52 protein-coding genes and 10 pseudogenes (2 of these 62 cut by a window edge) are annotated in these 56,933 nt (G+C 71.1%); 41 read left to right on the top strand and 21 right to left on the bottom strand.

The genetic code is table 11. The features are described from left to right. The 3 genes from BJF85_RS02180 to BJF85_RS02170 form a co-directional block, all read left to right on the top strand. A protein-coding gene (locus BJF85_RS02180) for a sensor histidine kinase (protein ID WP_158056740.1) crosses the window boundary here: on the top strand, window positions 1–981 show its 3' portion. Its footprint begins 363 nt before the window's first position; the window shows 981 of its 1,344 coding nt (coding positions 364–1,344); its start codon lies beyond the left edge, outside the window; its stop codon occupies window positions 979–981. Then, window positions 978–1,598: a response regulator transcription factor gene (locus tag BJF85_RS02175; protein WP_075845534.1), complete on the top strand. Its 621-nt coding sequence runs from the start codon at window positions 978–980 to the stop codon at window positions 1,596–1,598. The genes BJF85_RS02180 and BJF85_RS02175 overlap by 4 nt, the downstream gene beginning before the upstream one ends. Window positions 1,599–2,153: 555 nt before the next feature. Next, a complete protein-coding gene (locus BJF85_RS02170; protein WP_075845533.1) occupies window positions 2,154–2,903 on the top strand; it encodes a phosphoglyceromutase in 750 nt (249 codons plus the stop codon). A gap of 102 nt (window positions 2,904–3,005) precedes the next feature. Here the strand turns inward: BJF85_RS02170 and BJF85_RS02165 are convergent, their stop codons facing one another. Further along, complete coding sequence (locus BJF85_RS02165) at window positions 3,006–3,341, bottom strand: hypothetical protein (RefSeq protein WP_075845532.1); 336 nt, start codon at window positions 3,339–3,341, stop codon at window positions 3,006–3,008. Between the two features lie 218 nt (window positions 3,342–3,559). Here BJF85_RS02165 and BJF85_RS02160 point away from each other — a divergent pair, with 218 nt between their 5' ends. The 11 genes and pseudogenes from BJF85_RS02160 (at window position 3,560) to BJF85_RS02110 (ending at window position 14,385) form a co-directional block, all read left to right on the top strand. Beyond that, window positions 3,560–4,894 (top strand): cell wall metabolism sensor histidine kinase WalK, encoded by a 1,335-nt coding sequence (locus BJF85_RS02160; protein ID WP_083665846.1) that lies wholly within the window; start codon window positions 3,560–3,562, stop codon window positions 4,892–4,894. Next, the gene (locus BJF85_RS02155) at window positions 4,891–5,583 is read left to right on the top strand and encodes a response regulator transcription factor (RefSeq protein WP_075845531.1); all 693 of its coding nucleotides are present in this window, start codon (window positions 4,891–4,893) and stop codon (window positions 5,581–5,583) included. Before BJF85_RS02160 ends, BJF85_RS02155 begins: the two co-directional genes overlap by 4 nt. Window positions 5,584–5,610: 27 nt before the next feature. Further along, on the top strand, window positions 5,611–6,579 hold the full coding sequence (locus BJF85_RS02150; RefSeq protein WP_075845530.1) for a Ppx/GppA phosphatase family protein: 969 nt from the start codon (window positions 5,611–5,613) through the stop codon (window positions 6,577–6,579). 1,201 nt (window positions 6,580–7,780) lie between these two features. Next, window positions 7,781–8,473 carry a hypothetical protein gene (locus tag BJF85_RS29440; RefSeq protein WP_075845529.1) on the top strand — a complete coding sequence of 231 codons (693 nt, stop codon included), beginning with the start codon at window positions 7,781–7,783 and terminating at the stop codon, window positions 8,471–8,473. 3 nt (window positions 8,474–8,476) lie between these two features. Beyond that, a complete protein-coding gene (locus BJF85_RS02140; protein WP_075845528.1) occupies window positions 8,477–9,262 on the top strand; it encodes a sugar phosphate isomerase/epimerase in 786 nt (261 codons plus the stop codon). A 477-nt stretch (window positions 9,263–9,739) separates the two neighbouring features. Further along, window positions 9,740–10,563, top strand: a pseudogene (locus BJF85_RS02135) (thioesterase family protein). A gap of 36 nt (window positions 10,564–10,599) precedes the next feature. Beyond that, window positions 10,600–11,406: a pyrroline-5-carboxylate reductase gene (gene proC, locus BJF85_RS02130; RefSeq protein ID WP_075845527.1), complete on the top strand. Its 807-nt coding sequence runs from the start codon at window positions 10,600–10,602 to the stop codon at window positions 11,404–11,406. Between the two features lie 147 nt (window positions 11,407–11,553). Continuing rightward, on the top strand, window positions 11,554–11,769 hold the full coding sequence (locus BJF85_RS02125) for a helix-turn-helix domain-containing protein (RefSeq protein ID WP_075845526.1): 216 nt from the start codon (window positions 11,554–11,556) through the stop codon (window positions 11,767–11,769). Window positions 11,770–11,912: 143 nt separating this feature from the next. Then, window positions 11,913–12,014, top strand: a complete 102-nt coding sequence (locus BJF85_RS02120) for a 30S ribosomal protein bS22 (RefSeq protein ID WP_005453035.1) — start codon at window positions 11,913–11,915, stop codon at window positions 12,012–12,014. Window positions 12,015–12,283: 269 nt separating this feature from the next. Next, window positions 12,284–13,339 carry an NAD-dependent epimerase/dehydratase family protein gene (locus tag BJF85_RS02115; RefSeq protein WP_075845525.1) on the top strand — a complete coding sequence of 352 codons (1,056 nt, stop codon included), beginning with the start codon at window positions 12,284–12,286 and terminating at the stop codon, window positions 13,337–13,339. 11 nt (window positions 13,340–13,350) lie between these two features. Further along, entirely contained in the window at window positions 13,351–14,385 is a 1,035-nt protein-coding gene (locus BJF85_RS02110) for a lysophospholipid acyltransferase family protein (RefSeq protein WP_075845524.1), read from the top strand. Between the two features lie 73 nt (window positions 14,386–14,458). Here the strand turns inward: BJF85_RS02110 and BJF85_RS02105 are convergent. From BJF85_RS02105 to BJF85_RS02095, 3 genes and pseudogenes are all read right to left on the bottom strand, one after another. Beyond that, a pseudogene (locus BJF85_RS02105) lies at window positions 14,459–15,483 on the bottom strand (HAD family hydrolase). 65 nt (window positions 15,484–15,548) lie between these two features. Continuing rightward, window positions 15,549–16,769, bottom strand: coding sequence for a DUF5667 domain-containing protein (locus BJF85_RS02100; RefSeq protein WP_075845523.1), 1,221 nt, complete (start codon window positions 16,767–16,769; stop codon window positions 15,549–15,551). A 204-nt stretch (window positions 16,770–16,973) separates the two neighbouring features. Continuing rightward, entirely contained in the window at window positions 16,974–17,633 is a 660-nt protein-coding gene (locus tag BJF85_RS02095) for a sigma-70 family RNA polymerase sigma factor (protein ID WP_075845522.1), read from the bottom strand. Window positions 17,634–17,848: 215 nt separating this feature from the next. Here BJF85_RS02095 and BJF85_RS02090 point away from each other — a divergent pair, with 215 nt between their 5' ends. Further along, a complete protein-coding gene (locus BJF85_RS02090; protein ID WP_083665851.1) occupies window positions 17,849–19,408 on the top strand; it encodes an AMP-binding protein in 1,560 nt (519 codons plus the stop codon). Window positions 19,409–19,467: 59 nt separating this feature from the next. Here the strand turns inward: BJF85_RS02090 and BJF85_RS02085 are convergent, their stop codons facing one another. Beyond that, on the bottom strand, window positions 19,468–19,701 hold the full coding sequence (locus tag BJF85_RS02085) for a glutaredoxin family protein (RefSeq protein ID WP_075845521.1): 234 nt from the start codon (window positions 19,699–19,701) through the stop codon (window positions 19,468–19,470). A 137-nt stretch (window positions 19,702–19,838) separates the two neighbouring features. Further along, window positions 19,839–20,210 carry an arsenate reductase family protein gene (locus tag BJF85_RS02080; protein ID WP_075845520.1) on the bottom strand — a complete coding sequence of 124 codons (372 nt, stop codon included), beginning with the start codon at window positions 20,208–20,210 and terminating at the stop codon, window positions 19,839–19,841. Window positions 20,211–20,538: 328 nt separating this feature from the next. Here BJF85_RS02080 and BJF85_RS02075 point away from each other — a divergent pair, with 328 nt between their 5' ends. Next, window positions 20,539–21,582 (top strand): redox-sensing transcriptional repressor Rex, encoded by a 1,044-nt coding sequence (locus BJF85_RS02075; protein ID WP_304442305.1) that lies wholly within the window; start codon window positions 20,539–20,541, stop codon window positions 21,580–21,582. Here BJF85_RS02075 and BJF85_RS29435 read toward each other — a convergent pair. Next, on the bottom strand, window positions 21,561–21,698 hold the full coding sequence (locus BJF85_RS29435) for a hypothetical protein (RefSeq protein ID WP_255375332.1): 138 nt from the start codon (window positions 21,696–21,698) through the stop codon (window positions 21,561–21,563). The two genes, BJF85_RS02075 and BJF85_RS29435, sit on opposite strands and share 22 nt — an antisense overlap. Between BJF85_RS29435 and BJF85_RS02070 the strand changes: the two are divergent. The 14 genes and pseudogenes from BJF85_RS02070 to BJF85_RS02005 all read left to right on the top strand — a co-directional run bounded on the left by BJF85_RS02070 (window position 21,639) and on the right by BJF85_RS02005 (window position 36,365). Then, window positions 21,639–22,917 (top strand): annotated as a pseudogene (locus BJF85_RS02070) (glutamyl-tRNA reductase). The gene BJF85_RS29435 and the pseudogene BJF85_RS02070 overlap by 60 nt on opposite strands. Beyond that, window positions 22,914–23,864: a hydroxymethylbilane synthase gene (hemC, locus tag BJF85_RS02065; protein ID WP_075845519.1), complete on the top strand. Its 951-nt coding sequence runs from the start codon at window positions 22,914–22,916 to the stop codon at window positions 23,862–23,864. The pseudogene BJF85_RS02070 and the gene hemC overlap by 4 nt, the downstream one beginning before the upstream one ends. 126 nt (window positions 23,865–23,990) lie before the next feature. Continuing rightward, a pseudogene (locus BJF85_RS30985) lies at window positions 23,991–25,522 on the top strand (uroporphyrinogen-III synthase). A gap of 180 nt (window positions 25,523–25,702) precedes the next feature. Then, window positions 25,703–26,673: pseudogene (gene hemB, locus BJF85_RS02055) on the top strand (porphobilinogen synthase). 172 nt (window positions 26,674–26,845) lie between these two features. Beyond that, window positions 26,846–27,355, top strand: a complete 510-nt coding sequence (locus tag BJF85_RS02050) for a hypothetical protein (protein WP_075845518.1) — start codon at window positions 26,846–26,848, stop codon at window positions 27,353–27,355. After that, window positions 27,352–27,864: a DUF3093 family protein gene (locus BJF85_RS02045; protein ID WP_222844423.1), complete on the top strand. Its 513-nt coding sequence runs from the start codon at window positions 27,352–27,354 to the stop codon at window positions 27,862–27,864. The genes BJF85_RS02050 and BJF85_RS02045 overlap by 4 nt, the downstream gene beginning before the upstream one ends. After that, the gene (locus tag BJF85_RS02040; RefSeq protein WP_083665845.1) at window positions 27,857–28,318 is read left to right on the top strand and encodes a hypothetical protein; all 462 of its coding nucleotides are present in this window, start codon (window positions 27,857–27,859) and stop codon (window positions 28,316–28,318) included. Before BJF85_RS02045 ends, BJF85_RS02040 begins: the two co-directional genes overlap by 8 nt. Before the next feature lie 85 nt (window positions 28,319–28,403). Next, window positions 28,404–29,708 carry a glutamate-1-semialdehyde 2,1-aminomutase gene (hemL, locus tag BJF85_RS02035; RefSeq protein WP_083665844.1) on the top strand — a complete coding sequence of 435 codons (1,305 nt, stop codon included), beginning with the start codon at window positions 28,404–28,406 and terminating at the stop codon, window positions 29,706–29,708. Then, window positions 29,705–30,334 (top strand): histidine phosphatase family protein, encoded by a 630-nt coding sequence (locus tag BJF85_RS02030; RefSeq protein ID WP_075845516.1) that lies wholly within the window; start codon window positions 29,705–29,707, stop codon window positions 30,332–30,334. Before hemL ends, BJF85_RS02030 begins: the two co-directional genes overlap by 4 nt. Before the next feature lie 74 nt (window positions 30,335–30,408). Continuing rightward, window positions 30,409–30,990 (top strand): TlpA disulfide reductase family protein, encoded by a 582-nt coding sequence (locus tag BJF85_RS02025; protein WP_075845515.1) that lies wholly within the window; start codon window positions 30,409–30,411, stop codon window positions 30,988–30,990. A 243-nt stretch (window positions 30,991–31,233) separates the two neighbouring features. Beyond that, on the top strand, window positions 31,234–32,088 hold the full coding sequence (locus BJF85_RS02020) for a cytochrome c biogenesis CcdA family protein (protein ID WP_075845558.1): 855 nt from the start codon (window positions 31,234–31,236) through the stop codon (window positions 32,086–32,088). 101 nt (window positions 32,089–32,189) lie between these two features. After that, window positions 32,190–33,722, top strand: a complete 1,533-nt coding sequence (locus BJF85_RS02015) for a cytochrome c biogenesis protein ResB (protein ID WP_075845557.1) — start codon at window positions 32,190–32,192, stop codon at window positions 33,720–33,722. Between the two features lie 11 nt (window positions 33,723–33,733). Then, the gene (ccsB, locus tag BJF85_RS02010) at window positions 33,734–34,735 is read left to right on the top strand and encodes a c-type cytochrome biogenesis protein CcsB (protein ID WP_075845514.1); all 1,002 of its coding nucleotides are present in this window, start codon (window positions 33,734–33,736) and stop codon (window positions 34,733–34,735) included. A gap of 61 nt (window positions 34,736–34,796) precedes the next feature. After that, complete coding sequence (locus tag BJF85_RS02005) at window positions 34,797–36,365, top strand: MinD/ParA family protein (protein ID WP_255375324.1); 1,569 nt, start codon at window positions 34,797–34,799, stop codon at window positions 36,363–36,365. A 197-nt stretch (window positions 36,366–36,562) separates the two neighbouring features. Here BJF85_RS02005 and BJF85_RS02000 read toward each other — a convergent pair whose 3' ends face one another. Together BJF85_RS02000 and BJF85_RS01995 are read right to left on the bottom strand one after the other, a co-directional pair. Then, a complete protein-coding gene (locus BJF85_RS02000) occupies window positions 36,563–36,745 on the bottom strand; it encodes a hypothetical protein (protein WP_075845513.1) in 183 nt (60 codons plus the stop codon). Window positions 36,746–36,841: 96 nt separating this feature from the next. Beyond that, window positions 36,842–37,051 (bottom strand): BldC family transcriptional regulator, encoded by a 210-nt coding sequence (locus BJF85_RS01995; protein WP_075845512.1) that lies wholly within the window; start codon window positions 37,049–37,051, stop codon window positions 36,842–36,844. Between the two features lie 464 nt (window positions 37,052–37,515). Here BJF85_RS01995 and BJF85_RS01990 point away from each other — a divergent pair, with 464 nt between their 5' ends. The 3 genes and pseudogenes from BJF85_RS01990 (at window position 37,516) to BJF85_RS01980 (ending at window position 39,538) form a co-directional block, all read left to right on the top strand. Further along, window positions 37,516–37,983, top strand: a complete 468-nt coding sequence (locus BJF85_RS01990) for an Lrp/AsnC family transcriptional regulator (RefSeq protein WP_075845511.1) — start codon at window positions 37,516–37,518, stop codon at window positions 37,981–37,983. Between the two features lie 3 nt (window positions 37,984–37,986). Continuing rightward, the gene (locus tag BJF85_RS26350) at window positions 37,987–38,475 is read left to right on the top strand and encodes a DUF4229 domain-containing protein (protein ID WP_083665842.1); all 489 of its coding nucleotides are present in this window, start codon (window positions 37,987–37,989) and stop codon (window positions 38,473–38,475) included. Further along, window positions 38,472–39,538: pseudogene (locus BJF85_RS01980) on the top strand (PLP-dependent cysteine synthase family protein). Before BJF85_RS26350 ends, BJF85_RS01980 begins: the two are co-directional and overlap by 4 nt. 83 nt (window positions 39,539–39,621) lie before the next feature. Here the strand turns inward: BJF85_RS01980 and BJF85_RS01975 are convergent. Both BJF85_RS01975 and menE read right to left on the bottom strand, forming a co-directional pair. After that, a pseudogene (locus tag BJF85_RS01975) lies at window positions 39,622–40,493 on the bottom strand (1,4-dihydroxy-2-naphthoate polyprenyltransferase). Window positions 40,494–40,527: 34 nt separating this feature from the next. Next, window positions 40,528–41,686, bottom strand: a pseudogene (gene menE, locus BJF85_RS01970) (o-succinylbenzoate--CoA ligase). 263 nt (window positions 41,687–41,949) lie between these two features. Between menE and BJF85_RS01965 the strand changes: the two are divergent. The 3 genes from BJF85_RS01965 (at window position 41,950) to BJF85_RS01955 (ending at window position 43,029) form a co-directional block, all read left to right on the top strand. Further along, entirely contained in the window at window positions 41,950–42,384 is a 435-nt protein-coding gene (locus tag BJF85_RS01965; protein ID WP_075845510.1) for an NUDIX hydrolase, read from the top strand. 71 nt (window positions 42,385–42,455) lie between these two features. Then, the gene (locus BJF85_RS01960; RefSeq protein WP_075845509.1) at window positions 42,456–42,734 is read left to right on the top strand and encodes a type II toxin-antitoxin system RelE/ParE family toxin; all 279 of its coding nucleotides are present in this window, start codon (window positions 42,456–42,458) and stop codon (window positions 42,732–42,734) included. Continuing rightward, a complete protein-coding gene (locus tag BJF85_RS01955; protein WP_075845508.1) occupies window positions 42,721–43,029 on the top strand; it encodes a HigA family addiction module antitoxin in 309 nt (102 codons plus the stop codon). The genes BJF85_RS01960 and BJF85_RS01955 overlap by 14 nt, the downstream gene beginning before the upstream one ends. A 39-nt stretch (window positions 43,030–43,068) precedes the next feature. On the opposite strand, the gene BJF85_RS01950 is transcribed toward BJF85_RS01955, so the two are convergent. Then, a complete protein-coding gene (locus tag BJF85_RS01950; protein WP_075845507.1) occupies window positions 43,069–43,506 on the bottom strand; it encodes a toxin-antitoxin system YwqK family antitoxin in 438 nt (145 codons plus the stop codon). A 143-nt stretch (window positions 43,507–43,649) separates the two neighbouring features. Further along, complete coding sequence (locus BJF85_RS01945; protein ID WP_075845506.1) at window positions 43,650–44,573, bottom strand: 1,4-dihydroxy-2-naphthoyl-CoA synthase; 924 nt, start codon at window positions 44,571–44,573, stop codon at window positions 43,650–43,652. A gap of 48 nt (window positions 44,574–44,621) precedes the next feature. On the opposite strand from BJF85_RS01945, the gene menD reads away from it, so the two are divergent. From menD to BJF85_RS01930, 3 genes are all read left to right on the top strand, one after another. Continuing rightward, window positions 44,622–46,289, top strand: a complete 1,668-nt coding sequence (menD, locus tag BJF85_RS01940; protein WP_075845505.1) for a 2-succinyl-5-enolpyruvyl-6-hydroxy-3-cyclohexene-1-carboxylic-acid synthase — start codon at window positions 44,622–44,624, stop codon at window positions 46,287–46,289. A gap of 140 nt (window positions 46,290–46,429) precedes the next feature. Next, window positions 46,430–46,618: a hypothetical protein gene (locus BJF85_RS01935; protein ID WP_075845504.1), complete on the top strand. Its 189-nt coding sequence runs from the start codon at window positions 46,430–46,432 to the stop codon at window positions 46,616–46,618. Window positions 46,619–46,627: 9 nt separating this feature from the next. After that, window positions 46,628–47,206 (top strand): DUF3592 domain-containing protein, encoded by a 579-nt coding sequence (locus tag BJF85_RS01930; RefSeq protein WP_369822050.1) that lies wholly within the window; start codon window positions 46,628–46,630, stop codon window positions 47,204–47,206. 7 nt (window positions 47,207–47,213) lie between these two features. Here the strand turns inward: BJF85_RS01930 and BJF85_RS01925 are convergent, their stop codons facing one another. After that, the gene (locus BJF85_RS01925) at window positions 47,214–48,044 is read right to left on the bottom strand and encodes an inositol monophosphatase (protein WP_075845503.1); all 831 of its coding nucleotides are present in this window, start codon (window positions 48,042–48,044) and stop codon (window positions 47,214–47,216) included. A gap of 178 nt (window positions 48,045–48,222) precedes the next feature. Here BJF85_RS01925 and BJF85_RS01920 point away from each other — a divergent pair, with 178 nt between their 5' ends. Further along, window positions 48,223–49,350 (top strand): glycosyltransferase family 1 protein, encoded by a 1,128-nt coding sequence (locus tag BJF85_RS01920; protein WP_075845502.1) that lies wholly within the window; start codon window positions 48,223–48,225, stop codon window positions 49,348–49,350. Between the two features lie 27 nt (window positions 49,351–49,377). Next, window positions 49,378–50,495, top strand: a pseudogene (locus BJF85_RS01915) (glycosyltransferase). A 111-nt stretch (window positions 50,496–50,606) separates the two neighbouring features. Here BJF85_RS01915 and BJF85_RS01910 read toward each other — a convergent pair. The 7 genes and pseudogenes from BJF85_RS01910 to BJF85_RS01875 all read right to left on the bottom strand — a co-directional run. Further along, window positions 50,607–51,821 carry an MFS transporter gene (locus BJF85_RS01910; RefSeq protein WP_075845501.1) on the bottom strand — a complete coding sequence of 405 codons (1,215 nt, stop codon included), beginning with the start codon at window positions 51,819–51,821 and terminating at the stop codon, window positions 50,607–50,609. Further along, on the bottom strand, window positions 51,821–53,038 hold the full coding sequence (locus BJF85_RS01905) for an ATP-grasp domain-containing protein (RefSeq protein WP_075845500.1): 1,218 nt from the start codon (window positions 53,036–53,038) through the stop codon (window positions 51,821–51,823). Before BJF85_RS01905 ends, BJF85_RS01910 begins: the two co-directional genes overlap by 1 nt. 42 nt (window positions 53,039–53,080) lie before the next feature. Next, on the bottom strand, window positions 53,081–54,109 hold the full coding sequence (locus BJF85_RS30980) for a TIGR03618 family F420-dependent PPOX class oxidoreductase (protein WP_083665840.1): 1,029 nt from the start codon (window positions 54,107–54,109) through the stop codon (window positions 53,081–53,083). 36 nt (window positions 54,110–54,145) lie between these two features. Beyond that, entirely contained in the window at window positions 54,146–54,847 is a 702-nt protein-coding gene (locus BJF85_RS01890; protein WP_075845499.1) for a class I SAM-dependent methyltransferase, read from the bottom strand. Beyond that, window positions 54,844–55,634: pseudogene (locus BJF85_RS01885) on the bottom strand (cyclase family protein). Before BJF85_RS01885 ends, BJF85_RS01890 begins: the two are co-directional and overlap by 4 nt. Then, on the bottom strand, window positions 55,631–56,578 hold the full coding sequence (locus BJF85_RS01880; RefSeq protein ID WP_075845498.1) for an aminotransferase class IV: 948 nt from the start codon (window positions 56,576–56,578) through the stop codon (window positions 55,631–55,633). Before BJF85_RS01880 ends, BJF85_RS01885 begins: the two are co-directional and overlap by 4 nt. Continuing rightward, a protein-coding gene (locus BJF85_RS01875; RefSeq protein ID WP_075845497.1) for an FAD-dependent monooxygenase crosses the window boundary here: on the bottom strand, window positions 56,575–56,933 show its final stretch. 1,345 nt of this gene lie beyond the right edge of the window; 359 of the gene's 1,704 nt are visible here — the last part of the coding sequence; the start codon falls outside the window, past its right edge; its stop codon occupies window positions 56,575–56,577. Before BJF85_RS01875 ends, BJF85_RS01880 begins: the two co-directional genes overlap by 4 nt.

Raw genomic sequence — 56,933 nt, 5'->3', positions numbered from 1 at the left:
TTCATGACGTACTCCGAGATCTTCCTGGTCTTCACCATCGCGGGTTTCTTCCACGCGTACCTGCTCAAGCCGTGGCCGTTGGGGGTGCTCGGAGTCCTGGCCACCTCCGTGGCCCTCAACGGTTCGGCCATGCGTGTGTGGACGAACCCGGCCCCGGACATGCTCGCGGAGTTCATCCTGATCGTCGCCGTGCAGACCGCGGCGATCGGAGTGGGCATTCTGCTGACGGCGCGCAGCGAACCGGTGGAACGCAAACGGGAGGAACTCGTCGAGCGACTCGAGGCGGCGCTGCACGAGAACGCCGGGCTCCATGCGCAACTGGTCGCCCAGGCCCGGGAATCCGGGGCACAGGACGAGCGGCAACGATTGGCGGGCGAAATCCACGACACGCTGGCCCAGGGCCTCGCCGGCATCATCACACAACTCCAGGCAGCGGAGCGTTCCGCGAGTGTGCAGGGCGAGACCGAGGAGCACATGGCGCGTGCGCTGCGGCTCGCACGCAGCAGTCTGGCCGAGGCCAGACGGTCCGTGCAGGCGCTCGCACCCCAGGAACTGGGGCGTGCGCACCTCCCCGACGCGCTGCGCACGCTGACCGAGCGATGGTCGCGGGACCACGGAATCAGCGCGCAGCTGGACGTCACCGGCACCCGAGAGTCGCTGAGCCCGGCGATCGAGGTGGCTCTCTTCCGGGTCGCGCAGGAATCACTGACCAACGTGGCGAAACACGCCCAGGCAGCGCGCGTCGGTGTCACGCTGTCGTACACGGGCACCGAGGTGCTGCTGGACGTGCGCGACGACGGGCGTGGTTGTGCGAAAGGGGGCGGCACCGGCTTCGGCCTGACGAGCATGCGCCATCGCATCAGAGGGGTCGGCGGCCACGTGGAGGTGCAGAGCGAACCGGGTGAAGGGACCTCGGTCAGTGCGCGTGTCCCGGCCATCGCACCCGGGCACACGAGAGCTGAGGGGCAGGACGACCGATGATCCGCCTGGTGGTTGTCGACGACCATCCGATCGTGCGAGGCGGCCTTCGCGACACCTTCGCGGATACCGAGGACATCGTCGTGGTCGGTGAGGCCGGGGACGGCGCGGAGGGCATCGACCTCGCGCAGCGGTCGGCAGCGGATGTCGTGCTGATGGACCTCCAGATGCCCGGGATGGACGGCGTCGCCGCGACCGCGGCCCTGCGCGATCAGGCCCCGAGCGTGCGGGTGCTGATCCTGACGACCTTCGACAGCGAGAGCGACGTACTGCCGGCGATCGAAGCGGGCGCGATCGGATATCTCCTGAAGGATGCCGTGCCCGACGAGCTGATGCGGGCCGTCCGAGCAGCCGCACGCGGAGAGTCGGTGCTCGCGCCCTCGGTGACCCAGCACCTCATGGGGCAGGTGCGCAGGCCCGGCGCCGGCACACTGACCGACCGGGAGAAGGAGGTGCTGCAGCTGATCGCCAACGGCAGTTCGAATCGGGATGCGGCGACGGCCCTGTTCATCGGCGAGGCGAGTATCAAGACCCACCTGCAACACATCTACGACAAGCTCGGCGTTCGTGACCGGGCCTCGGCCGTGGCCGAAGGGTATCGCCGTCGCCTGCTGACGTGACGTCCGAAACGTGGGGGAGGTGGTCGACGGGGCGGCTCGAGGGAGGGGGGAGTCGCGAACTCGAGCCGCCCCGTGGACCTTTCCCGCCTGTGGGGACCCGGTGACGAGGGGGATGCCAACGGGGCCGGCGGGCCGCAGCTCGGCAGGGGGGAGACGAGCTGCGATCTGTTCCCACGTGGGTCGGCCCGGGGAGTGCGTGGTTCCGGACCGCGTGGGTTCTGTGTCAACTTGTCAGACTCGGCAGGGTAACCACAAGACTACTGGATACTCTATTCGAGTGAATTTGTCCGCCACGTTGAACACACTGCGGTCTTGTTAACACCGTCGATACGGGGGAGTTCGCCCTGTTAGAGAGTTGGGTCCGTCTTTACCGCGCGTTGGCAACACTCTCTGTAGAGCACGTGGTAATGCGCCAGGTCGCGGTAGCGCAGTGCTGCAGTTGGCGCAGTGCAAGCTGCGTTTCGGTGGTTGTCGACGGCGACCTGGCCGACGGGACTGCTCCACGTGGTGTAGGTCGCGCTGGCGGTCTCCGTCTCCTCTGGCAGGCTTGCGGCCATGGCCGAACTTGGGACTCTCGTGCTGCTGCGGCACGGGCAGAGCACATGGAACGCGGAAAACCTGTTCACCGGCTGGGTCGACGTCGCGCTGTCGGACCAGGGTGAGGGTGAGGCCCGGCGAGGCGGGGAGCTGCTCGCCGAGGCCGGCCTGCTGCCGGACGTGGTGCACACGTCGTTGATGCGCAGGGCCATCTCGACGGCCAACCTCGCGCTCGACGCCGCCGACCGGCACTGGATCGACGTGCGGCGCAACTGGCGGCTCAACGAACGGCACTACGGCGCGCTGCAGGGCAAGAACAAGAAGGAGATCGCCGACGAGTTCGGCGAGGAGCAGTTCATGCTGTGGCGCCGGTCGTACGACACGCCGCCGCCCGAGATCGAGGTCGGCAGCGAGTTCAGCCAGGACGCCGACCCGCGGTACCAGGACATCGACGGCACGCTGCCGCTGACCGAGTGCCTGAAGGACGTCGTGGAGCGGCTGCTGCCGTACTGGGAACAGGCGATCGTGCCGGACCTGCGTGCGGGCAAGAACGTGCTGGTCGCGGCGCACGGCAACTCGCTGCGCGCGCTCGTCAAGCACCTCGACGGCATCTCGGAGGACGACATCGCGGGCCTGAACATCCCCACGGGCATCCCGCTGCGCTACGACCTCGACGCCGATCTCAAGCCCACCAACCCGGGCGGCACCTACCTCGACCCGGAGACGGCGGCGAAGGCCGCGGCCGCGGTCGCCAACCAGGGCCGCTGATCCGGCGGGCTACCAGGACGTGCCGGCAGAACGGGTCCGCGCTCACCGAGCGCGGACCCGTTCCCGCGTCAGGGGGAGGCCCGGGTCCGCGAGGGTGCGGGCTCAGCCGGTCTGCTGGAAGACCTCGCGCTCCAGCCTGGCGAGTCGTTCGGCGACCGTCAGGTTCCGCCCGCTTCCCGGTGCGTCATCCGGGGTGGCGCTGTCGCCGGCCTGGACGCGGTCGAGCGCCCACAGTCGCATCAGGGTCGACAGCGGCAGTCGTGCGTCGTCGGCGGCCTGCTGAAGTTGCTGGTGTTCCTCGGCCGTCAGCCGGACCGAGACCACGGTCGAGCGGCCGAGGTTGGGGCGGCTCGGCGTCGCGTGGTGGCGGGTGCGCTGCCCGTCGAACTGTTCCGCGGCTGCACCTTCCTCGGCGAGCAGCTTGTCGATGTCACTCATGGTGGACGCCAGTGTTCTCCCCGGGCAGGGGTTTGTCGTGGGCATTCGCGGGTGAGGTGGGTGACTCGTACGGGTGATCCCGTTCGTGGGGTTCTGCGTACGTCAGGTGAACTGGATCTTGCCTGGTAGCGAACACATGGCCCAGGAGTGTCAGGCCGGTCACGGGACGGCCGCCAAGACTAGGACAACTGCCCTCCCGGGTGCTTACGATGCGATGCGTGACGGCGTCCGGATCGGTCCTGCTGGCCACTGCCACCCTGGTGGTCGGCATCGCTGTCGGTTTCTTCTTCTTCCGCACCCGAGGCAGGGACGCGCCTCCGCCGGTCGGCCCGACCACCGCGGATCTGCTCCTGCGTTCGGTGCGTTCGTCGGAGACCGGCGTGGTGCTCCTCAATCGCTTCGGTGACCTGGTGCTGAGCAATGCGCGTGCGGAGGAGCTCGCGCTCCTGCGCGGCAGCCAGGTCGACTCGCGGGTGCGTGCCGCGGCGCGGCGCAGCGTCGAGAGCGGCGAACCCGTCGAGGTCGACATCTCGCCCGAGGAGGTGCGCGGTCGGCAGCCGGAGGCCGTCGTCGCCCACCTTCGAGGCCTGGGGGACGGCTTCACGATCGTGGAGGCCGTCGACCACTCCGAGGCCGCGCGGCTCGAGGCCACCCGCCGCGACTTCGTCGCCAACGTCAGCCACGAGCTCAAGACGCCCGTCGGCGCGATCGCGCTGCTCGCCGAGGCCGTGCTCGACGCCGACGACACCGACGAGTCCCGCCGGTTCAGCGAGAAGATCCTCCGCGAGTCGACCCGGCTGGGCAAGCTCGTCACCGAGCTCATCGCCCTCTCGCGACTCCAGGGCGCCGAGCGGCTGCCCGAGCTGACCGTCGTCGAGGTCGACGACGTCGTCACCGAGGCCCTCTCGCGCACCAAGCTCGCCGCCGAGACCGGTGAGATCACCGTGACCACCGACGGCCCGAGCGGACTGCAGGTGGAGGGTGACCGGACGTTGCTGGTCACGGCGCTGTCGAACCTGCTGGAGAACGCGATCGTCTACTCGCCGCAGGGCAGCCCCGTGTCGATCAGCAGCCGGATCACCGACGACCACGTCGAACTCGCCGTCACCGACCGCGGCATCGGCATCGCGCTCGACGAGCAGCAGCGCGTGTTCGAACGCTTCTACCGCGCCGACAAGGCCCGTTCCCGGGCCACCGGCGGCACCGGCCTGGGGTTGGCGATCGTCAAGCACGTGGCGGCCAACCACGGCGGCGAGGTGCGCCTCTGGAGCAGGCCGGGCGTCGGCTCGACGTTCACGGTGCGCATCCCGTCCACCGGCGCCGGCAGTGACCGCGCCGACCGCGCCGACCACGCCGACCATGCCGACCGCGCCGACCATGCCGAGGACGGCGAGCCCGCCGCGAACGACGCGGCGGACGACGCGGCCGCCGGTGATGCGCAGGCCGGGTCCCAGGCCGTGGCCCAGACCCCAGACCAGAGGCGCGGCTCGCGTGAGCAGTCGCTGGTCTCCAGCGTGCGGGAACGCACCGAACCGGGAGGATCAACGCAGTGACCAGGGTTCTGATCGTCGAGGACGAGGAGTCGTTCGCCGACCCCATGGCCTTCCTGCTCCGCAAGGAGGGCTTCACGGCCGCGCTCGCGACGACCGGTCAGCAGGCGCTCGAGGAGTTCGACCGCAACGGCGCCGACATCGTGCTGCTCGACCTGATGCTGCCGGGCATGAGCGGCACCGACGTGTGCAAGCAGCTGCGGGCGCGCTCGTCGGTCCCGGTGATCATGGTGACGGCACGCGACAGCGAGATCGACAAGGTCGTGGGCCTGGAACTGGGCGCCGACGACTACATCACCAAGCCGTACGCCGCGCGCGAACTGATCGCGCGGATTCGCGCGGTGCTGCGCCGCGGCGGCGAGGCGACCGCCGCCGAACCGGAGGCCGCGCCGCTCGTGCTGGCCGCGGGCCCGGTGCGGATGGACGTCGAGCGGCACGTCGTGACCGTCGACGGCGAGGACATCTCGCTGCCGCTCAAGGAGTTCGACCTGCTCGAGTACCTGCTGCGCAACGTCGGCCGGGTGCTGACCCGCAGCCAGCTGATCGACCGGGTGTGGGGCGCCGACTACGTCGGCGACACCAAGACCCTCGACGTGCACGTCAAGCGGTTGCGGTCGAAGCTCGAGCCCGACCCCGGCCAGCCCCAGCACCTGGTTACCGTCCGTGGTCTCGGTTACAAGTTCGAGGCGTGATCCGCGCGCCCGGTACCGTGGACTCCCGTGCGCCTAGGGGTTCTCGACGTCGGGTCCAACACCGTCCACCTGCTCGTGGTGGACGCGCACCGTGGCGGCCATCCCACGCCCATGCACTCCGAGAAGACGGTGCTGCGGCTGGCGGAACAGCTGAACTCCCGCGGTGAACTGACCAAACGCGGCATCACGACGCTGGTCGACGCGGTCGAATCGGCGACGGAGTCGGCGGAGCGGCGCGGCTGCGCCGACGTCATGGCGTTCGCCACCTCCGCGGTGCGCGAGGCCACCAACACCGAGGAGGTGCTGGCGACCCTCGCCGAGCGCACCGGGGTCGAGCTGCACGTGCTGAGCGGCGCCGACGAGGCGAAGCTGACGTTCCTCGCCGCCCGCCGGTGGTACGGCTGGTCGGCGGGCCGGTTGCTGGTGCTCGACATCGGCGGCGGTTCGCTCGAGGTCGCGATGGGCATCGACGAACGTCCCGATCTGGCCGAATCGCTGCCGTTGGGCGCCGGCCGCATCACCCGCACCCGCTTCTCGGACGACCCGCCGAAGCGCTCGGAGATCGTCGCCACGACGGCGTGGCTCGACGAGGAGCTGTCCGGTCTGGCCAAGCGGATCCGCAAGCTGGGTGAACCGGATCGGGTGGTCGCGACGTCGAAGACGTTCCGCTCACTCGCCCGGCTGACGGGTGCGGCGCCGTCGTCGGAGGGGCCGCGGGCGCTCCGTACCCTGACTGCGACGGGACTGCGGCAGCTGCTCTCGTTCATCACGCGGATGTCCTCGGACGACGTCGCCGAGCTGGAAGGAGTCGGGTCCAGCAGGGCGCATCAGCTCGTCGGTGGCGCGCTCGTCGCGGAGGCGACGATGCGGGCGCTGTCGCTCGAGCGGTTGGAAATCTGCCCGTGGGCACTGCGTGAGGGTGTGATTCTGCGCAGGCTGGACCTTTCGAACGGCGAAGACCAGACTGCGTTGGAGACCGGTCGGGGCCGGAGATGAGAAGCGTCCAGGTCACACTGGACGTAGACAACTGGCGACGGGCACGGTGGAAGGGATGACTCGAGACAGCGACGGCGGGCGGCAGCAGAAGACGGTTGCCGAATTGCTCGCCCTACACGGCGGACAGGCCGACGGTGGGAACGCTCCCCGCCGCCGGCGGCGTCGTGCTGCCGACGAAACGGGTGAGCAGCCGAGCATCACCGACACGGCTCCGCAGGCCATCATCGACCGGGTCCGCGGCGAGGGTTCCGCAGATCGGTCCGGGCAGCAGCCCCCGGCGGCGCGCCCAACGGCACCGGACGTCCCAACGGGGCGGCCCCGGCGAACGGAACACCTCCGCAGGCGGCCGGTGCGGCACCGCCCGCGGCGCCGCAGGGACGACCGCAGCAGCCGTCGCAGCCGATGCCTGCCCCGCCCCAGCAACCCGCCCAGCAGCCCTCGCAGCCGCAGCCGTTGCCGAGGCGCGGCCAGCAGCAGAGTTCTGGTGGGTACCCGGCGCCCGGCCCGCAACAGGCCCCGCCCGGGCCGCAGCAGCAGTCCGGTCCGCACGCCGCGCCGCCGGGCGAGGCGCCCGCGCCGCAGCAGTCGTCGGGCGGGTTCTTCTTCTCGCCGCAGAACGAGGACGACCCGGCGCAGACCGCCGTCCAACCGGCCGACGGTCAGGGCGGGGACGCGGGCGCGGCGCCGCAGGCTCCGCAGTCGCCCGCGCAGCAGCCTCCGGGGCAGAAGCCTCCGCAGCCGCCGTTGCGGCGCCGTCGCCCCTGGCGGGGCAGACAGCGCCCCCGCCCGCGACGTCGGAGTCGCACACCGAGCAGTTCCCCGCCGTCGCCGACGACCCGGACGCCGGGACGACGACGGCCCAGCCCGTCTCGCAGGGGCCGCCGCCCGGCCCCGTCCGCTCGGACGAGCCGCCTGCCGGCCTGGCCAACTGGCGTCGCAAGCGCCGCCAGGCGCAGGCGCGCGAACAGGCGCAGTCCGACGAACCGACCGAGGTCGGCGTCACGCCCGTCGTGCCGCCGAACCCGGCCGACGGAGCCGCCGGAGCGGGAGCGGCCGGAGTCGCCGGCGCCGCCGGGTCGTCGGCAGCGTCGGCTGCATCGGCCGAGGAGACCCAGGTCGCCGGTGCGCCGGTCGACGAGGTCCCGCCACCGGCCACTTCGTCCCGAACTTCGACGACGAGGACGACTCCGGTTCGGCCGGCGTGGGCACCGCTGCCGCCGCCGGAGCGGCGGGGGTCGCCGCCGCGGGTGCCGGCGCGGCCTACGCCGACCGGGCCTACGACAGCGGTTACCGCAACGGTCAGGACACCGGCTACGACGCGGGCTACGCGGACAACGGGTACGACACCGCCTACGACGACCGCGGCTATGACACGGCCTACGACACGGGCTACGACGACGGCTACGGCAGTGCGTACGACGACGGCTACGGCACCGCCTACGACGACCGCGCCTACGACGACGGTTACCGCGACGAGGACTACCGGGCCGAGGACTACCGCGACGAGGACTACGGCGACGGTGCGGCTGATGACGAGTACGCCGACCGGTACGCCTACGACGACGGCGTCGACGCCGACGACGAGCGCGACGCCGACGCGCGCGACGAGGACGAGGACGACGAGGAACTGTCCCCGGCCAAGCAGTGGCTCGTGCTCGCGGGCCAGCTCGCGCTCGGGGTCGCCGGCGGTGCCGCGGTGTGGCTCGGCTTCAACTGGCTGTGGGGCCAACTGCCCGCGGCCGCGCTCGTCGCGGCGCTCGTCGTGACCGTGTGCCTGGTTTTCATCGTGCGCAAGGTGCGTCGCGCCGACGACCTCCAGACCACGGTGCTGGCCCTGCTTGTCGGACTTGTCGTGACGGTCTCGCCCGCCGCGCTGTTGTTGGTGACGAAGTAGCGCGTGATCCCCGTCGGACTCTCCACGGCGTCGGTATGGCCGCTCCGCGCGCGCTCCGGCTTCGAACTCGCCGAGTCGCTGGGCTTCGACGGCGTCGAGGTCATGGTGTGGGCCGATCCCGAGAGCCAGGATCCCGCCGCGCTGCGCAGGCTCAGCAGGGACACCGGGGTGCCCGTGCTCGCCGTGCACGCGCCCTGTCTGCTGATCACCCAACGCGTGTGGTCGCCCGACCCCGTCGTGCGGCTGCGGCGCGCCGTCGAGGCCGCCCAGGACCTCGAGGCGCCCACCGTCGTGGTGCACCCGCCGTTCCGCTGGCAGCGCCGCTACGCGGCCGCGTTCCCCGATCTGGTCGCCGAGCTGGAGGAGACCGGCGGGGTGCGCATCGCCGTCGAGAACATGTTCCCCGTGCGCACGCCACGCGGGCGCACGGTGTCGGCGTTCCGGCCGTCGGTCGACCCGACCGACGTCGGCCACGACCACTACACGCTCGACCTGTCCCACACGGCCACCGCCGGCATGGACGCCCTCGAACTCGCCGAGCGGATGGGTGAGCAGCTGTCCCACGTGCACATGGGCGACGGCACCGGGCTGGCCAAGGACGAGCACCTGCTGCCCGGTCGCGGCACCCAGCCGTGCGCCGAACTGCTGGAGAAGCTCTCCGGCTCGGGCTTCGGGCTGCGCGGGGGACAGGTCGTGCTCGAGGTCAACACCCGCAGCTCCCGTACCGAGGCCGACCGGGCGAAGATGCTCAGCGAGGCGTTGCTGTTCACCCGACTCCACCTCGGGTGAGGCGGGTCGGCGCCGGCCGGACGGCTCCGTACGCACCGCTGATCGCCGTGTGGTGCGAACCACTCACCGCTCGTGACGAGCGGTGCAGGCCAATTTCAAGATCAACTTCGCGTCGGGTGGTGTGAACCGGCGGGGTGGGGGCCGTATGGTTTCGGCCGTGGAGCCGCTGCGTTCACTCGATCAGATCGCCGACCCGAGTGGCGTGGACACATTGGTCGGATCGGGTGTCCGCCCCGCGAACGGTGGGCAACATGCACATTCGCTGCCTATCCTTCGCGAGCACGGCCGCAGACAACGGGGTGCGAGCTTCGGTCGCGACGCGTCCCGGAAGACGGGCACAGTGCAGGCCGGCGGGGAAGGGGTGACCGTGCGCGACGTTCCGTCCGGTGTCGAGTGGGTCCTGTCGTGGGAACGCTTACCCGCCGTTCCCCCTGCGCAAGGGGTCGACCGGCTGCCCCGGCGGCTGGCCAGTCGCTGGTGAGCGCGCAGGACAGTGCCGCCTTCGGCTCCTCGTGCGTCGTCCGCTCATTGGGGGACGGCACGTTCACGGCCGACCTGCGGCAGGAATGGTGCATCGACACGCACCCGCACGGCGGGTTCCTGCTCGCGTTGCTCGCGAAGGCCGCGCTCGACGTCGTGCGCGAGACCGGCGAACCCGCGATCGACCCGCTCGTGGTGAGCGCGGAGTTCCTGCGCCCGCCCGCGATCGGACCGGTGCTGCTGCGCACCGACATCCGCAAGGTCGGCAGGCGCGCCACCGTCGTCGCCGTGACGATGGAACAGCGCGGACGCAGCTGTGTGGAGGGGCGTGTGACGGCGGGCAGGCTGCCCGCTCGCGCGCCCGACTGGCACGACGCGCCGCCCGCCCCCGTCGAACCGCCTGCGGGCGCTGTTCCCCTGGGAGGCGACGACGACGGTGAGGGCGTGTTCCACCTGGCCCGCGGCTGCGAGGTGCGCATCGACCCCGCGACCGCCGGCTACCTGTCCGGGCGCACCGGCGACCCGCCGCGGCTGAGGCTGTGGGTGCGACCGCGACACGGCGTCGTCGACCCGTACTTCGCGCTGCTCGCCGGCGACATCAACCCGCCCGTGGTGCTGAACCTCGGACGGACCGGATGGGCACCGACGGCCCAGCTGACCGCGCTCGTGCGCGCCAGACCCGCACCCGGCTGGCTGCGGCTGCACGTCGAGAGCCGTTCGGTGCACGAGGCTGGTTCGACTCCGACGCCCTCGTCGTCGACTCCCAGAACCGCATCATCTGCCAAGCCCGCCAACTGGCCCTGGCCCCCGCCGCCCGGTAGCAGCCCTCACGAGCTCGGGTGCTTAACCTGAGGGGCATGACTGTCGCTGTGCTGGGTGCCGGGAAGATCGGCGAGGCGTTGTTGTCGGGGCTGCTCGATGCCGGGTACGACGCGGGGAAGCTGCTGTTCACCGAGCGTCACCCGGAGCGCGCCGCCGAGCTCACCGAGCGCTACGGCGTCGCGGGTGTCGAGGTCGCCGAGGCGGCCGAGCGCGCCGACGTGCTGGTCGTCGCCGTCAAGCCGCAGGACATCGACCCGCTGCTGGACGAACTGTCCGGCCTCATCGGCCCGAGCACGCTCGTCGTGTCGATGTGCGCGGGCCTGCCGACGGCGCTGTTCGAACGTCGCCTCCCGGAGGGCACGCCCGTCATCCGCGTCATGCCGAACACTCCGATGCTGGTGGGCGCCGCGATGAGCGCCGTCTCGCCCGGTCGGCACGCCACCGACGAGCACCTGCGCACCGTCGAGGAGCTGCTGTCGTCGGTCGGCAAGGTGATCGTGCTGCCCGAGTCCCAGCAGGACGCCGTCACCGCGCTGTCCGGCTCCGGTCCGGCGTACTTCTTCTACCTCGTCGAGGCGATGATCGACGCGGGCATCCTGCTCGGGGTGCCGCGGAACGTGGCGCAGCAGCTGATCGTCCAGGCGGCCGTGGGCGCGGGCAAGATGCTCGACGAGGGCGGTCAGCACCCCGTGACCCTCCGGGAGAATGTCACCTCGCCGGGGGGCACGACCATCAGCGGCATCCGCGAGCTCGAGAAGCACGGCGTGCGCGCCGCCCTGCTCGACGCCATCGAATCGGCCCGGGATCGCTCCATCGAGCTAGGCAAGGCCCACGAGGAGTAACCCACTCGGCCGGGGTGATCGCCTCGACGGCCGTCGCATCTGCCACACCAGTCCCGTTACCCTCGCATTAGCACGTACGTGTCGAAGCCACCCGGAGGGGAAGCCGCGTGGCGGGACACGTGCCCGAAAAGGGACACGGTGAGACCTATGCCGGCGAAGAACAGCGAGGATCTGCCCGGACCACGGCAGGTCCAGTTTTTGACGGTCGCCGAGGTGGCGCAGCTGATGCGCGTCTCCAAGATGACCGTCTACCGCCTCGTGCATTCGGGAGAGTTGCCGGCCGTGAGGGTCGGCAAGTCGTTCCGGGTGCCGGAGAAGGCGGTGCACGATTATCTCGACAACGCCTACTTCGACGTCGGTTGAGGCGACCGGCTCGAGGGGCTCGGCCGGGCCCCGGGTAACCTGGTAGGCCGTGCGCGTGGTCGCCATGCACGCCGCTGCCGAATGCGGTCGTGTCGGTGGCGCCCGCGCATCATCACGATCTATCGGTTTGAAGGAGTTCGCCCGTGGGCTCGGTCATCAAGAAGCGTCGCAAGCGCATGTCCAAGAAGAAGCACCGCAAGCTTCTGCGTCGCACGCGCGTTCAGCGTCGCAAGCAGGGCAAGTGAGCCCAGACTCCTGCGCCCGCGCGTCGGCCGGTTTCACCCGGTCGGACGCGCGGGCCGGTGCAGGGGTCCGCATCGGCCCTGTCATCGGAGTCTCCCTGTCCGGGGTCCCGTGCCGTCGGAATCCGGCGTTTCCTCTCGCCCAGGCGACCACGATCGGTCAAGGTCGTTAATTACCTGTAAGCGCATGCCGGAACGGATCACCCGCCGCGTACGATCGGTGGCCAGCGCCGACTTTCGTCGCGTGACCAGCCGCCTACCCGGGGGGTTCGATGCCGACCACTGCGCCCGACGCCGCAGCGCCCGACATCGTCCTGGTGACCGGTGTCGCCGGTGAGTTGGGCAGCAGGCTGCTCGCGCGCCTCGGCAACAATCCCGATCTCGAACGGGTCATCGGCGTCGACACCGCACCGCCGCGTCCCGAGATCCTGCGCCGCGCCGGCCACGCCGAGTTCGTCCGCGCGGACATTCGCAACCCGCTGATCGCCAAGATCATCTCCTCGGCGAAGGTCGACACGGTCGTCCACGCCTCCACGCACGCGCACCCCGCGGGGCCGAGCCGCCGCGGCGCGGTCAAAGAGGTCAACGTCATCGGCACGATGCGGCTGCTCGCCGCCTGCCAGAAGTCGCCGCTCGTGCGCAAGCTCGTCGTCAAGTCGTCGGCCGCCGTGTACGGGGCGGGCGCGCGTTCGCCCGCCGTGTTCGGCGAGGACTCCGACCTCGGCCCCACCTCGCCGTCCGGCTACGCCAAGGACGCCGTCGAGATGGAGGGCTACGTGCGCGGGCTGTCGCGCCGCCGCCCCGACATCACGGTGACGATGGGTCGGTTCGCCAACATCGTCGGTCCCGACGTCGACACCGTGCTCACGCGCTACTTCGCCCTGCCCGTCGTGCCCACGGTGCTCGGTTTCGACTCGCGACTGCAGATGCTGCACTCGTCCGACGCGCTCGCCGCGCTCGAGATCGCCACGCTCGAGAACAAACCCGGCGTCTACAACGTCGCCGCCGACGGCGTGCTCACGCTCAGCCAGGCCATCCGCCGCGCGGGCCGCATCGAACTGCCGTTGCCGCGCAGCGCGCTGCCGTCGGTGGGCACGGTGCTGCGCAGCGCGCGCATCGTCGACTTCTCCGCCGACCAGGTGAGCCTGCTCAACTTCGGTCGGGTCATCGACACCGCGCGCCTCAGGAACGACTTCGGCTACACCCCGCGGTGGAGCACCCGCGACGCGTTCGACGACTACCTCTGCGGCCGGGGCATCCGCCCGGTCGTCGACGGCGAACGACTCGCGGACGCACTGGCCGTCGCGGGCAGACGGGCACGGGAGTGACGGGAGCAGACATGAACGGTGGTGGGTCGTCGGCGCAGGTCATCAGACTGCATCGCAGCGGCAAGGCCGACACGTCCGAACCCGAACCCACGCCCGACGGCGAGGCGTCGGTGGTCGAGCTGCCGAGGTCCGGTGCGGCCGACGGCGCCGACACCGACGGTGCCCCCGACCCGGACGACATCGCCGCCGGGCTCGCCGAGGCCGCCGGTGACGAGCACATCGTCGACCGGCTCCTGATGTTCCTGCGCCACCGCCTCACCGGCGACTACCCCGTCGACGAGTTCGGCTTCGACCCCGAACTGACCGACACCCTGCTGCTCCCGCCGCTACGGCTGCTGTACGAACAGTGGTTCCGGGTGACGACGCTCGGCGTCGAGAACCTGCCCACCGACGGCGGCGCGCTGCTCGTCGCCAACCACTCGGGCGTGCTGCCCATCGACGCCCTCATGACCGCCTTCGCCGTGCACGAGGAACACCCCGACCAGCGGCACCTGCGCATGCTCGGCGCCGATCTCGTGTTCAAGACGCCGTTTTTGAGCACGTTGGCGCGCAAGACCGGGCAGACCCTCGCGTGCAACCCCGACGCGGAACGCCTGCTGCGGGCCGGCGAACTGGTGGGCGTGTGGCCGGAGGGGTTCAAAGGCGTCGGCAAGCCGTTCTCGGCGCGCTACAAGCTGCAGCGGTTCGGCCGCGGCGGGTTCGCGTCGGCGGCGATGAAGACCGGTGTGCCGATCATCCCCGTCGCCATCGTCGGCGCCGAGGAGATCTACCCCAAGATCGGCGACATCAAGCCGTTGGCGCGGCTGCTGGGCCTGCCGTACTTCCCGGTGACGCCGTTCTTCCCGCTGCTGGGTCCGCTCGGGGCGATCCCGCTGCCGACGAAGTGGACGATCGAGTTCGGCGAGCCGATCTGCACCGCGGACTACGAGTCCGAGGCGGTCGACGACCCCATGCGGATGTTCAACCTCAACGACCAGGTGCGCGAGGGCATCCAGCAGATGCTGTACCGCCACCTGGCCAAACGCCGCAACGTCTTCCAGGCCTGACAGCGCCGGCTCAATGCACCCAACGGCCCCATGGCTGCGTTGAACGCGACTATGGGGCCCTCGGGAGCACTGGTCAGACGCGGCGGCGGTAGGCGACCGCGCCTGCGACGGCGCCGGCGACCGCGCCCGCACCGAGCACCGAGGGAACGCCGATCTTCGCCGCCTTCCGGCCCGTGCGGAAGTCGCGGATCTCCCAGCCGCGCGCCCGCGCGGTGTCGCGCAGGTCGCGTCCGGGTTGACGGCCACCGCCGTGCCGACCACCGACAGCATCGGCACGTCGTTCTGCGAGTCGGAGTAGGCCGTGCACCGGCGCAGGTTCAGACCTTCGCGCGCGGCCAGTGCGCGCACCGCGTGCGCCTTCGCCCGCCCGTGCAGCAGATCGCCGACGAGCCGTCCCGTGTAGACACCGTCGACGCTCTCGGCGACGGTGCCCAACGCGCCCGTCAGCCCGAGCCTGCGCGCGATGATCGCCGCGAGCTCGACGGGCGTGGCCGTCACGAGCCACACGCGCTGACCGGCGTCCAGATGCATCTGTGCCAGCGCGCGGGTGCCGGCCCAGATCCTGTCGGCCATCAGCTCGTCGTAGATCTCCTCGCCGGTCTCGGTGAGTTGCTCCACGGTCGCGCCGGCGACGAACGACAGCCCCTGTTCGCGGATGCCGTCGACGTTGCCCTCCTTGCCGCCGACGCGGAACTTCAGCTGCTGCAACGCGAATCCGGCGAGGTCGGAGGCGGTGAAGTACTTGCGGGCCGCCAGTCCGCGGGCGAAGTGGAAGATCGACGCGCCGACCATCATCGTGTTGTCGACGTCGAAGAAGGCCGCGGCCGTCAGGTCCGGCGGGGCGGGCGGGGGAGGCGGTTCGTCCCCGTCGGGGATCTGCGGTTCGCCCTCCGCCGCGGGGCTGTCCGGGTCGTGCTCGGCAGGGTCGGCGGCGCGGGCCGCCGCGGCCTGCTCGGCCGCCGCCGCTTCCGCTTCGGCCGCTTCGGCTTCCATGGCCACGGCGGCGTCGGCCGAGGCCTCACCTGCCAGGGCAGCGAGCCGTTCGCGTTCCTGTCCCTTATTGCGGGCCCGCCACAGCGACACGCACACCGCCTCCACGGTCGAGTTCGGCCTTCACCTGGCTGTGTACTGAAGTGGTCAGGATACCGGGTGGCGGCCGCGGGTCATCCGGTGCTCACCGCCTGCGATCCGCCCAATCCGCTCAGCAGTGTGCCCAGGACCGTCGACGGGTCGTCGTCGGCGGAACCGTCCGGCAGGCGCGGCCCGGTGTCGGGTTCCGGGACGTCGAGCGCCGCACGCGGCGCGGCCGGCGGTTCGGGCGGCGTCCAGCGGGGTGTGGGCCGCTGTTCCGCCATCTCCGTGGCGGCCGTGGTCGCCTCGGACGCCGCGTCCGCCGGTGCCCCGCCCGCGAGGGTCGCGGCGGGCGGGTCGGCCGGTTCGGCCGCGACGCCGCCGTCCGGGTCGCCGGGGTCGGGGTCGCCGTCTCCGTCGGTGTCGGGCGCCGCGGGCGGGTTCGGAGCGCCGAGCGGCAGCTGACAGGCGCCGGTCGCGGGCAGCGCACCCAGCTCGTCGCGTTCGCCGGAGGTGATCTGCGTGCACGACAACCGCTCGCTGAGCGCCGTCGTCCGCGCCTCGACGCGCCACAGCAGTTCCTGGGCCTCGGGGGGCAGGGCCACCACGTACGCGCCTTGCGCGTGGGCCCATTCGCCGAGCCGGTCGAGTTGGCTGCCGTCGGTGGACGTGCCGATGTCGGTCAGCGCGCTCGCCGCCGACCGCGTGTGCTGTTCGAAATCGACGAACCCCTCGGCGTAGGCGTCCGCGTCGGCCCCGGCGTCGAGGGCGCCTGCGGAGGTCAGGTCGGTCAGCTCGCCGAGCCGGTCGGAGGCGTAGCCGAGGTGCTTGTAGGCGCGCTCCTCGTCGTCCCAGGTCAGGCCGATGGCGGTGTGTTCGCTGAGCTGCTTGAGCCCGTACAGCGCATCGCCGGGCAGCGCGTTGTCGGCCGTCCACAGAGCCGCGGCGCCCACCCCGAGCACCCCGACGACACCCGCGGCGACCGCTCCCGTGGCCAGCGCCGGCCGTTTCCGGCGCGGCTCCTCCTGCGAAGACTCCGGGTCCTGATCGGGGACGGGTTCCGGTTCGGCGGCCGGGTTCAGCACCCGGTCGGTGACGCGCGCCCGACCCGCCGGGGGCAGCGCACCGTCGCGTGCGGTGTCCCGGCCGAGCTCGCGCAGGGCGGCCACGACCGCCAGTTCGCCGGCGAAGTCCGGGTCGTCACCGGAGTCGACCGCACGGGCGAACCGTTCGTGTTCCCGGCGCTCGGCGCGGGTGAGCCGGCCGGTGCGCGGGTCGCGCGCGCCGCTCCGGTCGTTTCGTGGAGGCTCCACGATGGCAACGCCTCCTGGGCCTGCCGCGTGGTGACGGCATGTGACGTGTCCTGATGGGATCGCCAGGATCCTTCGCCTCGACAACGATGTCGTGGTCGCAGCGGTTACGGCACGTCCGCCGTATGAGTGGCGCGCGTTACAGCGGGTGTTCGGCCAGGTGGCCTGCCGGGCAGGTCGAGCGGGTTCAGCAGGGTTCAGCGGAGATCAGCGGAGCGCGGTGGGCAGCAGCTTCGCGAGCCTGCGGATCGCTCGGTGCTGCAGGGCCTTCACCGCCCCCTCGCCTCGCTGCATGATCTGCGCCGTCTCGGCCACGGAGTAGCCCTGGATGAACCGCAGGATGATGCATTCGCGCTGGTCGTCGCCCAGATCGGCGATGCAGCGCACGAGCTCGTCGTTGGTGTCCCTGCTGATGATCTGCTGCTCCGGCCCCGGAGCGGCGGCCGCGCCGGCGACCGCGGACCCGGACGCCACCGGATCGGCGACCTCGTCGGTGACGACCTCCAACCGCGCCCGGCTCGACTTCACGTGGTCGAGCACCAGGTTGCGCGCGATGGTCGTGAACCAGGCGCCGACGTCGCGGCCCTGGTAGCTGATCGACGTGATCCGCCGCAGCGCGCGCAGGAACGTCTCGCTCGTGACGTCCTCGGCGAGGTGCCGATCACCCACTCGGAGGAGGACATAGCGGTAGACGCCGTCGACATATCGGTCGTAAAGACGGCCGAATGCGCTCCGGTCGCCGCCCTGAGCGGCGCGCACGAGATCCCAGTTCTCGGCCATCGGATCGACGGCCGCAGGCTCCGGATCGGGCACAACTCGGAGCGGAATGCGTGCTGGACCAGCAGCAACAGCGATTGGCAGGCTCATCGTGTTGCACCTCCTCCGGGGCCGTTCCCGGACGTATCCGTGATCGGAGTGATCACCGCCACTGCGTCGCTACGGGAGCATACGCGGGGCTACCGCCCGGTAGGTAGTGGTGTCGGCGTCTCAATCCGGAGACGGCCCGGATCGCCGGATATGACGCAGATCTCTCCCCGAGCTCGCGCATGGCCGACAATGTGCGAGTGGAGGAGGCTGCGGACATGACGAGTGGGGCAGGCGAACCCGGCGGCGCGGGGGACGGAGAGCCGGGGGTCGGCAGGCGGAACGTCGCCGATCTGGTCAGCGCCGCCGCGCATCGGGCCGGGGACGGCGACGGCATCGTCGACCCGTCGTCCGGGGTGTCGCTGAGCTGGGTGCAGACCGACCGGGCCGTCGACGCGTTCGCCCACCGGCTCCGCGCGGCCGGGGTCGAGCCGGGCGACCGGGTGGCACTGCGGATGCCGACGTCGGCCGAGTTCGTCGTCGGCCTGTTCGCCGCACTGCGGGTGGGCGGCGTCGTGGTGCCGCTGTCACCGTCCGCACCCGACACCGAGACGTGCGAGCTGCTCGAGTCCAGCGGGGCGCGCGTGCTCGTCGCCGCGGCGGCTCCCGACGGGGCGCGGGTCGAGGCGCTCGTGCCCGACCTCGAGGCCGGCGACGCGGGGGACCACGGAGTCGTCGATCCGGTGGCGCCGCGCACGGGCGGGGAGGACCTCGCGGCGATCTTCTACACGTCCGGCACGAGCGGACCCGCCCGCGGCGTCCTGCTGTCGCACCGCGCGCTGCTGGCCAACGTCGAGCAGTTCACGGCCGTCCTGCCGCCGACCGACCGCGACCGCACGCTGGTGGCCGTCCCGCTGCACCACATCTACGGCCTCGGCCCCGGCCTGCTCGGCGCGACCGCGCGCGCGGCCGGCGTGGTGCTCGCACAGCGGTTCGACGCCCGCGACACCCTCCACGCGTGCCGCACACACGCGATCACCCTCGTCGTGGGCGTGCCCGCGATGTACACCGACCTCGCCGCCCGGCCGCCGGAGGAGCTCGCCGACGCCATGGCCACGGTGCGGCACTTCCTGTCGGGCGCCGCGCCGCTGCATCCGCGCGTACTGACGACCATCGGCGACGTCACCGGCATCCCCGTCTACGAGGGGTACGGGCTCACCGAGGCCGCGCCCGTCGTCACGTCCACGCTGGCCAGCGGGTACGCCAAGGCCGGCTCGGTGGGCAAACCGCTGCCCGGCATCGAACTGCGGCTCGTGGACAGCGACGGTTCGGCCGCGCACGTCCCGCTCGACCCGGCAGACCCCGACGACGCCTTCGGCGACGACATCGGCCTCACCGGACTCGTGTCGATCCGCGGGGACAACCTGTTCAGCGGCTACTGGCCGGACGGCGACCACGGACCCGACGCCGACGGCTGGTACCGCACCGGCGACGTCGGCTACCTCGACGCCGACGGCGATCTGCACCTCGTCGACCGCGCCAACGACCTGATCATCGTCAACGGGTTCAACGTGTTCCCCCGCGAGGTCGAGGACGCGATCCGGACGCTGCCGGAGGTCGCCGAGGTCGCGGTCGTGGGCGTGCTCGACGACCGCACCGGCGAGGCCGTGCGGGCGTTCGTGCGGCCCGTGCCCGGGGCGTCGCTGTCGGCGCAGCAGGTCGTCGACGTCTGCGAGCGGCGGTTGGCGCGCTACAAGGTGCCCTCGTCGGTCGAGTTCGCCGACGAGCTCCCGCACACCGCCCTCGGCAAACTCCGCCGAGCCCAGCTCCGCCCCTGACCCCGCCAGGTCTGCACTCAGCTTTGCAAGTTCTGCACTCAGGGCCGCGAGGTCTGCGTTCAGGCGAGCGCGGCGCGGAGACGGTCCTCGTCGACGGTCCAGTAGCCGTGCTCGTCGCCGTCGACCAGCAGCACGGGCACGCGGTCGCCGTACTCGGCGCGGTCCTCGGGGTCGGCGTCGACGTCGACGGTCGACCACTCGACACCCAGGTCCCCGCAGATCCGCGCGACCTCGGCCTCGGCGACCTCGCAGGCGTGGCACCCGGTACGGGTCATGACGGTGACGTGATGCATCCCGGAATCCTCCCAAACCACCGTGGGGCGCGGCTTGCCGTCGTGTCCGCATCCTGCGTCGCCGTGTTGGCATTTCACGTCGTCGTGTTGGCACAAAGCGGCGACGTGGGGTGCTGACACGGACGAGCCTTGCCGCGTCAGGTGCGGGCGAGGGCGTCGCGGACGGCGTCCTCGGTGCGGCCGACGACCGCCGTGCCGTCGTCGGCCGTGATGATCGGGCGCTGGATCAGCTTCGGGTGCTCGGCGAGCGCGGCGATCCACCGGTCGCGGCCGGACGCGTCCCGCGGCCACTCGGTGCGGTCCTTGAGGTTCAGGTCCTTCGCGACCTGCTCCTGGGTGCGCGTGATGTCCCACGGCTCGAGGCCGAGCCGGTCGAGGACGTCGCGCAGCTCGGCCTCGGTCGGCACGTCGTCGAGGTACCTGCGCACCGTGTACTCGGCACCTTCCGCGTCGAGCACGGTCAGCGCGCTGCGGCACTTCGAGCACGCCGGGTTGATCCAGATCTCCATCGCTCGCTCGCCTTCGCCCGTGGTTCCTCCGGCGGCGAGCCTAGTGAACGCGAGATGCCAACACAGCGACGCAGATTGCTGACACGCCCGCGCGGGGTGCTGACACGGCGACGTGGGGTGCTGACACGCCGGGGTGCTGACACGGCGGGTTGTGACTCGGTGTCAGAAAGGTGGGGGCTGTGGCCCAGGTCAACGCCTTTACCAGCTACTTTGTGCACGCGTTCACAAATGAACTACCGTGTTCCCACCGGATGAGCGCGTGCATCGAACACGGTCGGTGGCTGTCCGGTCAAGGGTTTGACGCGAATTCGGTGACGGGAGTCCGGGCGTGAATGCACAGCGGGGCAGGCGCAACCTCGCCTCCTCGGTGCGCGGGCTCGCGCGCTCCCGTAAGGCCGCCAAATCCGACCCCAAGGACCCCAGCGACCCGACCGACGCCAAGGGCGCGAAAGGCTCGGCGAGCGCCAACGGCAAGGTGGACCCCAAGAAGGCCAAGACCGCGAAGGGTGCCGACGGCAAGGACTCCAAGGACGGCAAGGACCCCAAGAGCGGCACCGACGCCAAGGGCTCCAACGGGGACGCGAAGTCGATCCCCGAGGCCGCCGTCGGCCGGATGGCCGTCTACCTGCGGGTGCTGTCGAGCATGCAGGAGCAGGGCACCGCGTCGGTCTCGAGCGAGGAGCTGTCGGCCGCCGCGGGTGTGAATTCCGCCAAACTCCGCAAGGACCTGTCCTACATCGGTTCCTACGGCACGCGGGGCGTCGGATACGAGGTCGAGGTGCTGATCGGCCAGATCGAGCGCACCCTGGGACTCAACAGGCAGCAGCGCGTCGCCGTGGTGGGAATCGGTAACCTCGGACATGCGTTGGCAAACTACGGCGGATTCCCCGGACGCGGATTCCCTGTCGAGGCGCTCTTCGACATCGATCCGGATCTGATCGGGGTGCCGGTGGGCGGTCTGCCCGTGTCGCACCTGGACGACATTCCCGAGGTGTGCGCGGAGCGGGAGATCTCCATCGGGGTCATCGCGACACCGCCGACCGCGGCCCAGACGGTGTGCGACAGGCTCGTCGCAGGCGGAGTGCAGTGCATTCTGAACTTCGCGCCGGTGGTGCTGCAGGTCCCGGAACACATCGAGGTTCGGAAGGTGGATCTGGCTGTCGAGATGCAGATCCTCTCCTTCCACGTGGCGCGAAGGGCGGACGGCGAAGTGAACGGCCAGACGGCTGGGGCAGGCGACGAGGGCGCGAACACCGCGGCCCCGCAGGCGACCGAGGAGACCCCCGAGGTGGCTGAGGTGGCGACCCAGGCGGCTCCGGAGGCTTCGGCGTCTTCGGAAGCGGCGTCCGCTCAGGCGGTGGTGTCGCGATGAGCATCCTCGCGCTCGGACTGTCCCACCGGACGGCGGACCTGACCACGCTCGAGCGGGTGTCGATCCCGGCGCCCGAGGTGCCGAAGATCCTGCACGAACTGCAGCAGGCCGACCACGTCTCCGAGGTCATGGCCGTCTCGACGTGCAACCGCATCGAGGTCTACGCGGTGGTGGAGACGTTCCACGGCGGTCTCGGCGACATCTCGTCGGTGCTCGCCCGCCAGGCCGGCATGCGCCCGACGAGCTGTACGACAACTTCTACGTCCACTACGCGGGCGCGGCCGTCGAGCACCTGTTCAACGTCGCCTCCGGTCTCGACTCGATGGTCGTGGGCGAGACGCAGATCCTGGGCCAGGTGCGCGCCGCGTACGCCACCGCGCGCGACGCGGGCACCGTCGGCCGGACGTTGCACGAGCTGGTGCAGACGACGCTGCGCGTCGGCAAGCGCGTGCACACCGACACCGGCCTCGACCAGCTGGGCGCGTCGGTCGTGTCCGCGGCGCTGGCCGAGGCCGAGGACGCGGGCGGCAGCCTCGAGGGCAAGCGCGCCCTCGTCGTCGGCGCGGGGTCGATGGGCGCGCTCGCCGCGTCGCACCTGCGCAAGGCGGGGATCGCGAACGTCGTCGTGGCCAACCGCACGCACGCCAACGCCGAACGGCTCGCCGAGTCGGTCGCCGAACAGGGTGTGCCGGCCACGGCCGTGCCGCTGGCCGAGCTCGCCGACGCCGTGTCCGGCGCCGACGTCGCGTTCGTGTGCACCGGTGCGAAGGGCGCCGTGCTCGAGGCGCGGCACGTCGCGCCGCGCACCACGCCGCTGGTCGTGGCCGACCTCGGCCTGCCGCGGGACGTCGAACCCGAGGTCGGCGCGTCGACGGCGTGCACCTCGTGGACCTCGACACCGTGCGGCACCGGATGAACTCGTCCGGCAGCGGCACCACCGAGAAGCAGACCGCCAAGGCCGCGGGCATCGTCCTGGACGAGGTCCGCTCCTACCTGGCGGGACAGCGCAGCGCCGCCGTCACCCCGACGGTGACGGCGTTGCGCAAGCGGGCGGCCGAGGTCGTCGACGCCGAGATGCTCAGGCTCGACCGGCGGCTGCCCGAGATCGACGCCGACGTCCGCGAGGAGGTCGGCCGCACGGTCCAGCGCGTGGTGGACAAGCTCTTGCACGCCCCGACCGTGCGCGTGAAGCAACTCGCGGCCGAGACCAACGACACCGACTACGCGACCGCGCTGCGCGAGCTGTTCGAGCTCGACCCGCAGGCGCCGAAGACGGTGTCGAGCCCCTCGGTCCCCATGACCCCCACCGACCAGATCGACGGTGACAATCCGTGACCAAGAGCCCGATCCGTATCGGCACCCGCGGCAGCAAACTGGCCGTGGCGCAGACCCGGACCATCGCGAACATGCTCGTCGAGGCCGGTCAGGAGGTCGAGATCGTCACGGTCTCGACCCCGGGTGACCGCTCGAGCGCGCCCATCGCGGAGATCGGCGTCGGCGTGTTCACGTCGGCGCTGCGCGAGGCGTTGCTCGCCGACGAGATCGACGTCGCGATCCACTCGTACAAGGACCTGCCCACGGCGCCCGAACCGGGCCTCGTGCTGGCGGCCGTGCCGCCGCGGGAGGACCCGCGGGACGCGCTCATCGCCCGCGACGGCCTGACGCTCGGCGAACTGCCGCCCGGGTCGACCGTCGGCACCGGTTCGCCGCGCCGGATCGCCCAGCTGAAGGCCCTCGGGCTCGGTTTGACCGTCGTGCCGATTCGCGGCAACATCGACACCCGGATCGGCAAGGTGACGTCCGGTGAACTGGACGCGGTGGTGCTGGCACGGGCGGGCCTTGCCCGCGTCGACCGGGCCGACGAGATCACCGAGACCATCGACCCGCTTCAGATGCTGCCCGCTCCCGCGCAGGGGGCGCTGGCCGTGGAGACGCGAGTCGAGGACGTCGAGAGCGAACGTCTCCTCCGGTCCATTGTGGATGACGAGGTGACGAGGGTGGCCGTGCGCGCCGAGCGCGCCATGCTGGCCGCACTCGAAGCCGGTTGCAGCGCACCGGTCGGAGCGCTGGCCGACGTCGTGGAGGACCTCGACAGCGAGGGCAGGGTCGTCGACCGCATCTCGCTGCGCGGCGTCGCCGCGGCGGGCGAGGATGGAGTCGAAGGCGACTCCGTGCAGATCCTCCGGGCCTCCGCCGTCGCCGAGACGAAGGACGCCGACGAACTGGGCCGTGGGCTGGCCGCCGAGCTGCTCGAGCTCGGCGCGGGCGCACTGTCGTCCTGACCCCCGGCGCCGGTGAACCGGGCGTGCGCGCCCGCGTCGCCGGCACCGAACCCCGCTAAGCGCACTGTAAGTACGAATTGGGCCGCATACCTCGGTGTGGCCGCTGCTAGAGGAGAAACGAAGCACATGACCCCCGCAACCAAGACCACGGGGCGCGTCGCCTTCGTGGGCTCGGGCCCGGGCGACGCAGGCCTGCTCACGGTCCGCGCCCAGGAGCTGCTGGCCAAGGCCGACGTCGTCGTGACCGACCCGGACGTGCCCTCCGGCGCCTGGCCCACGCCCGCGAGGAGGCCGAGGTCCGTCCCGCGGTCGGTGAGCCGGGGGACGTCGCCAAGGACCTGGCCGCCGAGGCCGAGTCGGGCCGGGTCGTGCTGCGCCTCGTCGCCGGCGACCCGCTCACCCAGCCCGCGGTGGTGTCCGAGGTGCAGGCCGTGTCGAAGACCGAGGTCGTCTTCGACGTCGTGCCCGGTGTCACGCCGAGCACCGCGGTGCCCGCGTACGCCGGTCTGCCGCTCGGGGGCAACCACACCGAGGTCGACCTGACCCGCGACGTCGACTGGAAGGGCGTCGCGCAGGCGCAGGGCCCGATCGTGCTGCACGGCACGTCCAGCCACCTGGCCGAGGCGGCCTCGCAGCTGATCGACAACGGCATCGAGGCGGACACGCCCGTGGCCGTCACGTCGAACGGCACGATCAACACCCAGCGCACGATCGAGACGACGCTCGGCTCGCTCGGCGCGGACGCCGGTGAGCTCGCCGGCGCGCTGATCGTCACCGTCGGCGCGATCGTCTCCGACCGCAAGCAGCTGTCCTGGTGGGAGTCGCGCGCCCTGTACGGCTGGAAGGTGCTCGTGCCGCGCACGAAGGACCAGGCCGGTGACATGGCCGAGCGGCTGCGCAGCCACGGTGCGACGTCGCACGAGGTGCCGACGATCTCCGTCGAGCCGCCGCGCAGCCCCGCGCAGATGGAACGCGCCGTGAAGGGCCTCGTCGACGGCCGCTTCCAGTGGATCGTGTTCACCTCCGCCAACGCGGTGAAGGCCGTGTGGGAGAAGTTCAACGAGTTCGGCCTCGACGCCCGCGCGTTCTCCGGCGTGAAGATCGCCTGCGTCGGCGAGGCGACGGCCGAGAAGGTGCGTTCGTTCGGCATCCAGCCGGAGCTCGTGCCCGAGGGAGAGCAGTCCAGCGAGGGCATGCTCAAGGAGTTCCCGCCGTACGACGAGATCCTCGACCCGGTGAACCGCGTGCTGCTGCCGCGCGCCGACATCGCCACCGAGACCCTGTCGGCCGGGCTGACCGACGCGGGCTGGGAGGTCGACGACGTCACGGCCTACCGCACCGTGCGCGCCGCGCCGCCGCCCGCCGAGACCCGCGAGATGATCAAGACGGGCGGGTTCGACGCCGTGTGCTTCACGTCGTCGTCGACCGTGCGGAACCTGGTCGGCATCGCGGGCAAGCCGCACGCGCGGACGCTCGTGGCGTGCATCGGGCCGAAGACGGCAGAGACGGCGACGGAGTTCGGCCTGCGCGTCGACGTCCAGCCGGAGTCGCCGAACGCGGTCGTGCTGGTCGACGCCCTCGCCGCCCACGCGGCGAAGCTCCGCGCCGAGGGTGCCCTGCCGCCCCCGAAGAAGGCCAAGCGCACCCGCCGCTCGTAGTCCCGTTTTCAAGCTCCCAAGGGCCCCATAGTTGCGCGGAATCGAACACTGCCACGCGGAGCGTGTCCGTTTGGGTGGTGGTGGGAGACGGGTGGGCGCGACCAAAGGGCCCTTGGGAGCTTTTACGTCGAGGGGTGTTCCGTGCGCCGGCCGCCGGTTCGGGGCGAGTAGCCTGACGGCGTGTTCCCCGAGCATCGTCCCCGCAGGTTGCGCACCACCCCGGCCGTGCGCCGGCTCGTCGCCGAGACCACGGTGCGCCCGCGGCAGCTGATCCTGCCCATGTTCGTCGCCGAAGGGCTGTCGGAGCCGCGTCCCATCGGGAGCATGCCCGGCGTCGTGCAGCACACGCGCGAGTCGTTGCGGAAGGCGGCGACCGAGGCCGTGGAGGCGGGCGCGGCGGGCTGATGCTGTTCGGCGTGCCCGAGACGCGCGACGCGACCGGGTCGGGGGCGACCGACGAGGACGGCATCCTCAACGTCGCGCTGCGCGATCTGCGCGCCGAACTGGGCGACGACACGGTGCTGATGGCCGACACGTGCCTCGACGAGTTCACCGACCACGGCCACTGCGGCGTCCTCGACGCCGACGGCGGCGTCGACAACGACGCCACGTTGCAGCGCTACGCCGAGATGGCGCTCGCGCAGGCGCGCGCGGGCGCGCACTGGCTCGGGCCGAGCGGAATGATGGACGGCCAGGTCGGCGTGATCCGCAGGGCGCTCGACGACGCCGGGTTCACCGACACCGCGATCCTGGCGTACTCGGCGAAGTACGCGAGCGCGTTCTACGGCCCGTTCCGCGAGGCCGTCGACTCGCAGCTGCAGGGCGACCGCAACACCTACCAGCAGGACCCGGCGAACCCGCGCGAAGCCGTGCGGGAGATCGAACTCGACATCGCCGAGGGCGCGGACGCCGTCATGGTCAAGCCCGCGCTGTCGTACCTGGACGTGATCCGCGCGGCCGCGGAGGTCTCGTCCGTGCCGGTCGCGGCGTACAACATCTCCGGTGAGTACGCGATGATCGAGGGCGCCGCCGCCAACGGCTGGGTCGACCGGCAGCGCACGATTCTCGAGGTCCTGACGTCGATCCGCCGCGCAGGCGCCGACCTGGTCCTCACCTACTGGGCCGCCGAAGCCGCCACCTGGCTCGACTGACCACCCCGGCCAGAGCTCCCAAGGGCCCCATAGTCGCGTTGAACGCAACTTTTCTTCCCATCGCGCCTGCTTGAGTGCGAAGGGAAGATTGGTCGCGTTGAACGCGACCATGGGGCCCACGGGAGCTACCACCTCTCAACGTGTGGGGCTATGCCACCTACCCTTCTGGGGCATGAGCGAAGCCGACGAAAGCGACGACCAGCGCCGGGCACGCGGGCTGCCTCCCGAACCGCGGCGGCCGGGGGATCCCGAGCCGGAGGCGCCGAAACCGGTGCATGTCGCCTACTGGCTGCTCGTCGCCGCCGCGGTGGTGCTGACGTTGGCCTTCGTGGTCGACCTGCTCAACCGTGAGGCGTTCACCGCCGCGCTGATCGAGCGCAACACCGAGGACGGCATCGCCGACGAGCAGATCGCGGCGGGCGTCGAGTCGATGCTGTGGTCGCTGATCGTCGGCGCCGCGGCCGTCGGCGCGCTGCTCGTGCTGTTCGGCTGGAAGGCCCGCCAGGGCACCCGGTCGGCCCGTACCGTCGTCACGGTGCTCGTCGTGCTGATGGCCCTGTTCTCCCTGCTCGGCGGCGGCTACCTGGTGATCGTCGCGGTGCTGCTCGCACTTGCTGGCTCGGCACTGATGTACCTGCCGAGCGTCGACCACTACTTCCCGAAGGTGCTCAAGCGACCGTGACCGACACCAACGACACCCCGGACACCAACGACACCAACGACGGCACCCCGGACACGCCGAAGCAGCAGGAGACCGTCCACTACCAGGAGGTGGGCGCGTCCTACTGGCGGATCTGGCTCGGCCCCGGACTCGCCGCGCTCGGCGCGCTCACGCAGGTGCTGCTCGGCGACCGGCCGCACTGGCTGATGTGGATCATCACCGGTGTCGGCCTGATGTGGCTCAATGCCGTGTGGGTGCTGGCGCGCCGCCGGTTCCTGCGGGTCCGCGTCACCGACAGCGTGCTCGTGCAGGGCACCGAACGGGTCCCCATGTCCGACATCGCCTCCGTGCTGACCCGCGAACCCCGCCAGGGCACCCGCGTGCTCGGCGGCGGTCCGGCGGTGCCGCGGGGCTTCGAGGGCGTCGAACTGAAGCTCACCGATCGCAAGCACGCGCTCGCCTGGTCGAAGGACACGGAGACGTTCACGGCGGCGTTGCGCACGGCCATGCGAAACTCACGCCGTGACTGAGCAAGCCGGTACGGACGCCGCCACCGATCCCGCGACCGACCCTGCCCGGACGCCGGTGGGCGACCCCGGCGCGCGGCGGGCCGAGCGGAAGCCGGCCGCCCACAGCAGACATCAGCGGGCCGGCGGCCGGTTGCACCAGCCGTGGCGGGTCGTCGTGGCGGCGGTCGAACTCGTCGTCGCCGCGGTTGCCGTGTGGGTGGCGTTCCCCGTGTGGAACGCCGGTATCCGCGAGGTCACCGTCGAGGCCGCCGACGGCACCGCGCTGACCTCGCAGGTCTACGACGGCAACTGGATCTCCTTCGCCGTCGCGCTCGGGGCGTTGGCGCTCGTGCTGGTGATCGACGCGATCCGCCAGCTGATGCTCGGCATCGCCGCCAAGGGAAAGAAGCCGAAGAAGCGCAAGGAACCCGAACCGGACTATCCCGACACCGACCCGGACAGCGTCACCCCGTAATGCCGGGGGTCACTCCGGTCAGGAGGCAGGCACGGCGGTCCGAACCCGTTTTGCGAGACTGGCAGGCGTGACAGGCAGCAAGAGCATGGTCGAGAAGTCCCAGTCCTGGTTCCGGCGCGCTGCCGCGGCGACGCCCGGTGGCGTGAACTCCCCGGTGCGCGCGTTCGCGTCCGTCGGCGGTGACCCGCGGTTCGTCGTGAAGGCGGACGGTCCGTACCTGTGGGATGCCGACGACAACCGCTACGTCGACCTCGTCTCGTCGTGGGGGCCGATGATCCTCGGCCACGCCCACCCGGCGGTCGTCGAGGCGACGCGGGAGGCCGCCTCGCACGGCCTGTCGTTCGGCACGCCGACCACCGGTGAGGTCGAGCTGGCCGAGGAGCTCATCCGCCGCGTCGAACCCGTCGAGCAGGTGCGGCTGGTCAACTCCGGCACCGAGGCGACGATGAGCGCCATCCGCCTCGCGCGCGCCTTCACGGGCCGCGCCAAGATCCTCAAGTTCGCCGGTTGCTACCACGGTCACGTCGACGCGCTGCTGGCCCAGGCCGGCTCGGGCGTGGCGACGCTGGGCCTGCCGACCTCGCCGGGTGTCACCGGCGCGCAGGCGGCCGACACGATCGTCGTGCCCTATAACGACCTCGACGCCGTGCGTGCCGCGTTCGCCGACAATGCCGGCGAGATCGCCGCGATCATCACCGAGGGCGCCCCGGGCAACATGGGCGCCGTCCCGCCCGCCGAGGGCTTCAACGCCGCGCTGCGCGACATCGCCCACGAGGCCGGTTCGTTGTTGATCATCGACGAGGTGATGACGGGCTTCCGCGTGTCGTCGGCCGGTTGGTACGGCATCGACGGCGTCGCGGGCGACCTCTACACGTTCGGCAAGGTCATGTCGGGCGGACTGCCGGCCGCGGCGTTCGGCGGCCGCGCCGACGTGATGGCCAAGCTCGCCCCGCTCGGCCCCGTCTACCAGGCGGGCACGCTCGCCGGGAACCCCGTGGCCGTCGCCGCGGGCCTGACGACGCTGCGCCGCGCCGACGCCGCCGTCTACGAGGCGCTCGACGCCAACGCGCGGCGCATCGGCGACATCCTCGGCAACGCGCTGACGGCCGCCGGGGTCACGCACACGGTGCAGCTGGCGGGCAACCTGGTCACCGTGTTCTTCGGCGAGACCGCGCCGACGAACTTCGACGAGGTCGCCGCCACCGAGACGTGGCGCTACGCGCCGCTGTTCCACGCCTTCCTCGACGCGGGCGTCTACCCGCCGCCGAGCGCGTTCGAGGCGTGGTTCGTCAACGCGGCCATGGACGACGCGTCGTTCGAGATCATCGAGGCCGCCGCCCCCGCGGCCGCCCGTGCCGCGGCGGCCGCGACCGAGCCGGGGCGAGCATGAGCCGCACGATCGTCCACCTGCTGCGGCACGGTGAGGTCCACAACCCCGAGGGCATCCTCTACGGCAGGCTGCCCGGGTTCGGACTCTCCGACCGTGGCAAGGAGCAGGCGGTGCTCGTCGCGCAGGCGCTGCGGCCGCACAACCTGGTGCGGGTCGTCGCCTCGCCGTTGCAGCGCGCGCAGGAGACCGCCGCCCCGATCGCCGCCGCGCACCGGCTCGACATCACCACCGACGACCGGCTGATCGAGGCGGACAACGAGTTCGAGGGCCAGCGGGTCAGCGTCGGCGACGGCGCGCTGCGCAAGCCCGAACACTGGCCGAAGCTGCGCAACCCGGTGCTTCCCTCGTGGGGCGAGCCGTACCTGGAGATCGCGTGGCGCATGCTCGGCGCGGTGTACCGCGCGCGGGCGGCCGCCGAGGGCGGCGAGGTGCTGTGCGTGTCGCACCAGCTGCCCATCTGGACGGTGCGGCGCTACCTCGAGGGCAAGCGGCTCTGGCACGACCCGCGTTCGCGGCAGTGCTCGCTCGCGTCGCTGACCAGCCTCGTGTTCGACGGCGAGGAACTCGTCGACATCGTCTACAGCGAACCCGCGGGCACGACGGACCCGACGGTGACCGGCGCATGAAGGGACTGGCTGGGATGGCGCGTTCGGCTCGTGGGTCCGCTTCGGAACGGCCGTCGGGACGGCGCGCGTCCCGGATGCCGTGGCGGTTGGTCGCCGGGGCGTTGGCGGGTGCGCTGGTGCTCACCGGCTGCACCGCGGGCGACGACGCGGTCGAACGCGGCACCGAGTTCAACTTCGTCGCACCCGGCGGGCAGACCGACATCACCTACGAGGGCGAGGAACGCCAGGACCTGCCGGAGGTCGCGGGCGAGGACCTGTTCGACGAGGGCGAGCAGATCTCGAGCGAGGACTTCCACGGCAAGGTCCTGGTGATCAACATCTGGGGCCAGTGGTGTGGACCGTGCCGCACCGAGGCGCCCGAACTGCAGGACGTCTACGAGCAGAAGCGCGACGAGGGCGTGCAGGTGCTCGGCGTCGACGTGCGGGACTTCGACCGCAGCGCGCCGCAGGACTTCAAGCGCAACCGCGGGCTGACGTACCCGTCGATCTACGACCCGCCGGGCCGGTCGCTGCTCGGCCTGACGGGCTACCCGCGCAACGTCGTCCCGTCGACGATCATCGTCGACAAGGAGGGCCGCGTCGCCGCGGTGTACCTCCGCGACCTCCTCGCCGAGGACATCCTCCCGGTGGTCGACGACCTCCTCCAGGAGTCCTGAGCCCTTCGTCACACCGGGGCGGCTGGGCAGCGGCCGGGCAGCGCCTAAAAAGCTCCCAAGGGCCCTTTGGTTCCCTCTCACGCAACTATGGGGCCCACGGGAGCGCTCCTCGCCGCGCGCTCCGCACCACCGTCGCCGCGGACGTGACCCAGGCCGCATTGCCGCAGGTGAAGGCAGGGCCCGTGCGACTTCACGCCGACCTCATCCCCTAGTCTTGGGGTCGTGAACGCGACCGAGTTGGCGATGTCCGGACCGCTGTTGCTGGCGGCGGCCGTGGCCCTGCTGGCCGGGACCATCTCGTTCGCGTCGCCGTGCGTGGTGCCCCTCGTCCCCGGGTACCTCGCCTACCTCGCCGCCCTCGTCGGCGGCGACGCCCCGCCCGTCAACGCCGCGGAGGCCGAACAGGCCAAGCGGGCCACGGCCGCCAAGACCGCCGAGGACACGACCACGGCCGAGCAGGCCACGACGTCCGAGGACACCAGGACCGCCGAGCAGACGAAGACCGACACCCGACGCAGGCGGTCGGTCATCGGTGCGACCGCCCTGTTCGTCCTCGGCTTCACGGTGGTCTTCACCGCGGGCGTCGGCGGTCTCGTGTGGCTGGCCGACGCGCTGCTGGTCAACACCGAACTGCTGCAACGCATCGGCGGCGTCATCACGATCTTCATGGCGTTCGTGTTCCTCGGGCTCGTGCCCGGCCTGCAGCGCGAGGTGCGCTCGCACCACGTCCCGCGCGCGGGCCTGTGGGGCGCGCCCGTCCTCGGCGCGGTGTTCGGTCTCGGGTGGACGCCGTGCATCGGCCCGACGCTGTCCGGCGTGCTCGCCATCTCGGCGGCCAGCGGCAGCACGGGCGCGCGCGGCTTCGTGCTGGTGCTCGTCTACTGCATCGGCCTGGGCCTGCCGTTCCTGCTCATCGCGGCCGGCACGCGGTGGGCGGTGTCCGCCACCGACTGGCTCCGGCGCAACGGCCGCACGGTGCAGATCTTCGGTGGCGTGCTGCTGCTCGTCGTCGGCGTGATGCTCGTGTCCGGCCTGTGGATGGAGCTGACGTCGTGGATGCGGGACGCCTTCATCACCGACACGAGGTTGCCCCTGTGACCCCTGAGACGCCCGCCTCCGACGACGACGTTCCCGGCGGCGACCCGGCCGGAGACACGGCGACGAGCGACACTGCGACGAGGACCAACCACCGGACGCCGCTGCGCAAGGCGTGGGCGTTCGTGCGGAACACGTGGCGCGGGCTGACGTCGATGCGCACGGCGCTGATCCTGCTGTTCCTGCTGGCGTTCGCGGCTCTGCCGGGCGCCCTGCTGCCGCAGCGCAACCTCAACGAGAACAACGTCAACGAGTACATCTCCGAGCACGGCTGGTGGGGTCGTCTGCTCGACGACCTGGGCTTCTTCGACGTCTACTCCAGCGTCTGGTTCTCGGCGATCTACCTGCTGCTGATGGTCTCGATCATCGGCTGTCTCGTGCCGCGCACGCGCGACTACCTGCGCGGGATGCGCGCCAAGCCGGTGCTGACGCCGCGCAACCTGGCCCGCATGCCGCACCACGAGCGCACCACGACCGGCGACGACGTCGAGAGCGTCATGGCGGCCACGCGGTCGCGGCTGCGCGGGTGGCGGCTCGTCGAGCGCGAGGAGGCCGGCGGCGCGCGCAGCATCAGCGCCGAACGCGGCTACCTGCGCGAGACCGGCAACCTGCTGTTCCACTTCGGCCTCCTCGGCCTGGTCATCGCCTTCGCGGGCGGCGCGCTGGTGAAGTACGAGGGCCAGGTGATCGTGCTGGCCGACGGTTCGGAGTTCTGCAACTCCGGCATCTACAACTTCGACTCGTTCTACCCGGGCATCTGGGTCGACGGCACCGAGCTCAACGAGCTCTGCGTGCGGGTCAACGACTTCCACGCCGAGTTCGAGGCCGGCCAACCGGTGGCCTACGAGGCGGGCATCGACTACCAGTCCGGCGAGGACCTGGTCAACGGCACGTGGCAGCCCTACGACCTGGCCGTCAACAGCCCGCTGCGCACCGCGGGCGATCGGTTGTACCTGCTGGGCCACGGGTTCGCCCCGACGTTCACGGTGACGTTCCCCGACGGCGAGAGCCGCACGCACACCATCCAGTGGCGGCCGACCGACCAGACCACGCTGCTGTCGGAGGGTGCGACGAAGTTCGAGGAGCCGGGCATCACCGACCCGGTGGAGCGCAGGCAGAGCCAGCTCGCCGTCACCGGCCTGTTCGCGCCGACCCCGGCGATGCACGGCAACATCCTGTCCTCGGCAGGACCGCAGCTGACCAACCCGACTGCCGCCGTCGACATCATGCGCGGCGACCTCGGCGTCGACTCCGGCCGCGGGCAGTCGATCTTCGAGATCGACCAGTCCATGGTCGACGAGGGCAGGCTCGAGCGCGTCGCGCGCGAGAACCTCGAGGTCGGCGACTCGGTGACCCTGGACGACGGCACGCGGGTCTCGTTCGACGGCGTCGAGCGTTTCGTGTCGTTGCAGGTGTCGCACGACCCGACGCAGAACTGGGTGCTCGGGTTCTCGATCCTCATGTTCGCGGGGCTCGGTGCGTCGTTGTTCATCAAGCGGCGCAGACTGTGGGTACGCGCGACACCCGACGGTGAACGACGTACCGTAGTAGAAGTGGGCGGTCTCGCCCGCACCGATCAAGCCGGGTACGGCGAGGAGTTCACCCGGATCGCCGCGGACCTCCTCGGGCGTAAGTAGAAAGGCATCCGATGCCGATCAACGAGACGTTGTCGCAGTACAGCGACTGGTCGTACACCACATCCGTCGTCATCTACATCCTGGCGATGGTGTTCTACATGGTGGAGCAGTCCTTCGGGAAGCGAGGGAAGGCGGTCGCCGAACGCACGCGTAACCGCCAGCTCGTCACGGCCGGTGCGGGAACCGACGACACGGCGACGCAGGACGCTGACACGGCGACGCGGGATGCTGACACGGCCGGGCCGCGGCCGCCGCGTTCGCGCGCCGAGCGGTTCGGCCGGATGGGCGTCGCCCTGACGGTCCTCGCGCTGTTGCTGCACGGCGCGGCGCTCGTGCTGCGCGGTGTCGCGACGAACCGCGCGCCGTGGGGCAACATGTACGAGTACGTGATGATCACGTGCTTCGTGGCCGTGGTCGCCTGGCTGTGGCTGCTGCGCAAGCACCCGGTGCGGCACCTGTCGACGTTCGTGCTGCTGCCCAACGTGATCCTGATGTTCATCGGCGGCACGTGGCTGTACTCGGAGGCGGCGCCGCTGCAGCCGGCCCTCCAGTCGTACTGGCTGATCATCCACGTCGCGGCCGCCGCGGGCGCGTCCGGTGTGTTCCTGATCCCCGGTGTCGCGAGCATCCTTTACCTGATCAAGGCGCGGAACGAGAGCCGTCCGGAGAAGTTCGCGTCGTTCGCCTCGAAGCTGCCGGCGAAGGAGGTGCTCGACCGGATCGCCTACCGCACCACGGTGTTCGCGTTCCCGGTCTTCACCTTCGGCGTGCTGTGCGGCGCGGTGTGGGCCGAGGCGGCGTGGGGCCGGTTCTGGGGCTGGGATCCGAAGGAGACGGTCGCGTTCATCGCGTGGGTCATCTACGCGGCGTACCTGCATTCGCGGGCGACCGCGGGCTGGCGCGGCAACCGCGCCGCCGTCATCAACATCCTCGGGTTCGCCGCCACCGTGTTCAACCTGTTCTTCGTGAACCTGGTCACCACGGGCCTCCACTCGTATGCGGGAGTTGGCTGACGGAACCGCGGAGTCGCGGGTAGCGTCTCAGGAGCACCACGAACAGCGGAGGAAACAAGCGGTGACCGCAGGCAGCGACCCCACAGGGCAGGAACCGCAGAACCCTCATGGTGCCCGGAACGCTCCGGGTGCCCAGCATCTGAACGAGGAGCTCACCGATTCCACGCAGCCGCCCGCGGCGCAGGAATCGCCGGCCCTGCCCGACAACCCCGAAGCGACCCAGCGGGTGAGCCCGCCGAACAACCCGGCCCAGCAGGTGCCCGAGTCGGAGCAGACGCAACCCGCGGTGCATTACCCGGCGCAGCAGCCGTACGACCCGAACCTGCCCCCGCTCACACCCGAGCAGGGCGCGGCCGAGCCTGCGCAGCAGCCGGGATACGACCCTGCGCAGCAGCCGGGATATGACGCAGCGCAGCACGCGGCGCAGGCGCCGTATCAGCAGTACGCGCAGTACTCGCAGTTCGCCCAGCACGACCAGCAGGCGCAGCAGCCTCAGCAGTCGTATGCGCAGTCGTACTTCGACGGCCAGCACGGCATGCCGCCCGCCAACCAGTACCCGTCCCAGCAGCCGCAGGGCCCGGCGCAGGCCCAGCAGGCGCACGCCGCCCAGCCGAGCGCGCAGCCGGGTCAGGCCGCGCAGGGCGGCCAGGCGGGCCAGGGGCTTCCGCCGTTGCCGCAGCCGCAGCGTTCGGCGCAGGGTGGTGATTCGGACCTGTCCGGCAGCAGTCTCGTCAAGCAGACGAAGCGGCCGCCGAAGTCCGGCTGGCGCAAGGCGCTGTACGTCGGCACGGGCAAGCTGGTCAACCCCGGTGAGGGGCCCGCGGACCGGGCGCAGCGCGATCTGACGGCGCGCGTGCAGCAGCCGCTGCGCGGGTGCTACAAGATCGGCATCCTGAGTCTCAAGGGCGGTGTCGGTAAGACGACGACCACGACGACGCTGGGTGCGACGTTCGCGTCGCTGCGCGGCGACCGGGTGATCGCCGTCGACGCGAACCCCGACCGCGGGACGTTGTCGCAGAAGATCCCGATCGAGACGACCGCGACCGTGCGGCATCTGCTGCGGGACGCCGACCGGATCACGCGCTACAGCGACGTCCGCGCCTACACCTCGCAGGGCGGCAGCAGGCTGGAGATCCTGGCGAGCGAGCAGGACCCGGCGGTGTCGGAGGCGTTCTCGGAGAACGACTACCGGCGCACGGTCGACCTGCTGGAGCACTTCTACAACATCGTGCTCACCGACTGCGGCACCGGTCTGATGCACTCGGCGATGAAGGGTGTTCTGGACCTCGCCGATTCGCTGGTGATCGTGTCGTCCGGTTCGGTCGACGGGGCGCGGAGCGCGTCGGCGACGCTCGACTGGCTCGACGCGCACGGCTACGGCGAACTGGTGCAGCGGTCGATCACGGTGATCAACTCGGTGCGCCCGAAGTCGGGGTCGGTGGACCTGGAGAAGCTCACGGCGCACTTCTCGGCGCGCACGCGCGGTGTGGTGAAGATCCCGTTCGACCCGCACCTCGAGGAGGGCGCGGAGATCGACCTGGAGCGGCTGGACAAGAACACGCGCACCGCGCTGCTCGAGCTCGCCGCCACGGTCGCCGACGGCTTCGCCGCCGACCGGCTCGTCAGGTAAAGCTCGTCAGGTAAAGACCGCTCTTACCGGCAGGTCGCTGTCCTCGTAGCTGTCGCCCGCTCCCAGGTGGGGGCGGGCGTTCGGCTGTCCGCTGCCGGTTCTGTGCGGCCGGTTCTGTCGAAAAGTGCCTGAACAGACGACCGACCGCGCACCGGGGCTGGCGCCGGTGCGCGGTCGGTGGTCGAACGCCGGGGCCGCTACTTCTCGTCCTCGTCGTTCGTTTTCGGCTTCTGTTCCCCGAGCTTGCGCAGGAATTCCGGATCGTCGTCAGGTGCGACCGGACGCTGCCGGGTACTCGCGCCGACCCGTTCGGTGCCGAGTAACCGCCACAACACGACGGCTACGGTGATGGCGCCGACTGCCGCGAGCAGATAGAGCATGCCCGCTCCTTCCCATGGGGTGACTGCCTCCAGCCTAGCGCCTCATGGGTGCAAGCGGTCGGGTCCTGTTTGTCTGGAACGGTCCTGATCGTCCGTTCAGTGGGCGGGGACGCCGTTCGGGTCGGTGGTGAGCTCGGCGAGCAGCTCGTTGACCTCGGCTTCCCGGAACCGGCGGTGTCCGCCCGGCGTGCGGATCGATCCGATACGGCCTGCCGTGGCCCAGCGGGTCACCGTCTTCGGGTCCACGCGGAACAATGTGGCGACCTCACCCGGGGTGAGCAGTCGTCCTCCTGTGGTCGCGGTCACAATCCGCCTCCTTTACAACCACCGTTGTTCGTCGGTGCTGGGATCAGCACGGTCGGGGATATCTCCCCCGACCGTCATCAATCGTTGCACTCCGCCCGTCGGGTACTCGAACGGTTGTTGGAGAGTAAAGAGGAGGTAATGGACAAACGCCCCGGTTCGGACATAAGCCCAGGTGGATGACGCTTTACGTAGCGTCCCGTGCGCGCCGGGTGCCGACGCCGACCCCCAGCGTGGGCTTTACTTTGATCTCCGGTCCGCGAGATCTGCGTCGCACCCGCCGAGATCTGCGTCCTGCTCCGCGAAGTGTGCACCCAGCCCTGCGAAGTCCGCGTTCAGTCCCGCAAACCCGGCACCACATCACCCCGGGCAGCATCCAGTGCTGCCATGGTGTCCACCGCGTTCGGGTGTTCGGGCGGGTCGACCCGGGGAGTCGGTGGGCGCGGGGTGGCCTTTAACGTGGCCGGGTGGATCATCTCGATCGGAAGATCATCGCTGTCCTGCGGGACAACGGCAGGGCCACGTACGCGGAGGTCGGCCGGACCGTCGGGCTGTCGCCGTCGTCGGTGCACGAGCGGGTCGGCAAGCTCGAGGCCGCGGGGGTCATCACCGGTTACCACGCGACCGTCGACCCGCGGACCGTCGGACTCGGCGTGACCGCGCTGGTCGGCATCCAGCCCACCGACACCGCCTCCAACGACGAGATCGCCGACGAGCTGGGCGTGCTGGCCGAGGTCGAGAGCTGCTACGCGGTGGCGGGCGACGAGGCGTTCGTGGTGAAGGTGCGCGTCGAGACCGTCGACGAACTCGAGCACACCCTCGGCCGACTCCGCCGGATCGACGGGGTCGGGCGCACCCGCACGACCGTGGTGCTGTCCACCCGCTTCGAGGGCAGGCCCAACAACCAGACATTGGACGACGACGTAACCTCGTAGAGCGTGAACACCTCCGCATCTGCGACGTCATCCTCCGCCGCGTCGGCCGCGCAGTCCCCGCGGCTCGGCCGCGACCTGACGCTGTACCTGCTCGCGAGGTTCGCACTCGTCGCCGCCATCGCCGGGCTGCTCGTCCTCGTCCGGGTTCCGCTGGTGGTCGCGCTGCTCGTGGCGCTCATCGTCGGCCTGCCCCTGGGCATGCTGCTGTTCAAGGGCCTCAACGCCCGCGTCACGGCCGGCCTCGCCGCGCGCAACGAGAACCGGGCACGACAGCGCGCCCGCCTGCGCGCCGAACTCCGCGGTGACCGCGGCACCGACGACGCCGGCGCTGCCGAAGGCAGCTCCGACAGCTCCGACAGCACCGACAGCGACACGGCCGCTGTCGACGACGACACCGCGGATCAGGAGCCCGACACCGCGGATCAGAAGGCCGACACCGAGACCGGCGGCAAGGCCGAGTCGGGTAAAGAAGCGGGCAAGGACCCCGCGTGACGGACCGGCGCGGGTGGGTCAGTGAAGCCGTCCGCATCATCGAGGCCGACGCCAACCGGTCCGCGGACACGCATCTGCACGTCTTCCCGCTGCCGCCCGAGTGGGGCATCGACCTCTACCTGAAGGACGAGTCGGTCCACCCGACGGGCTCGTTGAAACACCGCCTGGCACGTTCGCTCGTGCTGTACGGGCTGGTGAACGGGCACATCGGCCCGGGCACGACGCTGATCGAGGCCTCCAGCGGGTCGACCGCGGTGTCCGAGGCGTACTTCGCGCGCATGCTGGGCCTGGACTTCGTGACGGTCGTGCCGCGGAAGACCAGCCAGGAGAAGATCGACCTCATCGAGTTCTACGGCGGCCGGTGCCACTTCGTGGACGTGCCGGTGGCCATGTACAGCGAGGCCGAACGGCTCGCCGCCGAATGCGGCGGGCACTACCTCGACCAGTTCACCTACGCCGAACGCGCCACCGACTGGCGGGGCAACAACAACATCGCCGAGTCGGTGTTCGCGCAGCTGGAGCTGGAACGGCATCCGGTGCCGGCGTGGATCGTCGTCGGCGCGGGCACGGGCGGGACGAGCGCGACGTTCGGCCGGTACGCGCGGTACCGCCGGTTCGACACGCGCATCGCCGTGGTCGACCCGGAGAACTCGGCGTTCTACGGCTCGTGGGAGACCGGGGCGCGCGACTACGCCACGGGCATGCCGTCGCGGATCGAGGGCATCGGGCGTCCGCGGGTGGAACCGTCGTTCGTGCCGGAGATCATCGACGAGATGTTCCGGGTGCCGACGCGGCGTCACTGGCGGCCATCCGGTTCCTGCGCGACACCACCGGGCACTGGGCGGGCGGTTCGACGGGCACCAATCTGTGCGGCGCGTTCACGCTCATCGCGCGGATGCTGGCGGCGGGGGAGCGGGGCAGCGTCGTCACGCTGTTGTGCGACGGCGGCGAACGCTACTCCAACACGTACTACTCCGACGAGTGGATCGCCGCCCAGGGCTTCGACCTCGCCCCCCACCGCAACGCCCTCGACACCTTCCTCGAAACGGGCCACTACCCGTAGAGCCGCCGGGACCCCGTTCAAAGCTCCCAAGGGCCCTTTGGTTGCGTTCAACGCGACTATGGGGCCCACGGGAGCATTGGCGCCTAGGAGAAGGTGAGGGCGGCGGCGGTCAGGAGCGACCAGGCGAGCATCGCCAGGCCGGTGTCGCGGAGCACGGGCACGAGGTCCAGACCGGTGCGTCCGCCGAGCATCACCCGCAGCGGCTGCACGAGCAGCAGCATCGCCGCGAGCGCCACGAACACGGGCGGGTGCGCCGCGCCCAGCGTCACCGTCAGCGCCGCCGCGACGCCCACGAGGGCCGCGTACAGCATCCGGGTGCGCTGGTCGCCGAGCAGCACGGCCAGGGTGCGTTTGCCGGCCTCGACGTCGGTGGGGATGTCGCGCAGGTTGTTGGCGACCAGCACGGCCGACGACAGTCCGCCGATCACGATGGCGCACGCGAGCGCCTCCCACGTGATCGTCCCGGCCTGGACGTACACGGTGCCGAGCACGGCGGCCAGTCCGAAGAAGACGAACACCGCGACCTCGCCGAAGCCGCTGTAGCCGTACGGTTTGCGCCCGCCGGTGTAGAACCACGCCGCGGCCAGGCACATGCCGCCGAGCAGCAGCAAGTTCCAGTGGCCGGTCGCGATCACCAGCACGAGTCCGCTGACCGCGGCGACGCCGAGGCAGCTCACCGCCGCCGTCAGCACGTGGATCGGTAGCGCGGCGCCCGAACCGACGAGCCGCAGCGGTCCGACCCGGTCGCGTCGGTGCCGCGGACGCCGTCGGAGTAGTCGTTGGCGAAGTTCACGCCGATGATCAGCGCCAGCGCCACCAGCAACGCCAGCAGCATGCGCCACCACGAGAACGCCTCCAGCTGGGCCGCGACGCCCGCACCCGCGACGACGGGGGCCACGGCGTTGGGCAACGTGCGCGGGCGTGCGCCTTCGATCCACTCTGCGACTGTCGCCATTCCGGCATTCTTTCGCGGACGCCGGATGCGGCGGTCAGCAGGCGGCCGACAACCGGGCGCGCACGGCGGCGCGGTCGACCTTGCCGGGTCCGATCAGCGGAAGTTCGTCGACGGCGTCGAGGAGTTTCGGGACGGCGGCCCGTCCGAGCCGGTCGCGCACGAGCGCGCGCAGCTCGCCGGCCGGGACGTCGGCGACCCCGGCCTCGAGCACGACGAGGGCGGCGATGCGCTGGCCCCATTCGACGTCGTCGAGGCCGACGACGCAGGCCGCGCGCACGCCCGGATGCGCCGTCAGTGCGGCCTCGACGCCGCCCGCGGGCACCTTCACCCCACCGGTGTTGATCATGTCGTCGAGGCGGCCGACGACGGTGAGCCTGCCGTCGTCGAGGCGTCCGACGTCGCCGGTGCGCAGCCAGCCGTCGGCCGTCAGCGCCTGTGCGGTGAGGTCGGGACGGAGCCGGTAGCCGTGGGTGAGGACGTCACCGGCGAGTTCGATGCGGTCGTCGTCGCCGAGGCGGACGTGCACGCCGTCGAGCGGCACGCCGTCGTAGACGCACCCGCTGGCGGTCTCGCTCATGCCGTACGCGGACACGGCGCGCACGCCGGCCGCGCGGGCGCGTTCGGCGAGGGCGGGGTCGAGTCGGGCACCGCCGAGGACGATCGCGTCGTAGGCGGCGGCGCTCTCGGCGGCGGGGCCGCCGGCGTCGAGCAGTCGGGCCAGCTGGGTGGGCACGAGCGCCGTGTAGTGCGGTCCGGCCGCGCGCCGCAGCTCGGCGGTGGCCTCGGCGAACGCGTCCGGACGGAAGCCGGTGGAGGTGTCGAGGACGACCGGGTCGCGCCGGCGAGGTGGGCGCGGGTGAGGACCTGGAGTCCGCCGACGTAGTTGGCGGGCGTGGCCAGCAGCCACCGGCCCGGACCGCCGAGCCGTGCGTGCGTGGCGCGGGCCGAGGCCGTCAGAGCCGCGGAGGACAGCAGCACGCCCTTCGCCTCGCCGGTCGACCCGGACGTCGGGATGATCACCGCCGTGCCGGGTTCGACGTCCTCGCCGGGCGCATGGCGGCGCGCAGCTCGGCGCTCGCGGGGTTGCGGGGATCGAGCGGCAACAGGGGTTCGCCGCCGGCGAGTGCGCTGCGCAACGCCGCGTCGAGCTCCGCGACCGAGCCCGGGGAACCGTCCGTGAACACGACCTGCACCGCCCCAGCCTAGGCCGCCCCACCGGCACCGAGGGCCACCCGTGGCGCCCCATGGCAGTGCACCCGGGGGTGTACCCGTGGGCCCCATGGTCGCTCGGATCAAGCACTGCCGCGCGGAGCGCGTCCGTTTGGGTGGCGGTGGGAGACGGGTGGGAGCGACGAATCTTCTTCACGCCGAGCATGCGCGGGAGGGCAGCGCCTTGGCGACCGCGGTATAACCGGCCGGGTCCGACGAGGTCGCCGACGACAAGGCAGGACATGCGATGGGTGAGATGCCGAAGCACTCGGTCAGCGTCGCGGGCATCGTCGTCGATTCCGACGACCGGGTTCTGGTGATCCGTCGCCGCGACAACGGGCGTTGGGAGATGCCCGGCGGTGTGCTCGAGCTGGGTGAGTCGTTCGAGGACGGTGTGCGTCGCGAGGTCGCCGAGGAGACCGGCATGAGTGTCGAGGTGGAACGGCTGACCGGCGTCTACAAGAACCTCAGTCGCGGCATCGTTGCGCTCGTGTTCCGTTGCAAGCCGGGCAGCAGCGACCTCGTTGCGCAGACCGACGAGGCCCGCGAGGTTCGCTGGATGAATCGTGACGAGGTCACCCGCTCCATGACTCCCGCCTTCGCAGTCCGTGTTCACGACGCGTTCGACACGCGGCCGCACACGCGCGCGCACGACGGAGTACAGCTCGTACCGACGTGGTAGCGACCACGAAGCCTGACGAGAGGCGAGACCTATCTGATTGACGTATAAACGTGCTGCGTATAGTCTGGTTGGTGATCCAGTCCTTCGCCGACAAACAGACGGAGCAGGTGTGGAACCAGGAACGCACCAGGCTTCATCCTGCGTTGCAACGCACGGCGCATCGCAAGCTGCAGTTGCTCAACGGTGCGGGCGCAGTGAGCGACCTGCGCGTACCGCCGGGAAATCGCCTGGAGAAGCTGCACGGCGACCGGAAGGGTCGGTACAGCATCCGTATCAATGACCAGTGGCGCATTTGCTTCATCTGGACCGACGGTGGACCCGAGGAGGTCGAGATCGTTGACTACCACTGACAAGGTGCACGGGCCGATCCACCCGGGGGAGATCCTGCGCGAGGAGTTCCTCGAGCCGTTGGGCATCAGTGTGAACAGGCTCGCGCGGGAGATTCACGTGCCGCAGTCGCGCATGGCCGAGATCGTCGCCGAGCGTCGCGGCATCAGCGCGGGCACGGCGTTGCGTCTGTCGCGCTTCTTCGGCATGTCCGAGGGGTTCTGGTCGACCTTGCAGGCGGATTACGACCGCCGGTGCGCCTTGGCCGAGATCGGCGACGACCTCGAGACCATCACGCCGCTTCCGCAGGCGGGCTGACCACGCCGAGCCCGCCTGGCGGTAGGCGTGCCGGGCGGGTCAGCTGTCTCGGTGTTGAGGGTCTCGGTGCCGCGTGGTCTTCTTCACGGTGCCGTCGGGGTTGTACTGCTCCCAGGTGCCGACCTTCTTGCCGTGCTCGAAGTCGCCGCGGTCGATGGCCCGGCCTTGGGCGTTCCACCGCTCCCAGGTTCCGTGTTTCTCCCCGTGGAGGAAACCGCCGCGCTGCATCAACTGCTCGTCGGCTCGGTACCAAGTCCACTGACCTTCCAGCTCGCCCTGGGCGAACCGGCCCTCGGAACGTAGCCGGCCGTCGTGGGCGTAGTGCTTCCACTCGCCGTGGCGCAGGTCGTCGACATAGGTGCCGACCATGACGCCGCCGCGGGCATCACGGTCGGTCCAGAGGCCCTGTTTGCGCTGCTGCTCGTCCCGCTCGTCCGGCGTCTCGGGAAGCGGGCGCGGGAGTTTGTCCGGACTCATCGAGCTCCTCCGTGGCGTGGGATGCACCCGTGGGCCCCATGGTCGCGCCCACCGCCTCCCACCGCCACCCAAACGGACACGCTCCGCGCGACGGTGCTCGGTTCCACGCGACCATGGGGCCCTCGGGAGCATGAATCCGGGGGTCAGTAGTAGTACGGGTGGTCGGTCCAGTCGGGGTCGCGTTTCTCGAGGAAGGCGTCGCGGCCCTCGACGGCCTCGTCCTGCATGTACGCCAGGCGGGTCGTCTCGCCGGCGAAGAGCTGCTGGCCGACGAGCCCGTCGTCGATCAGGTTGAACGAGTACTTGAGCATCCGCTGCGCCGTCGGCGACTTGCCCAGCACCTCGAACGCCCACTCCAGGGCTGTGGACTCCAGTTCGGCGTGCGGCACGGCCCGGTTGATCGCGCCCATCTCGAACGCCTCGGTCGCCGAGTACTCGCGGCCGAGGAAGAAGATCTCCCGCGCCCGCTTCTGCCCGACCTGCCGCGCCAGGTACGCCGAGCCGAACCCGCCGTCGAACGATCCGACGTCCGCGTCGGTCTGCTTGAACTTGCCGTGTTCGAGCGAGGCGAGTGTGAGGTCGCACACGACGTGCAGCGAGTGTCCACCACCCGCGGCCCAACCGGGGACGACGGCCATGACGACCTTCGGCATGAACCTGATCAGCCGTTGGACCTCCAGGATGTGCAGGCGGCCCGCGCGCGCCGGGTCCACCGTGTCGGACGTCTCCCCGCTCGCGTACTGATACCCGGAGCGACCGCGAATACGCTGGTCACCGCCGGAGCAGAACGCCCAGCCGCCGTCCTTCGGCGACGGGCCGTTGCCGGTGATCAGCACGCAGCCGACATCGGAGCTCGTCCGGGCGTGTTCGAGTGCGCGGTACAACTCGTCGACGGTGTGCGGACGGAACGCGTTGCGCACGTCGGGCCGGTCGAACGCCACCCGGACGACGCGTTTGCCCGAACGGCTGTCGGTGGAACGGTGGTAGGTGATGTCGGTGAACTCGAACCCCTCGACGGGCGTCCATGCGGTCGGGTCGAACAGTTCGGATACCTGGGTGTCATGCACGCCTGGGACAATAGGCGGTTCCACCCGAGGCATCGAGGGGGCTCGCAGGTGAACCCGTCCACCGCGCAGGCGAGGGTCATCGTCGACGAGCTGGTCCGCAACACCGTGTCGCACGTGGTGTTGTGTCCCGGCTCGCGCAACGCGCCGTTGTCGTTGGCGCTGCGGGACGCCGAGGCCGCCGGCAAGCTCACCCTGCACGTGCGCATCGACGAACGCGGCGCGGGGTTCCTGGCGCTCGGCATCGCGGCGCGCACGGGACGTCCCGTGGCAGTGGTCTGCACCTCCGGGACGGCGGCGGCGAACTTCCACCCCGCGGTGCTCGAGGCCGACCGCGCCGGCGTGCCGCTGATCGTGCTCACCGCCGACCGTCCGCCCGAACTGCGCGCCGCGGGCGCCAACCAGGTGATCGACCAGCAGCACCTCTACGGCGACGCGGTGCGCTACTTCGACGAGCTGGCCGTCGCCGAACGGCGCGCCGGGCAGAACGCGTACTGGCGCAGCCAGGTCTGCCGCGCGTGGAACGCCGCCTACGGCGAGTGGCGCTGCGGCCCGGTGCACCTCAACGTGCCGTTCCGCGAACCGCTGGTGCCCGACGACGATCCGCACTGGTACGAGTCGCTCGACGGCCGTCCCCGCGGCGCCCGCTGGACGGAGCTGCCCGAGTACGGGGCGTTGCCGTCGTTCGTGGTGCCCTCGACGCGGCACGGCCTGGTCATCGCCTGCGACGCCGGGGTGCACGCGGCGAGCGAATGGGCCTCGGAGCACGGCTGGCCGGTCCTGTCGGAGACCGGCGGGCTCGGCCTCGGCGGCGACACGGCGATCTCCGGTGGTCCGTGGCTGCTGGGCATCGAGGAGTTCCTCGACGAGCACAAACCCGAGCAGGTGCTGTGCATCGGGCGGCCGACGGTGTTCCGGCAGGTGCAGCGGTTGCTGTCGGACCCGGCCGTCGAGGTGCTGCTGGTGCGGCCGGACGCCGACTGGCCCGCGCCCGCGCACAACGTCCGCCAGGTGGGGCAGTGGTTCGACGCGCCGACCAAGCCGGCCGACCCCGAGTGGCTGGCGCGGTGGCAGCGTGCCGACGCCGCCGCCGTGACGGCCGTGCACGAGGCTCTCGCGCGCGAGCCGTGGCCCAACGGGCTGCGCGTCGCCGAGGAGCTGGTGCGCGGACTGCCGGAGGGGGCGCTGCTGGTGGTGGGGTCGTCGAACCCGGCGCGCGACGTGGCGCTCGTCGGCGGCCGGCGCCGCGACGTGCTGGTGCACCGCAACCGCGGCGTCGCGGGGATCGACGGGACCGTGTCGACCGCGGTCGGCGCCGCGAGCGTGCACCGGGCGCCGTCGTACGCGCTGCTCGGCGACCTGACGTTCCTGCACGACATCAACGGCCTGCTCATCGGCCCCGCCGAGGCGCGGCCCGATCTGACGATCATCGTCGTCAACGACGACGGCGGCGGCATCTTCTCGCTGCTCGAACAGGGCGCACCCGAGCACAGCGAGGGTTTCGAGCGGATCTTCGGCACCCCGCACGGCGCCGACCTGGCCGCCCTGTGCGCCGGCTACGGCGTGCCGCACCGCCGGGCCGACACGCTCGAGGAGTTCCGCGACGCGCTGACCCCGCAGCCCGGCCTGCGGGTCGTCGAGGTCCGCGCCGACCGCAGCCGCCACCGCGCCCTCCACGCCACCCTCCGCGAAGCCGTGGCCACCGCAGTCACCGGCTGACCACCGCCTGACCAGCCCGCCCCGGACCCGCGGACGAAGCTGGCCGTCGCCCGTCACGCCCCGTGAATTGTCGGATGCAAGCTGTACCGTCCCCGCATTGGACAAACGCCTGGACAGGCTCCGGGACAGGAGGAACCAGCATGGCCGGCAACGCGATCACGTGGGACGCCCTGCGCCGGGAGGCCGTCGCGCGCGGGCAGATCACCGAGGAGGGCGTACAGCAGGCGCGCGCCGAGCAGGATGCCTACGAGGCCGAGTACGAGCAGGCGCAGGTCGGGCACGTGGGCGTCGAGGAGACGAGGGGACGGCGGTTCGGTGGCGGCACCTAGGATTGCGGTGTGACCTCCTCGTCCCAGCCGTCACCCGAGTCGCCACCGGACAGCGACACGGCCGCTGACACGTCGGCCGACGCCGCGGCAGACACGGCGTCGAACGCGGCCGCCGGCCCGGCGAGTCGCACCGAGCGGAAGCAGCGGCGTTGGCGGATCGGCTCGTGGGTCGTGCTGGGGCTCGCGTTGCTGATCACGTTCGAATGCTTCGTGATCTCCGCGGGCGCGTGGGTCAACGACCGGGAGATCGCCAAGAACCGGGGCACGGCCGTCGCGCAGGTCGAGCAGGTCACGTGGGACCGCACCCTCATCCGCTACGACACCCCGGACGGCGAGTCGCACAACCCCGACCTGGGCGTGCTCTACCCCGACGGGCTCAGCCAGGGCCAGCTCGTGCGCGTCGAGTACGACATCACCGAACCCGACCTCGTCAAGGTCGCCGGCCGCACGTGGGTGCTCACCCTGCTGCCCACGAGCACCACCGCGCTGTTCACCTGGATGGTCGCCGGGCCCCTGCTGTGGCTGCTGCTCAGGCAAGCCGGCGGACGGATCCTGCCGCACCGCCGCCGACACCGCACCGCCGCCTGAGCGCCGCCTACTCCTCCTGGACGCCGGTCCACCAGTCGAAGACCTCGGCCGCGACACGCGGGGCGGCGACGAGCACCCCGTCGAGCGGCAGGGCCGACTGCTGACCCTGGCGGTCGAGCACCAGCGCACCCGCCTCGGTGGCCACGCCCAACGCGCCCGCGACGTCCCACTCGCGGTACCCGTCGAGGACCGCGGCGACCGCGTGGCCCAACGCCACCTGGGTCACCGCCAGCGCCGACGAGCCGAGGATCCGCGTGCCCGAATGGGCGCGGGCGGCGCGTTCGACGAACCGGCCCATGCCGTGCCACGCGTCGCCGCCGGTGAGCTCGGTGCACACGATCGATCCCGCCGTGCTCGCCCGCTCCGGCACCTCGATCAGCGCGCCGTTGGCGCGGGCGCCGCGTCCGCGGGCCGCGCTGTACAACTGGCCGCGATACGGGTCGGCCACCACGCTCACGACCGGTCCGTCCGGGTCGACCAGCGCCAGACTGTACGAGCACCACGGGATGCCGGCCACGTAGTTGGCGGTCCCGTCGACCGGGTCGACGACCCAGCGGTACTCGGCGTCGTCGGCGCCCGTGTCGCCGCCGTACTCCTCACCGACCACCGGGATGCCGGGAAACTCCATGCCCAGCACCCGCCGGGTGTGCCGCTCGAGCGTGCGGTCGGTGTCGGTGACCCAGTCGAACGGCGATTCCTTCGTGGTCGGCCGGGCGCCGCGGCCGGCCGTCGCGGTGATCACGTCGGTGGCATCGCCCGCGAGGCGTCCTGCCACCTCGAGCGCCTGGGAGAGCAGCCCGGGGTCCACCGGACGCAGCATGCGGGACGAGAGGGTCATGCCTCTCCACAGTGGCGATGACGGGTGTCCGGCATGCGAAGGGCAGATGACGCCTCGCTCGCGATCCGACGACGACTCGACCGGGTGGTCGCGCCCACGTTCCGGCGGTGGAGTGTTCCGCGGGCGTTCGGCGCGGCGTTACGTCCGTGTGAGGCGGTCGCCGCCCGCGGGGCGCACCATGACAGGCGTGCGCGTAGCCATCGTCACCGAGAGCTTCCTGCCGCAGGTCAATGGTGTGACCAACTCCGTGCTGCGGGTCGTCGAGCATCTGACGGCGCGCGGCGACGACGTCCTCGTCGTCGCACCAGGGGCCGGTCCCGAGGAGTACCGGGGTGCACCGGTCGTCCGGGTGCCGTCCGTCGACCTGCCGGTGGTGAACACGCTTCCGGTCGGCGTCCCCACCCGGACCGTCCTCACCGCGCTCGCCCAGTTCGTGCCCGACGTGGTGCACCTGGCCTCGCCGTTCGTCGTCGGGGCCAGAGGCCTCGCGGCGGCGCGCCGGCTCGGCGTGCCCACCGTCGCCGTCTACCAGACCGACATCGCCGGGTTCGCCGAGGCGTACGGCCTCGGCCTCGGTGCCAGGGCCGCGTGGAGGTGGGTGCGCCGACTGCACTCGCGCGCCGACCGCACGCTCGCCCCGTCGTCGGACTCGGCACACCAGCTGCGTCTGCACGGCGTCCCGCGCGTGCACCGCTGGGGCCGGGGCGTCGACATCGAACGGTTCGACCCGGCGCACGCCGACCCCGACCTGCGCGCCCGACTGGCCCCCGACGGGGAACTGCTCGTCGGCTTCGTCGGCAGGCTCGCCCCCGAGAAGGAGGTCGGCCGACTGGCCGCGCTGGCCGACGTGCCGGGCGTCCGGGTGGTCGTCGTGGGCGACGGCCCCGAACTGGAATCGCTGCGGGCCGCGCTGCCCGACGCGGCGTTCCTCGGCGCGCAGTACGGCGACGACCTCGCCACCGCGTACGCGAGCCTCGACCTGTTCGTCCACACGGGACCGCACGAGACGTTCTGCCAAGCGGTGCAGGAGGCCATGGCCTCCGGACTGCCCGTCCTCGCACCGGCCGCGGGCGGACCGCGCGACCTCGTCGACCACGGCGTCACGGGGCTGCTGCTGCCCCCGCACCGCGGCGACTTCGAGGCGGCACTGCCCGAGGCGATCGACCTGCTGCGCCCCGCGGACGTGCGCGCCGAGATGGCGGAGGCCGGGCGCAGGGCGGTCCTCGGCCGCACCTGGCCCGCGGTGTGCGGCCAACTGGTCGGCCACTACGAGGCCGTCCGGGGTCGGATCATCCGGGCGGCATAGCCGATGGGCCCCGGGGGAGCGGACTCGCTGCACATCGTGCAGCTGGCCAACTTCTACGGGCCCCGCTCGGGCGGACTGCGCACGGCCCTGCACCACCTCGCGCCGGATACGTCGCCGGCGGACACCGGGTGACGCTCGTCGTGCCCGGTCCGCGCCGCGAGGACACCGAACTGCCGAGCGGGGTGCGCCGCGTGCTGCTGCCCGCCCCGCAGATCCCCGGCACCGGCGGCTACCGCGCCGTCGACCCGTTCCGCGTGCGCGCGCTGCTGGAACACCTCGAACCCGACCGGCTCGAGGTGTCCGATCGGCTGACCCTGCGCGGCATGGGCGCGTGGGCGCGGGAGCGGGGCGTGCCCAGCGTCGTCATCTCCCACGAACGCCTCGACCGGCTGCTGCGCCAGTTCCTGCTGCCGCGCGTGTTGGCCGAACGCGTCGCCGACACCGCGAACCGGCGCATGGCGGGCACCTACGACAAGGTCGTCTGCACGACCGCGTTCGCCAGGGGCGAGTTCGACCGCATCGGCGCGCCCAACGTGCAGCGCGTGCCCCTCGGCGTCGACCTGTCCACGTTCCGACCCGACCTGCACGACGGCGGCTGGCGCCGCGAACTCACCGCGGGCGCCGACGCCCTCGTCGTCCACTGTGGACGGCTGTCGCCGGAGAAGCACGTGGAACGCAGCGTCGACACGGTGGCGGAACTGACCGACGCCGGTGCCAACGTGCGCCTCGTCGTCGCCGGTGACGGACCGCGGCGGCGCGCCCTCGAACGCCGCGCCCGCGGACTGCCCGTGCACTTCCTCGGCTACGTCGCCGACCGCGCCGCCGTCGCGCGCCTGCTGGCCAGCGCGGACGTGTCGTTGGCGCCCGGGCCGCACGAGACCTTCGGACTCGCCGCGCTGGAGGCGCTCGCGTCGGGGACGCCCGTCGTCGTGTCGCGGTCGTCGGCGTTGCGCGAGATCGTCCGGCCCGGGTGCGGGGCTGCTGTCGCCGACGACGCCGGGGCCTTCGCCGGAGCCGTGACCGAGTTGCTGGAGACACCCGAAGCGGTGCGGCGCGGGTTGGCCAGGGCCCGCGCCGAGGAATTCACCTGGCCACGAGCCGTCGAAGGCATGCTCCAGGTCCTCGGCAGCGACCCCGCGGGCTGACCCCCGCCGCCGTGTCAGCACCCCACGTCGCCGTGTTGGCATCTTGCGTCGCCGTGTCAGCACTTTGCGGCGTCGTGTCAGCATCTCGCGTCGCTGTGTTGGCGTTCCGGGTCAGCTCGCCGTGTGGACCTTGCTCGTCGCCGCCGACCGCGCCGCGGTGAACCAGCCGACCAACCCCGTGACCACGGCGCAGGAGATGGCCAGTCCGAACCAGACGGTGCTGGCGTTCCCCGTCGTCACCAGGAGCACGCCGATGGACGGGCCCAGGAAATTGCCGATGCCCATCATCGAGTTGACCAGTGCGCTCGCCTGCGTCAACTCGCTCTCCGGCACCACGGAGATCAGCCACGGATGGAACGAACAGGAGTACGCACACTCGCCGATCGCAAAGATCATCGCGTAGATCAGCAGACCGGTCAGTCGCATCTCGTACGGACCGAACGCGCAGACGCCTGCGATCACGAAGCCGGCGATCCAGGCCAGTACGGCGATCCGCAACCCCGTGGTCTCCGGATACCGCTTGAGCAGTTTCGTCAGCGGACTCTGCGCCACCACGATCGTCGCCACGTTGACCACCAACATCAACGACACGACGAACAGGCCCATGCCCATCAGGCCGTCGGCCACCAGCGGCGAGGTCGCCTCGAACTGGCTGAAACCGAACAGGTACACCGACAACTGGAATGCCGCGGGCGGCAACGCCAGTGCCCATAGTTTCCGGAAGCCGAGCTCGCCCGGTGTCCCACGCGGAGTCGGGCGCTTCGCCCGCGTCGGCAGATGCCGCCCGGCGACGGCGATCGCCACCGCCATCGGCAGGATCGCCACGGCGTTGGCGACGAAGAACCATCCGATCACCGACCGCGGCAACCCGACCGTCAACAAACCCGCCGTCAACGACCCGAGGGCCAACGTCACGTTCAACACCGCATACCTGCGGGCGAACACCGCACGCCGCTCGTCCTCGGTGACCAGGCCGTTGATCAGCGGAATCACCGCGGCCATGAAACAACCCTGGCCCGCACCGATCAGTACCGCCGACGACGCGGCCCCGGCGTGCACGTCCGCCCATGGCAACGACGCGTACCCCGCGAACCACAGGAGCGTGCCGAGTACGCCGAGGGTGACGGTCGGCAGCCGGACGATCTTGGCGGTCAGCAACAGCGCCACGATCAGATTCGCCCCGCCCGTGCAGGCGTAGAACAGCGCGACACCCGAGTTGCCCAGACCCGGCTGGTCGGACAGGTAGATCGCGGTGAACGGGAACACCAGGCCCAGCCCGATGGAGCTGAGCCCGTGTGTCGCGATGAGCGCGTTGACCGGCCGCATCAGGGTGTGCCGAGCGGCTCGATGACGCCGACGACGCCGCGTTCCGCGGCGTCGAGGGCACGCACGCACTCGGCCTCGTCCTGCCCCGTGGCGATCAACGCAGCCATCCGCGGGATGGCCTGACGCGGCGGCAGTCGCAACGTGCTGCCCGGCTCCGCGACCGCCTCGGCATGCGCGATCCCGGCCACCTCGGTGGCTCCGTCCACGTCGACGCTTCGCACGACGCCGTCGCTCTCGGGGAACACGAACCGCACCTCGGCACAGCGGCGGGGTGCGGTCAGGGGGCCCACATCGCGGCCCAGCGCCAGGTCCGCCGCCGCCAGCACCAGGTCCGTGCCGTCGGCCAGCACGCCCGTGTACGGGATGAGGTCGCCGCCCAGTCGCCCGTTCAACTCGACGAGCCGGGGCCCGTTCGACGTCAGCCGGACCTCGGCGTGTGTCACGCCGACGTCGACGCCCAGTGCGTGATGCGCAGCCGTGACCAGCTCGTCGACCTCGCCTGCCCACGGCTGGTCGTCGACCGGTGTGACGAGATGGCCGACCTCTTCGAAGTACGGCGCGAAACCGAGCCGCTTCCTGGCGACCTGGACGCACGTCACCCGGCCGTCGTCGACCACACAGTCGATGCTGATCTCCGGCCCGTCGAGGTATTCCTCCACGAGCACCCCGTGTCCGGTGGGAAGCGTGGCGAACTCCGCACCCGCGGCGAGCGCGAACGCCTCACGCACCTCCGCGGCGCTCCCGGCGACCTGAACCCCGATGCTGCCGGCGAGTGCCCGTGGTTTGAGTACCACCGGCAGTCCCGTGCGTTCCGCCCAGTCGACCGCCTCGTCGGCGTTGCGCACGAGCGCGTGCCGGACCGAGGACACGCCCGCATCGGCGAGGACCGTGCGAGTCAGGTACTTGTCCCGACATCGGGTGACCGCATCCCGGGACATGTGCCGCAGGGACAGCTTCTCCGCGACGGCGGCCGTCCTCTCGAGGACCGTCTCGTCCCACGTCAGCACACCTCCGCCGGACTCGGTGAGGGTCCGCACCGCCTCGGTGAGGGCCGCCTCGTCGGTCGGGTCGGCGACGATCCAGTCGGTCAGATAGTGCTGTTGCCACGTCGGTTCCGCGGACAGGACCGCCGACACGCGGAATCTCGTGGCGAGGGAACGGAAGGCATACTCCCGATAAGGCCGGCCCCCGCTGCCGACCACGACGATACTGTCCATTGCGGACTCCGTTTCTGGATCGGGCTGTCGGTGCCTCGGACGTCAGTTGCCGGCCCGCAGCGGCGCCAGCGCCTCGGCGACACGGCGAAGCTCGGCGAGCATCGCCTCGGCGGCGCCGTCGTGCTGTTCGGTGGCGACGAACCGACCGTCCTCGAGGTGGTTGCCGAAGTAGTGGACCGCCACGGCCTCGTTCAGCGGCAGCATCTTCAGCGTCGTCACGACCTGCTTCGTCATCTGCTGTGCGCGCAGGCCGGCCGAGGTGTTGCCGTAACTGACGAAACCCACGGGCTTGTAGTGCCACTCGAAGAACAGGTAGTCGAGCGCGTTCTTCAGCGCCGCGTTGATCGCGAAGTTGTACTCCGGTGCCACGAACACGAACGCGTCGGCGGCGTCGACCGACGCGCTCCACCGCTTCGTGTGGTCCTTCGTGTAGTTGCGCGCCGCGGGGTGGTTCGGCTCGTCGAGCAGCGGCAGCTCGAACTCGGCCAGATCGACGAGGTGGACGTCGAACAGCCCGGATTCCTTGGCCTTGGCGGTGATCCAGTCGGCGATGGCGGGGCCGGAACGTTCCGGCCGGGTGCTCGCCACGAGCACGTGCAGCCGGGGGAGCTCGGTGGCGTTCGCGCCGCCGGGAGAGGTGGGGCGGATGAATCCGTAGGCCCGCTCCAGCCGCGCGCGCACGACGAGCCTGCCGTCGGCGACCATCGCCTCCCGGTACTCGTCCCAGTCCGGGTGCTCGCCCTGGACCCTGCGGAAGACGTCGACGAGTTCCTCGACCGTCGCGTCGTCGGTGGTCCCGGCGGTCGGCGTCAGCTCCGCCGTGCCCTCGAACACCGCGTACGACGCACCGTCCGGCGAGTCGACCATGATGCTGATCCGGCCGTCCCGGCGCAGGTTGTGCACCTTCGCGCGGTCGGCGGTCGTCGAGAACCGCAGGAGATCGGCACCGTCCCAGCAGTAGTCCACGGTCGAGATCTGTGGTCTGCCGTCCCGCTTCAGTGTGGCGACGCGGCAACGGCCGGTGTCGGACAGCAGCGTGCGAAACTCGTTGATGCCGGAGTTCTCGGGCACGATGGATTCAGCTCCTCGGAATTGTGATGGTGGTGTTCACCGGCGAACCAGTTCGAGTAGTTGCAACTCGATCTCGGTGTTCGGGTCCCCGGCTCGGTCGATCGTGTGGGTGTGTGACCACAGGAGTTTCACGGCCAAGCCGGCCTCCGCGCAGTCGGCCTCCAGCTGTTCGGCGTTGCCGAGGCTGCTGAAACCCAGCAGCAGTCGGCCGTCGTCGCCGAGCCAACGGGGAGCTTCGTGGAGAAATCGCCGATGCGTGGCGTAACCCGGGTCGAAGAAGGCGTGGTGCAGTTCGCTCTCGTTGCTGAACCCGTCCGGTGGGTCACCGAAGTTGGAGTTCCAGAAGACGAGGTCGAAACGTTCGTCGGGCGCCAGTGCCGAGAACAGGTCGCTGTGCGCGACCCGCACGACGTGGTCGACTCCGTGCCGTTTCGCATTGCGGCGGGTGTTGTCCACCGCGCTCCAGCTGATGTCCAGTGCCGTCACCCATCGGCAGCCCGACATCGCGGCGTGCACCGCTGTGACGCCCGCGCCGCAGCCCACCTCCAGGAAGCGTCCGCCCCTCGGGTACGGGAGCTCCTGCGTGAACAGGCTGGTGCCGACGGCCAGCGACGGATCGAAGACGCCGCCGAACAGCTCCCACGTGCGGTCGAGGAGTTCGAACTCGCCGACGGGTCCGCGGGTGCCGCGGTGTTGGTCGAACAGGGCCTTCGCCACGCGGAATCCGGTGTCGCTCACGTTGCCGGACCGCCGTCCGTGGGGGTGGTCCGGTCGGCGAACGCGAGGACCCGGGCCGGACTTCCGGAGCCACCGACGATGGGCAGCGGCGCGGACATCAGCACCGCGCCGGTCGGCGGGAGCCGGTCCAGGTTCCGCAGCTGTGTCAGGCCGTACTTGCCCGCCCCGTGGAAGTACCAGTGGCACGGGTAGGGCTGGTCGAACTCGCCCGCCAGACCCGCATCCGTGCGACGGTCTCGACGCCGATGCCGATCAGCGGGGTCTGCTCGGCGAGCCAGCGGGCGCAGTCCTCGGACACCCCGGGGGTGTGGCGGTCGTTGAGGAACCGGGCCGCGTCGCCCGCCCGCTCGGCCCACCCCGTTCGGTACAGCAGCCAGCCGCCCTCGGGGAGCGCGCCGTGCCGCTCGGACCAGTCCTCGACGTGTTCACGTCGCAACAGGAAGTCGTCGTCGGCCGCGACCTCGTCGGTCATGTCGAGGACCGCGACGGGGCCGACCAGCTTCGACGGCGGAACCTGCGAGACGTCCTGTCCGCCCTTGCCGGACAACCAGTGCGCGGGTGCGTCGAAGTGCGTTCCGGTGTGCTCGGAGAGGCTGATGTTGTTCCAATACACATGCGGTCCGCCCGCGTCGAACTCACTGATCACCTCCCGGGCGAACGGCCACGGTTGGGCCCGTTCCGGGGGCAGCGAGATGATCGGTGTCTCCTCGGACAGCGGGGCGGTGAGATCGACGACGTCGACGTCGCCCGCGTGCAGCGCCGCGGCGAGCGCGGTCACCGCGCTCATGCGGGAACCTCCGTCCTCGTCATCGGGACGGGGGTGCACCAACCGGGCTGGTCGAGCCGCCCCAGCACGGCGTCGTCGTAGCGGTCCTGCAGCTCGCGCGTCACCGGGCCGATGCTCCCGGTGCCGATCGGGATGCGGTCCACGCTCGTGATCGGCAACAGTTCGGACTTCGTGCCGCACAGGAACAGTTCGTCGGCCGCGTGGAGTTCGGTGCGGTCGATCTCCCGGTGCCGCATCGGCATGTCGAGGAACCGTTCGGCCAATGTGGCCGTCGTGTTGACGGTGATCCCCTCGAGGACACCGCTGGTGCCCGGCGGCGTCACCAGCTCGCCCGCTCGCACCATCACCACGCACGAACCCGGCGCCTCCGACACGGTGCCCCGCTGGTTGAGCAGCAGCGTCGTCGCGAAACCGTTGCGCATCGCCTCGTGCTGGGCGAGCCTGCTGTTGTGGTAATTCGCCCCGGTCTTGATCCGGGGCGGCATCGCGTCGTCGCTGATCCGTCGCCACGACGACACGGTCGCGGCGACACCGTCGCGGTAGGCGGGGGAGCGCGGGACCACCGTCGAGGTGATGTGCACACCCGTCTCCGGGGTGTAGCCGAGCGAATCGAAGTCGGGCGCGAGATCGAAGTACGCCACGATGCAGACGTGCACGTCGACGCCGAAGGCGTTGGCGCGCACCAGTTCGGTGCAGGCGTCGGTGAGCTCGGCGTCGGAGTGGTCGATCTCCATGTGCAGGCTCTTCATCGACCGGCGGAGCCGGTCGAGATGGTCCTGGACCCGGAAGGCGTAGGTGACACCGTCGTCCGGGCTGACGTAGGCGCGGATGCCCTCGAAGACGTTGGCGCCCCAGAACGCGCCCTGACTCCGTGCGTGCACCACGCACTCGTCCCACGGGATGAGCTTGCCGTTCTGCCAGGCGTAAGCAGGAGCGGTGGTCATCGGGCCTCCTTCACGAGAGCGGATGTGGCAGGCAGGTCATGGCCCAGGCAGCGGCGCAACGCGGCGGCCAGATCGAGGGCCACACCGTCCACCGAGTCCTCGGCGTCCACGGGGTCCACGGGGTCCAGGGACGCATCGGTGGCGCCGGCCGGGCCGTGCGCGGCGAGGTGCCCGTCGGGCCGGACGAGCCACCAGCCGGTGGCGAATCGCTCCAGCTCGCTCGCGGGGGCGTGCGCGACGGGCACGTCGGCACCGAAGGCGTCCCCCGGCACGGTGTCCGGTGCCAGGACCGTGATGCCCCCGACCCCGGATCCCGTCCCGGCCGACAGCCCCGCATGGGCGGCGCCGGCAGCGC

This window comes from Saccharomonospora sp. CUA-673 (assembly GCF_001942305.1).
GTDB lineage: Bacteria > Actinomycetota > Actinomycetes > Mycobacteriales > Pseudonocardiaceae > Prauserella.
Note: the sequence above shows the minus strand (reverse complement) of the source record. Positions and strands in the feature narration are given on the sequence as shown.

Bases quoted from the DNA above. Each gene is read 5' to 3' on its own strand.
- BJF85_RS02090 (WP_083665851.1), top strand. From the start codon at position 17,849: ATGACGAGTGGGGCAGGCGAACCCGGCGGCGCGGGGGACGGAGAGCCG.
- BJF85_RS01880 (WP_075845498.1), bottom strand. From the start codon at position 56,578: ATGACCACCGCTCCTGCTTACGCCTGGCAGAACGGCAAGCTCATCCCG.
- BJF85_RS01935 (WP_075845504.1), top strand. From the start codon at position 46,430: ATGGCCGGCAACGCGATCACGTGGGACGCCCTGCGCCGGGAGGCCGTC.
- BJF85_RS02025 (WP_075845515.1), top strand. From the start codon at position 30,409: ATGCCGTGGCGGTTGGTCGCCGGGGCGTTGGCGGGTGCGCTGGTGCTC.
- hemL (WP_083665844.1), top strand. From the start codon at position 28,404: ATGGTCGAGAAGTCCCAGTCCTGGTTCCGGCGCGCTGCCGCGGCGACG.
- BJF85_RS02110 (WP_075845524.1), top strand. From the start codon at position 13,351: ATGAACGGTGGTGGGTCGTCGGCGCAGGTCATCAGACTGCATCGCAGC.
- BJF85_RS02030 (WP_075845516.1), top strand. From the start codon at position 29,705: ATGAGCCGCACGATCGTCCACCTGCTGCGGCACGGTGAGGTCCACAAC.
- BJF85_RS01905 (WP_075845500.1), bottom strand. From the start codon at position 53,038: ATGGACAGTATCGTCGTGGTCGGCAGCGGGGGCCGGCCTTATCGGGAG.
- BJF85_RS02050 (WP_075845518.1), top strand. From the start codon at position 26,846: ATGAGCGAAGCCGACGAAAGCGACGACCAGCGCCGGGCACGCGGGCTG.
- BJF85_RS02170 (WP_075845533.1), top strand. From the start codon at position 2,154: ATGGCCGAACTTGGGACTCTCGTGCTGCTGCGGCACGGGCAGAGCACA.
- BJF85_RS02000 (WP_075845513.1), bottom strand. From the start codon at position 36,745: ATGCTCTATCTGCTCGCGGCAGTCGGCGCCATCACCGTAGCCGTCGTG.
- BJF85_RS01925 (WP_075845503.1), bottom strand. From the start codon at position 48,044: ATGACCCTCTCGTCCCGCATGCTGCGTCCGGTGGACCCCGGGCTGCTC.
- BJF85_RS02125 (WP_075845526.1), top strand. From the start codon at position 11,554: ATGCCGGCGAAGAACAGCGAGGATCTGCCCGGACCACGGCAGGTCCAG.
- ccsB (WP_075845514.1), top strand. From the start codon at position 33,734: ATGCCGATCAACGAGACGTTGTCGCAGTACAGCGACTGGTCGTACACC.
- BJF85_RS02165 (WP_075845532.1), bottom strand. From the start codon at position 3,341: ATGAGTGACATCGACAAGCTGCTCGCCGAGGAAGGTGCAGCCGCGGAA.
- BJF85_RS02080 (WP_075845520.1), bottom strand. From the start codon at position 20,210: ATGGAGATCTGGATCAACCCGGCGTGCTCGAAGTGCCGCAGCGCGCTG.
- BJF85_RS02020 (WP_075845558.1), top strand. From the start codon at position 31,234: ATGTCCGGACCGCTGTTGCTGGCGGCGGCCGTGGCCCTGCTGGCCGGG.
- BJF85_RS02115 (WP_075845525.1), top strand. From the start codon at position 12,284: ATGCCGACCACTGCGCCCGACGCCGCAGCGCCCGACATCGTCCTGGTG.
- BJF85_RS02175 (WP_075845534.1), top strand. From the start codon at position 978: ATGATCCGCCTGGTGGTTGTCGACGACCATCCGATCGTGCGAGGCGGC.
- BJF85_RS01910 (WP_075845501.1), bottom strand. From the start codon at position 51,821: ATGCGGCCGGTCAACGCGCTCATCGCGACACACGGGCTCAGCTCCATC.
- BJF85_RS01965 (WP_075845510.1), top strand. From the start codon at position 41,950: ATGGGTGAGATGCCGAAGCACTCGGTCAGCGTCGCGGGCATCGTCGTC.
- BJF85_RS02085 (WP_075845521.1), bottom strand. From the start codon at position 19,701: ATGCATCACGTCACCGTCATGACCCGTACCGGGTGCCACGCCTGCGAG.
- BJF85_RS01920 (WP_075845502.1), top strand. From the start codon at position 48,223: ATGACAGGCGTGCGCGTAGCCATCGTCACCGAGAGCTTCCTGCCGCAG.
- BJF85_RS02095 (WP_075845522.1), bottom strand. From the start codon at position 17,633: ATGAGCCTGCCAATCGCTGTTGCTGCTGGTCCAGCACGCATTCCGCTC.
- proC (WP_075845527.1), top strand. From the start codon at position 10,600: ATGACTGTCGCTGTGCTGGGTGCCGGGAAGATCGGCGAGGCGTTGTTG.
- BJF85_RS01950 (WP_075845507.1), bottom strand. From the start codon at position 43,506: ATGAGTCCGGACAAACTCCCGCGCCCGCTTCCCGAGACGCCGGACGAG.